Consider the following 56642-nt stretch of genomic DNA (forward strand, 5'->3'; position numbering starts at 1 on the left):
GGTCAGGTTGCCCTGGCCCGCCGCGACGATTCCTTGGCCGAGCCAACGAAGCGAGTGGAACCACATGTACCAGCTGGCGTTCTTGTACGGATTCAGCGACCAGTTGATGTTGCCGCCGCCGTTACCGACCTTGTACGCCGCGTACGGTCCCCAGGTGAACTTGTCGGCGTACAGGTTCGCCAACGGGTTCTGTGTCTGCAGACCGCTGAACCCGGGGCACGCGTAGAACGGTGCCGCCAGGCTCTGGACCGCCGTGGTGCCGATGTCCGTGGCCGGAGCCGCCGTCGCGGGTACGACGTTGCTCGCGCCCGGCACGAACTCGGCCGCGCCCGGCTCCTCCGGCCCTGGGACGATCTGGATGCCGGGGGGCTCCCCCGGTGTACGAGTTTCTCCTGACGCCGTTCCTGCCCCCAGCAAGAGAACAGCGATCCCCACGGCCGCAACGGCCGTTCCCCTGAATCGCATGGAGTTGTACCTCTCCCCCCACCGCCCCCGGACGCCGGCGACGGTCACTGACCGAACCGGCGCGCACACAGCGCGCCCGACCTCGGGCAGCCCGCGGAGTCCGCGGGGGCGGTCAGCTCACCGAGGTTTGATCTCCCCTACCTGCCTTGATGCGCCCGGACCGCCGAAGGTTGCGAACACGACAGAGCGCCAGGACCCCAGAGGAGTCCTGGCGCTCAGGTGTTCGTTGGTTCAGCCCATGGTCTTCTGGCCGTCGATCGCTTCCCTGACGATGTCGGCGTGACCGGCGTGCTGGGCGGTCTCGGCCGCGATGTGCAGGAAGACGCGGCGGACGCTCCAGAAGACGCCCGGCGGCTGCCACGGAGCCGCGGGAAGTTCGTAGCTGGTCTCCAGGTCGAGGGTGCGGACGAGCTCGTCGGTGGCGGCCGCGACCTTCTCGTACTCCGCGAGCACCCCGGCCAGCGTCTCGCTCTCGGTCAGGCGGAACTGGTCCTGCCAGGTCGCCATCATCTCCGGCGTGTACTCCGTCGGCGTGCTCTCCCCCTTGCCCTGCGCGAACTCGGCCCAGTGCTGCTCGGTCGCGCTCACGTGCTTGATCAGCCCACCGACCGTCAGCTCGCTGACGGTGCTCCGGGTCCGCGCCTGCTCGTCGGTCAGCCCCTGCGCGGTGTGCCGCAGGAAGTACCGGTGCTTCCCGAGAAACTCCAGGATGTCCGCCCGCTCGTTTGTCGTCATGCCAAGAACTCTAGATCCCATAGCGGTCAGCTTCTGACCTCTACAGAAAACCGTGGTGGGTTCGTGGTCGGTGCGTGGTTCGGACGTGGTTGCTTGAGTTACCGCTTCTCGTGGCGGGTGCTTGGGGGCTAGCGTTTCGCGGGGGCGGCGACAGGGCCGGTCCCTTTGTGAGCAAGGGGGTTCACTGTGGGAACGATCACGACCAGCGACGGTACGGAGATCTTCTACAAGGACTGGGGAACGGGGCAGCCGATCGTCTTCAGTCACGGGTGGCCGTTGTCGGCCGACGACTGGGACAACCAGCTGCTGTTCTTCCTGTCGAAGGGGTACCGCGTGGTCGCGCACGACCGTCGTGGGCACGGCCGGTCGACGCAGACCGGTGACGGACACGACATGGACCACTACGCCGACGACCTGAAGGCGGTCGTCGACCACCTCGACCTGCGCGACTGCATCCACGTCGGCCACTCGACCGGCGGCGGCGAGGTCACGCACTACCTGGCCCGGCACGGCGAGGACCGGGCCGCCAAGGCCGCGCTGCTGTGCGCGGTCCCGCCGTTGATGGTGCAGACCGACGCGAACCCGGAGGGCCTGCCGAAGGCGGTCTTCGACGACCTCCAGGCACAGCTCGCGGCCAACCGCTCGGCCTTCTACCGCGCACTCCCGGAGGGGCCGTTCTACGGCTTCAACCGGCCGGGCGCCGTGCCGAACGAAGCGGTCATCGCGAACTGGTGGCGCCAGGGCATGATGGGCGGCGCCAAAGCGCACTACGACGGCATCGTCGCGTTCTCCCAGACCGACTTCACCGAGGACTTGAAGAAGATCAGCATCCCGGTCCTGGTGGTGCACAGCGAGGACGACCAGATCGTCCCGTACGCCGACTCCGGCCCGAAGTCGGCCGCGCTGCTCAAGAACGGAGTCCTCAAGACCTACAAGGACCTCCCGCACGGTCTGCCGACCACGCACGCCGACGTGGTCAACGCCGACCTCCTCGAGTTCTTCCAGTCGTAGTCCATCCACCCTCCTGGCTTCGTCACGCATCAGCGCGCCCTCCCGGCGACAGTCGCCTGACGAAAGGCATCACCGATGCACCTCCGCAGAACACGTTTTCTGGCGGTCCTCGGGGCCGTCCTCGCTGTCCTGATCGCGGCCGTGACCCCGGCCGCGGCGTCGGACTCGGGCGGCCCGAGACCGACCGTCGTGCTCGTCCACGGCGCCTGGGCCGACGGGTCCAGCTGGTCGAAGGTCACCAGCCGGCTGCTCGACGACGGCTACACCGTCCGGGTCCCACCGAACCCGTTGCGCAACCTGACCACCGACGCCGCGACGATCCGCGACTTCCTCTCCACCCTGTCCGGCCCGATCGTCCTGGTCGGGCACTCGTACGGCGGTGCGGTCATCACCAACGCCGCCACCGGCAACCCGAACGTCAAGGCCCTCGTCTACGTCGATGCGTTCGCACCCGACAAGGACGAAGTGGTGTTCCCGCTGGCCGGTGCCGACTCGGCCCTCGCCGTCCCGCCGGAAAACGTTTTCGACTTCGTCCCCTACCCCGGCGCACCGGCCGGTGACGTCGACCTGTACCTCAAGCACGACACGTTCCTGACCTCGTTCGCGTCCGGTGTATCGCGCCGGCAGGCCGAGAACCTCTACCCGTCCCAGCGCCCACTCGCGCTCAGCGCCGGCTTCACCCCGTCCGGACCGCCCGCGTGGGCCACCATCCCGTCCTGGTACGTGCTCGGCACCAAGGACCTGATCATCACCCCGGACGCCCAGAACTTCATGGCCACCCGGGCGCACTCCACCATCACCCGCATCCCGACCGGCCACCTCGGCCTGATCACCGACCCCGACGCGATCACCAAGGTCATCAAGACCGCGGTCCGCGCCACCCGCTGACCGTCGATGACGGCTTGCGCACGACGCTGCGCAGGCCGTCATCACCCGGCGCGAGGTGTTGTGCGGCCCGCCCCCAGGTGTTAGGTCGGAAAAGACCAGACGAGCCGGGAAACGGTCCCGGACCGATGGTCGGTCCTGGGGAGGGATCATGGGCAGACCACGCCTCATCATCGCTTCCGTCGCTGCCTTCGCAGCCGCCCTGTGTGGAGCCGCCGTCGCTGCCTACGCGGCACCGGCCACCGAGGTGACGGTCGGCAGTCCGCCGACCCCGTTCTCGCAGAACAAGCAGAACGAGCCCGCGGTAGCGATCGACGCGCACGATCCGGCGGTGCTGGCCGCGGGGGTGAACGACGAGATCGACATGGAATCGTGCGCGGCGGGTGACCCGAGCACCTGTCCGTTCACCGACGGCGTCGGCGTCTCCGGCGTCTACTTCTCGTTCGACAGCGGCCAGAGCTGGACCCAGCCGACGTACACCGGCTGGACCGCCAGGCACTGCCTCGGCCCGGCGGTCTGCGTTCCGCGCCTCGGCCCGATCGGTACGCTGCCGCACTACTACGAGGCCGGGCTGGTCTCCGACGGCGACCCGGCCGTCGCGTTCGGACCGCGTCCGGGCCCGAACGGCACGTTCTCCTGGGCCAACGGCTCGCGGTTGTACTACGCCAACCTGACGTCGAACTTCTCCGCCAACCGACGGCTGGAGACGTTCCGCGGTGTCGAGGCGATCGCGGTGTCGACCACCGACGACGTCCGCGCGGCGGCGGCCGGCAATGCCTCGGCCTGGACCGCGCCGGTGATCATCTCCAGGCAGTCCTCGACGACCTTCTCCGACAAGGAGCAGATCTACGCCGACAACGCGGCGAGCAGCCGGTTCTTCGGTCATGTGTACACCTGCTGGTCCAGCTTCCGCAGCAACAGCCATGGGAACGCCCTGCCGATCCCGCTGACCGTGGCACGGTCGGCCGACGGCGGCCGTACCTGGATCACGAAGCAGGTCGGACCGGCCTCGAGCAACGGCGTCAACCAGCAGGCCGACGGCTGCGTCGTCCGTACCGACAGCACCGGGAACGTCTACGTCTTCGGCGTCGGCGCCCGCAGCGGCACGAACTTCCAGCTGATGTACAAGTCGACCGACGGCGGCGCGCACTGGTCCGGACCGACCCTGGTCGCGCCCGTGGTCAAGCCCGGCGTCTTCGACCCGGTCGAGGGTCGCCCTGTGATGGACGGCATCGCCGGCGCCCGCGTCGACCTGGCCGGCGGCCCGAACGTCGACATCGCGAACGGCCGTCCCACCGGCGCCGGCGCGACCGACGAGCTCTTCATGACCTGGTCCGACGGACGGGCAGGCCTGAACAATGAGCAGCTGATGCTGACCTGGTCGGCAAGGGGCGGCACGTCCTGGGTCACCCCGGCGCCGCTCGCCCTGACGGCCGGGGACCGCCCTGTCTACACCGCGCCCGCGGTGTCCCCGGACGGCAGCGACCTGTACATCGTGCACAACTCGTTCACGACGCCGTACCGCGCCAACACGACGGATCCGCGCGGCCTGGTCGGCGAGGTCCGGCACGCGAACGTGTCCGGCGGCGTACCGTCCGGCTGGACCACGCTCGAACGCGTGCCGGGCGGTGATCCCCGGGGCAGCAGTGCGAACGCGCTGATCGCGGAGTTCCTCGGCGACTACGTGTACGCCGCCGCGACGAACGACCGCGCCGTCGCGGTCTGGAACGACGCCCACGAAGCGGGCGTCTGCGGGTCGATCAACGCGTACCGGGCCTCGCTCTACACGACGAGCCCGTTGCCGGCGCCGAACGTGCTGGCGACCTGCCCGGCGACCTTCGGCAACACCGACATCCTCGGAGGCAGTTACCCCGACCCGACACCGTAAGTCGAGCGGAGCAGGGCGCCGTCCGCCGGGCGGCGCCCTGCTCGCCAAATCGTTTGCGCGCTCCGGCCGGTCCGGCCAGGCTGACCGGATGAACGACGCGCTGCAGATCCGGCCGTTGCGGGCCGGCGATCCGGAGATGATCTCCGCGGCGATGACCGCGATCGGCTGGAACAAGCCCTTGTCGCAGTACGAGAGGTACCTGGCCGAGCAGGCAGCCGGGACGCGCGACATCCTGGTCGCCACGGTCGACGACGGGTACGCCGGCTACGTCACGGTGCGCTGGGAGTCGCCGTACGAACCGTTCGGCGGCATCCCGGAGATCCAGGACTTCAACGTGCTGCCGGAGCTGCGGCGGCGCGGGATCGGGACAGCGCTGATGGACGCGGCCGAGGCGCTGGTCGCGGAACGGTCGGCGGTGGTCGGGATCGGGGTCGGGCTGTACCCGGACTACGGGCAGGCGCAGCGGATGTACGTCCGGCGTGGCTACCTGCCGGACGGCCGCGGGCTGATCTACGACGGCCGCCAGGTACCGCCGATGGAAATGATCAGGAACGACGATTCCGCCACCCTGATGTTCACCAAACAACTGCGGTAGCGTCGATGGGGTGCGTGCGATCGAGTACTCCGTGACCGGTGAGCCCGACGTCCTGACCCTCGTGGACAGGCCGCTGACGGAGGTCGGACCCGGCGAGGTCCGGGTGCGGATCCACCGGTCGGGCGTCAACCCCACCGACTGGAAGTCGCGCCGCGGCAACGAGGCCGGTACGGCGGTGCACCCCGCGCAGGTGCCGAACCAGGACGGCGCCGGTGTCGTCGACGCCGTCGGCCAGGGGGTCGACGTGGCGCTCACCGGGCGCCGGGTCTGGCTCTGGGAGGCCGCGTACCAACGACCCGCCGGCGGGACGGCGCAGGAGTACGCCGTGGTCCCGGTGCGGCACGTGATGCCGCTGCCCGACGACGCGTCGTACGACCTGGGCGCCGCGCTCGGCGTACCGTTCCTGACCGCCCACCGCTGCCTGACCGTGACCGAGGACGGCCCCGACCGCCTCGGGCCGGGCAGGCTCGCCGGGCGGACCGTGCTGGTGGCCGGCGGCGCCGGGGCGGTCGGCAACGCGGCGATCCAGCTGGCCCGGTGGTCCGACGCGACGGTGATCACCACCGTGAGCGGTCCGGAGAAGGGCAATCTCGCCGGGCTCGCGGGCGCCGACCACGTCATCGACTACAAGCAGCAGGACGTGGTCGCCGAGGTCCGGGCGATCGCGCCCGGCGGCGTGAACACGATCGTCGAGGTGTCCCCGGCGGCGAACGCGGCCATCGACGCCGCGGTGATCGCCCCGCACGGCTCGGTGGCGGTGTACGCGACCGACGGCGGCCCGACGATGGAACTCCCGGTCCGCGCGTCGATGGTGCCCAACGCCCGCTGGCAGTTCGTCCTGCTCTACACCGCACCTGAGTCCTGGCGTCCACGCGCCCTCGCCGACGTCACCGCCGCCGTGGAAGCCGGCGCCGTCCGCATCGGCCCCGAAGCCGGCCTGCCGCTGCACCACTACCCCCTCGAGCGCGCCGCGGACGCCCACGCCGCCGTGGAGGACAGCATCGTCGGCAAGGTCCTGATCGACGTCGTCCCGGACTGACCAGCAGGCAGGAAGGCGAGCGCGGCCTAGGTGGCGGCGAGGAACGCCAGGCGTTGTTGCAGGGCCGCTGCGCAGCGGCAGGTCGGGTCGTCGGTGCAGAGCAGTGCGGCGGGGTCGTTCTCGACGAGTCGGCGGGTTGCGGCGAGCACCGCCTGCTTCGGGATCCGGCGGACCCGGGCCTGGCCGATCCGGACTTCCTTCGTCGCGGAGCGCAGGGCCGGCTCGACGGCGTCGAACTCACGGCTGTCGCCGGGGATGTTCGGGAGCTCGACCCACAGGCCGTCGGCGGATTTCGCGTACCGGTAGAAGCGGGAGCGGCCGAGGTGCTGCTCGGCGAGGTGGATCGTGGTGTTCGAGGTGTGGGAGACGCCGAGCAGCAGGACGTCGCCGTCGAGGGCCTCGATCGGGCCCAGCGGCCAGTCGGGGCGCTGGGCTTCGAGGAGCCGCTCGGTGGCCGGACCGGCGGCCTGGTAGGAAAACAGCGGATGTCCGGTGCGGAACGGCGAGCAGGTCTGGCGGAAAGTTTCCGGAATCGTTCCGAGCCACCGGTCGACCGGGAGCTCCGGACGGAAGCTGGTTGCCTGCGACAACCTTTGGTCGAAGTCCGGCCAGCTGTCCGCGTTCCAGTAGGCGTTGTGCGGGCGGACCAGTCCGGGCGGTGCGGGGAGTCCGGTGAGGTCCCAGGTGCCGGCCGGCATCAGCACGGTCCCGCAAACCTCGGTCAGCGCCGCGCAGACCGCCTCCGCGCCGCCGTCGACGTACCCGAAGGAACTCAGCGACGAGTGCACGATCACCTCGGACGTCCGGTCGAGCCCGAGCTTCCGCAGCCCGTCGACGAGATCCGCTCCGGTCACTGCCTCCGTTGCGCGCATCCCGGCAATATCCCATCCGCGGCCCCCGGTCCGCCTCGCATTTTCGGACAGTTGCGCGGACAGCCGGCGAGGGTGGACCGTCGGAGATGGGGTGGTTGCCATGATGCTGGTGGTCGGCGGGACCGGAGCGCTGGGCGGGCAGGTCGTTCGGGAACTGGTCGAGCGTGGGGTGGACGTACGGTGCCTGGTGCGCTCCGGCGCCGGGATTCCCGGGGCCGCGGTGGTCACGGGTGATCTGACCGATCCCGCGAGCCTGCGGAAAGCGTGTGCGGGGACGGAGACGGTGGTGGCGACGGCCACCGCGATCGGGCGGCTGCTGGCCGGTGTGCGCGGACCGTCGATCCGGGAGACCGACGAGGTCGGCATGCTGGCGCTCGTCGGCGCCGCCGAGGAGGCCGGCGTCCGGCGGTTCGTCTACGTCTCGTACGCCGGAGTGGACGCGGGACTCGGCGTACCGATCGAGCACGCCAAACTCGCCGTCGAGGACCGGCTGCGACGATCCGCCCTGCAACACGTCGTCGTCCGGCCCGACGCGTTCCAGGAGATCCACCTCGGGCCGCTCGGGCGGTTCGATCTCGCCCACGGCAAGGTCGGCGTGATCGGCAACGGGAACGCCAAGCATCGCTGGGTCAGCACGGCGGACGTCGCGGCGCTGATCGCCGCGGTGGCGGTGGAGCCCGATCCGCCGGAGCTGATCGAGTTCGGCGGACCAGAGGCGCTCAGCCGCACCGAAGCGATCGCGTTCGCGGAGAACCTCCTGCGGCGCAAGCTCAAGGTGCAGCGGCTGCCCGCCCCGGTCGCCCGGCCGGCGATCAAACTCCTCAGCCGAAGGAACGAGGCCGTCGCGTCGGTGCTCGGCATCGGCCTGCTGTTCTCCCTGCAGGACGTGCCGTGGACCGACGAGCCCTTACGCAGCAGGGGAATCGTCCCGCACCCGACGACCGACTTCCTCCGCGAGCAGGCAGCCCAGAGCTAGCTCAGTTCATCACCGTGGCGATGGAACACCCTCCAAGCGCCGTTCTCCCGCCGATAGAGCTGAGTGACCCGCAACGTGTACGTGCGCGGCTCACCGTTCCAGCTGGCCGACGTATGTTCGTAGCCGACCGTGTACGCGAGGTCACCGCTCACGTCCGCGGAAACGACCTCGTGCACGTACGACGTGCAGTCGGAGAAGTTCTGCTCCAGCAGGCCGAAGACGGCGTCGGCCTCGGCCGCCGTCGTGCCGGTCTTCCAGGCGCCGAACACCGTGACGGGTTCTGCGGTCGACCAGATCGCACGGCGCGGGCCGGCGTCACCGTTGTGGACCGCGATCTCCGCGTCCCGCAACTCGCTCTCCACCCACTTCAGGAAATCAGCTCGCTAACTCATGACCCGATTGCACCCCCTTGTCCCGTACGGCGCCAGGGATCGCGTTCCCGTCCGGCTGGGAAGAGGTCCCCGGAGGTCCGGAGCTCGCCTCGCGGGACGCCGTTGAAGTGATGTGTTTCCGGAGGCGGGTCTTCTGCTCGGGGTCCAGCCAGCTCGCCTCCAGCGCGTCGAGGGAGATGCCGACCATGTCCTGCCACGAGTAGCCGAAGGCCGCGGCGACGGCGTCGTACTCGGCGGCGAGGTCGAGGTCGATGAGAGCCGGGTCGTCGGTGTTGACGGTCGCGAGCAGGCCGGCGGCACGCAGCTGCGGGTAGCTGTGGTCCTCGAGCCGCGGAAACGCGTTCGCGATCAGGATGTTCGAGGTCGGGCACACCGTCAGCGGGATCCGGGTGTCCGCGAGGCGCCGGACCAATTCGGGGTCCTCCATGACCGACAGACCGTGGTCGATGCGCTCGACGCCGAGGACGTCGAGGCAGGTGGCGATCGCGGAGGCCGGCGAGTTCTCGCCCTGGTGCGCGGTCAGCCGGAAACCGGCCACGCGCGCCGCTTGGTAGGCCGGCAGGTACGAGGCCGGATCGATGCCCAGCTCCGTCGAATCCATCCCGACGCCCAGCACCCGCTCGATCCCGCGGGCGCCGGACCGGCGCAGCGCGGCGAGCCGGTCGACCAGTTCCAGCCCGGCCGCCGGCCCGAAGGCGCGATCCATGTCGGCGATCAGAAAGCACCCGGCACCGGTCTCCGCCTCAGCCGCAGACAGTCCCTCGTCCAGACCGGCCACGATCGACGCCAGGTCCTGCCCGTCGGCCAGGTGTCGCGCGGGGGTGAAGAACGCCTCCCGGTACACGACGCCGTGCCGGGCCCCGTCCACCACGGACTCGTACGCCAACCGGCTCCAGTCCTCCGCTCGGACCAGGGTCGACTGCACCAGCCAGAACACCCGCAGGAAGCCGTCGAGGGAGTCGTACCGATACAACTCCGAGGGTTCCGCGACCGGCAGCGGTACGTCGTTGCGCCGGGCAAGCTCCACCACCGTGGCCGGCCGCATCGTGCCCTCCAGGTGACAGTGCAACTCCACCTTGGGCAGCGCGTCGAACGTCGTCATACCTGCGATGATGACGGCAACCTAACAAGCCTGGAAGAGACCCGTTCCCCGATAGACGGCGTGCAGGCGCAGCACCACCTCGGTCGGTGGGTGCAAGGGTGCGGGTGGGCTCGCGGTGAACTCGCGGGCCGCCGTACGGCGGAAGCTGTCGCCCGGCTCGGCGCCGCCCGCGGGAAGCTCCCACCGGCCGGAGTCGCGGCTTCGCTGGAACAGGATGCGGTCGTCCGGGTCGATCGCGAGGACCTGTGCGCCCGGCAGCAACAGCAGCCGGGAACCGACGTCGCGCCGGAGCCCGGAGAGGTAGGAGTCCACGGATGAGAGGGTAGGGCCGTGGACTGGGTACGGCGGCGGGCGGGATCCCTGCTCGGGGTGGGGTTGGTCGGCGGGCTGGTGTGGACGACGGTCGTCACGTTGTCGATGCCGAACTGGTACGACCCCGGCGAGGACTGCGCGCGCAAGGTCGGCGCCGTCGACGCGGTGCCGCGGACCAGCTGGTTTCCACCCTCGGCGAGCTGCGTGTCCGGCGACGAGGTCCGTCAGTACATGTCGACGACCCGCTCGGCGGTGCTGTCCGTGGTCGGCGTCCTGCTGCTGGTCCTGATCGCGACCGCCCTGATCCTGACCGTACGGCGGCTCGGCGGCGACCCCGGCCCGACCAGGACCGGCGGCGACGACCTCAACCGCCGCCGCCGATCGCACCTGGTGTACGGAGCGCTGGACATGGCGGTCGCGTTCGCGTTCCTCACGCTCCTGAACGCGGCGGCGATCGTCTTCGGGAGTCTTCCGGGCGCCGTCCTGTTCCTCGTCGCCGCGCTCGTCGGCCTGAGCGCGTTCGGCGCCGTGCTCGACCGGCACATGGGCCCGCTGCCGAGCACCGCGCTCGACTCCCGCCGCCGGGGTACGGTCGCCGGCCTCACGGCGTTCGGCGTGGTGTTCGCCGCGACCGCCGTCACCGGCCAGCTCCCGTTCTTCCGGTTCTGGGCGTTCCCGCTCGGCGCGATCACGTACGCCGTGATCGTCGCCGTGCAGTGGTCACGCGTCAGCAAGGCCACCCGGGCTCGATGTTCTGATTGAGGTGGAAGACGTTCTCGGGGTCGTACTCGCACTTCACCCGCGCCAGCCGCCGGTAGTTGTCCTCGCCGAAGCCCGCGATCACGCGGCTCTGCCCTTCGTTGCCGATGAAGTTCAGGTACACGTAGCCGGTGGCCCACTCCTGCAGGTCCGCACACAGGTCACGGGCCCAGCGGATCCCGCGCGCGTCGTCGCCCGCGTCCTCCCAGAGGCCGAACGGGTGCACCACCCAGGCCGACTTGCGGTGCGGCAACGGCCACGTGTCCGCGGCCCGCAGGACCTGGCCGCCCCAGGGCGCGATCAGCTGCTGTGAGGGCGACGGACTCGGCATGTCCGTGACCCGGTCGCAGAACGCGTCGACGGCGGCGTCCGGGAACGCGGACAGGTGCTCGGCCGACCAGTAGTTGCGGAACCCCGGCGGATCGTCGAGCGCCGACTGCACCACGTCGTACGGCACCTCGGCGACCATCACGCCCTCCGGAGCCAGCGCGAACATCGGCGCGAACACCTCCCGGGCGTCGGCCTCGGTGCCGGCGTAGACCATCGCGACCCCGACCAGCAGCTCGCCCTGCAGCTGGGCCGGGACGAACTCCTCGGGCGGACCGGTCAGGTACACCGCCGCGCCGCCGAGCTCGTCCGGCGCGCCGCCTTCGATCAGGTCCCGGTACGCGCGCAGCACCTGCGGTCCGGCCTCGCCCGGCCACAACAGCAACCCGAGTGTGGCCGTGGGCAACGGCTGGAGGCGGAAGGTCAGCGACGTGGCGACGCCGAAGTTCCCACCGCCGCCGTGCAAGGCCCAGAACAGCTCGGTGTTCTGGGTCTCGTTCGCGATCACCAGCCGGCCGTCGGCGGTCACGAGCTCGACCGAGACCAGCGCGTCACAGGCCAGGCCCCACTTGCGCTCGAACCAACCGGACCCGCCGCCGAGGGTGAGCCCGGCGACGCCGGTTGTCGAGGCCCGGCCGCCGGTCGTCGCCAGCGCGTACGGCGTACAGGCGCGGTCGAAGTCGCCCCAGGTCGCGCCGCCGCCGACCCGGGCGATCCGCGCCTCCGGGTCGACCTGGACGCTGTTCATCCGGCGCAGGTCGACGACCAGACCGCCGTCGGTGACCGCCGTCCCGGCCACGCCGTGACCGCCGCCGCGGACCGCGATCTCCAGCTCCCGGTCGACGCCGTACCGCAGCGCCGCCTGGACGTCGGCCGCCGACTCGCACTGCGCGATCATCGCCGGCCGCTTGTCGATCATCCCGTTGAACACGGCCCGCGCCTCGTCGTACGCCGGGTCGCCGTCCTGCAGCACCACTCCCCCGAACCCGTGGGGCCGAGCGTGCTCGATCGTGTCGGACATGGTGGGACTCCCCCCTTGCTCACTCCCCCAGGTGATCCACCGATCGTGCAACGCGGCCCGGTCGGGGTCAACGCCCGGCCGGTTACCTCGGCCTCACGTGATCGCGTGTCCACCAAGGGCTTTCGGGCGATCACGCCCCGAGACGGTCTGTGATCACCGGCCGTCCGTCGGTAGGGTCGAGGGGTGACTGATGCGGCGGTGATCGGCGGTGCGGGTCAGGTCCTGACCGAGGACGAGGTGACGGCGTTCGTCGGCGAGGCCCTGGCCGGCGCGGGCCTGGCCGGGCGGAGTGTCTGCGTGATCGTCCCGGACGCCACCCGGAGCTGCCCGCTGCCGCTGCTCCTGAAGGCGGTCACCCAGGCCCTGAAGGACAGCCAGGTCACGATCTTGGTTGCCCTGGGCACCCACGCGGAGATGACGCCGGACGAGCTGCGCAAGCACCTCGGCGGTGACTATCCGAACGTGATCAACCACGAGTGGTGGAAGCCCGAGACGTTCGCCGACCTCGGCACGATCGGTCCGGACCGGGTCGGGGAGATCTCCGGCGAGATGCTGCGCGACGAGGTCCCGGTGAAGCTCAACCGCGCGGTCGTCGAGCACGACGTCGCGCTGGTCGTCGGACCGGTGTTCCCGCACGAGGTGGTCGGCTTCTCCGGCGGCAACAAGTACTTCTTCCCGGGCGTCGCCGGTCAGGAGGTCATCGACTTCTCGCACTGGCTGGGCGCCCTGATCACCAGCGCGAACATCATCGGTACGCCGGGCGTCACGCCGGTCCGGGCGCTGATCGACGAGGCCGCCGCGCTCATCCCGGCCGAGAAGCTCGCGCTGTCGGTGGTCGCCCAGTCCGGCACCGACGCGCTGCACGCGGTCGCGTTCGGTGACACGGTCTCGTCCTGGCGCGCGGCCGCCGGGATCTCCGCGCAGACCCACGTCCGCTACCTCGACCACCCGGTGCGGCGCGTGGTCTCGGTGATGCCGCCGAAGTACGCCGACATCTGGACCGCGGCCAAGGGCTTCTACAAGGTCGAGCCGATCGTCGCGGACGGCGGCGAGGTCATCCTGTACGCGCCGCACGTCACCCAGCTGGCCGCGATGCACCCCGAGATCGAGGAGATCGGCTACCACTGCCGCGACTACTTCCTCGGTCAGTGGGACAAGTTCCGCGACCTGCACTGGGGTGTCCTCGCGCACTCCACGCACCTGCGCGGCGCCGGCACCTGGGACCCGGTCAACGGCGAACACCTCCGGGTCCGGGTCACGCTCGCCACCGGCATCCCCGAGGACGTCGTCCGCCGGGCCAACCTCGGCTACCTCGATCCGGCCGACGTCGACCTCGCCGCGTGGGAGGCCGACCCGGAAACGTTCGTCGTACCGAACGCCGGCGAGACGCTGTACCGGCTCAAGGCGTAGGCGGCGAACCTCTTCCACCGCGCGGTGACCGGCCGGTAACCTCGGGCGGTATGGCTGAGGTCGTCATCATCGGGTCCGGGTTCGCCGGGCTGTGCATGGGAATCAAGCTGCGGCAGGCCGGGTGTGAGGACTTCGTCATCCTGGAGAAGGCCGACGACCTCGGCGGCACCTGGCGGGACAACACGTATCCGGGCTGCGCGTGCGACATCCCGTCGTACCTCTACTCGTTCTCGTTCGAGCAGAACCCTCGCTGGACGCGGATGTTCGCGCCCTGGGACGAGATCCTCGCCTACCTGCGGCACTGCGCCGGCAAGTACGGCATCGCGGACAAGATCCGGTACGGCGCCGAGGTCACCGAGGCGGCCTTCGACGAGACGACCGGCCACTGGACCGTCACGGTCAACGGCGACGAGACGGTCGAGACCCAGGCGCTGGTCGCCGGCGTCGGCAGCCTGCACAAACCCAAGCGCCCGGACATCCCGGGCCTCGAAACCTTCGCCGGTACGACGTTCCACTCGGCGCAGTGGGACCACTCGGTGGACCTGCACGGGCAGAACGTCGCCGTGATCGGGACCGGCGCGTCGGCGATCCAGTTCGTGCCGGAGATCGCCCCGCAGGTCGCCCGCCTGGACGTGTACCAGCGGACGCCACCGTGGATCACCGGGAAGCCGGACCGCGCGATCGGCGGCTGGGAACGCAAGCTGCACGAGCGGTTCCCGGCCGGCCAGCGGACCATCCGCAATGCCATCTACTGGGGTCTCGAAGGCCGCGGCGCCGGCTTCGCCGGGAACCCGAAGCTGATGAAGGGCCTCGAGCTGCAGGCGAAACGGCACCTGCACAAGCAGGTCACCGACCCGGAGCTGCGGGCGAAGCTGACCCCGGACTACCAGATCGGCTGCAAGCGGATCCTGATCTCGAACGACTACTACCCGGCCCTGGCCCGGCCGAACGTCGACCTGATCACCGACCCGATCACACGGGTCACCCCGACCGGCGTGGTCACCGCCGACGGCACCGAGCGGGCCTGCGACACGATCGTGCTCGGCACCGGCTTCGACGTCTCGGCCAACCTGACCCGGATGCCGGTCCTCGGCAAGGACGGCGTCGACCTCGCCGAGCACTGGAAGCGCAGCGGGATCGGCGCGCACCTCGGCATCACGGTCGCCGGGTACCCGAACCTGTTCCTGCTGGTCGGTCCGAACACGCTCCTCGGCCACTCGTCGATGGTGTTCATGATCGAGGCCCAGGTCCGCTACGTGATGCAGGCGCTGCACCTGCTCCGGCGGCGCAACGCGACGTACGTCGAGGTCCGCGAGGAGGTCCAGGACCGCTTCGTCGGCGAGGTCCAGGGCGAACTCGGTGACACCGTCTGGAATGCGGGCTGCACCAGCTGGTACCTGGACAGTGCCGGGCGGAACTCCACGATCTGGCCGGAGTGGACCTTCGCGTACTGGCGACGGACCCGGCGGCTCGATCCCGCGGACTTCGCCGTCGTCCATTAGGTGATCACCCGGACTCCTGGAGTAGGAGCCCGGGTGTCTCGGCGTACGACCTTGGGATGAGCGAAAGACCGATCCGGAGGCCGATGTCTACGCGGCGGTCCTGAAGGACTCTTGAGACATGGAAATCCTTCAGATCGCCGGAGCGGCAGTCGTCGTGATCGGAATCGTGATCACGGCGCTGATCGCCATCATCCCGTCCGTTGTAGACCGCTGAGGTCAGTCGGCCGACAGATGGACCAGCAGGTCCTGCCGGGTCAAGACGCCCACCGGCTTCCCGTCGTCCAGAACCATCAGGGCGTCCCTGCCCTCGAGCAGCTCGACCGCCTTGGCGACCGGTTCACCGGCGCCCAGCGACGGCAGGGCCGGGTCCATGTGCTGCTCGACGATGTCGGCCAGCCGCGCCTTGCCGGAGTACAGCGCGTCCATCAGCGTCCGCTCCGACACCGCGCCGGCCACCTCGGCCGCCATCACCGGCGGCTCCGCCCGGACGACGGGCATCTGCGAGACGCCGTACTCCCGCAGGATCGCGACCGCCTCGGCGATCGTCTCGTGCGGGTGGGTGTGCACCAGCGGCGGCAGACTGCCGTCCTTGCCGGCCAGGACGTCACCCAGGGTGGTGCCCTGCCGGGTGTGCGCGAGGAAGCCGTACTGCGCCAGCCAGTCGTCGTTGAACACCTTGGTCAGGTAGCCGCGGCCACCGTCCGGCAGCAGGACCACGATGACGGCGTCCGGGTCGTCGAGCTCGTGCGCGAGCCGGATCGCGGCCGCGGCGGCCATCCCGGCCGAACCGCCGACCAGCATCGCCTCCTCGCGGGCCAGCCGCCGGGTGAGCGCGAACGAGTCGGCGTCGGAGACCTCGATGACCCGGTCGCAGATGTCGCGGTCGTACGTCTCGGGCCAGAAGTCCTCACCGACGCCCTCGACCAGGTACGGCCGGCCGGTACCGCCGGAGTACACCGAGCCCTCCGGGTCGGCGCCGATGATCTGCACCTTCCCGCCCGAGACCTCCTTCAGGTACTTCCCGGTGCCGCTGATCGTGCCGCCGGTGCCGACGCCCGCGACGAAGTGCGTGATCCTGCCCTCGGTCTGCTCCCAGATCTCCGGGCCGGTGGTCTCGTAGTGCGAGCGCGGGTTGTTCTGGTTCGCGTACTGGTTCGGCTTCCAGGCGCCCTCGATCTCGCGGACCAGGCGGTCGGAGACGTTGTAGTACGAGTCCGGGTGCTCGGGAGCGACCGCGGTCGGGCAGACCACGACCTCGGCGCCGTACGCCTTCAGGACGTTGCGCTTGTCCTCGCTGACCTTGTCCGGGCAGACGAAGACGCACTTGTAGCCCTTCTGCTGGGCGACCATCGCCAGCCCGACACCGGTGTTGCCGGAGGTCGGCTCGACGATGGTGCCGCCGGGCTTGAGCTCGCCGGAGGCCTCCGCGGCCTCGATCATCCGGACCGCGATCCGGTCCTTCACCGAGCCGCCGGGGTTGAAGTACTCGACCTTGGCGAGCACCAGCGGCTTGGCACCGTCGGTGGTCTTGGACAGCCTCACCAGCGGGGTGTTGCCGACGAGGTCCAGGAGAGATTCTGCGTAGCGCACATCTTCACTGTAGTGATACGCACGGCTTTCCCCTATTTTCACTTGCGTCGCTGTCACAGCGTGTAATCCTGTACCCATGAGTAGAGCCAGGGCAGCGAAGAAGCTGGCCCAGGCCGCAGCTTTCGGGGGCGGGGGACTCGGACTCATCGGTGCCACGTTGTACGGCGTACTGACCGCTGAGGCCGAGTATGCGAAACGCGTGATCGGACCGATGCGCTACTACCCGACTCCGGGCAACGGTCTGTACGGCCGGTATCCAGGACATCCGATCACGTTCGCCATGCTCGGCGACTCGAGCGCCGCGGGGTACGGCACCGACTCGCCGGACGAGACCCCCGGGGTGCTGCTCGCCTCCGGGCTGGCCGAGCTGGCCCAACGGCCGGTCCGCCTCGTCGACGTCTCCAAGACCGGCGCGAAGTCGACCGACCTCGCGGCCCAGGTCGACGCCGCGCTGCAGGCCGGCCCGCACGTCGCGGCGATCATGATCGGCGCGAACGACGTCAAGGCCAAGATGCCGCCGTCGACCTCGGTCCGGCTGCTGTCGGCCGCCGTCCGCCGGCTGCGCGCCGCCAACTGCGAGGTGGTGGTGGGAACCTGTCCGGACCTGGGCGTGGTCCGGCCGATCGTGCCGCCGCTGCGGTGGGTCGCCCGGTCCCTGAGTCACCGGCTGGCCGCCGCCCAGACCATTGCAGTGGTCGAGGCAGGCGGCCGGTCCGTGTCGCTCGGCTCGCTGCTCGGCGAGGTGTTCCGGACCAACCCGTCGATGTGGGGCCGGGACAACTTCCATCCGTCGGCCACGGGGTACGCCGCCGCGTCGGCGGCGCTGCTGCCGTCGGTGGCGGCCGCGATGGGCATCGGCACCGAGTCGTTCGTGCACCCGGAGCCGTTCCGCGGCGAGGCGATCCTGCCGATCGCCGAAGCCGCCGTCCAGGCCGCGCGCCAGGCCGGTACCGAGGTCGCCGCGACCGAGGTCGGCGGGCGCTCCCGCGGTCCCCGGGGCCGGTGGGCCGCGCTCCGCCATCGCCGCCGCCATCCGAAGGCCGAGGTCGACCGGGTGGAACAGCCGACGGACGCGATCCCGGTGGGTCAGTAGTTGCCGGACTTGTGCGTCCGCTGAGCGGGGACTTTCATGTCGGGAGTCTTGCCTCCGGACGGCCGGGTGGTGCACAGTCGATAACTACGCGGTACCCCGATGACGGGAGGCGAAGATGGGCTTGAACCACTCCGAGGAGACGCATCGGCGTTTGGTGGAGGCCGTGCCCAGATGCACCGGACGCGCAATGACCGAGTGGTTCCAGCTGATGAACGACGGACCGTCGTTCCTGCGCTTCGACGACAGAGTGAGATGGCTTGCCGGCGAGTACACACTCGCGCACGGGCACGCTACCGCCATCGTCCACGAGTACGACCTGGTCAAGGCGCACCGGCGAATGGGCTGAGCCGCAAAGGAGAAGAATTCGAAGACCTGCCCTTTCAGGTGGAAGGGCGGGTCTTCGTCGTTCTGAGGACCACCTCGTTGCCCTCCGGATCGGCCACCAGGTAAGGCTTCTCGGACAGCACCCGCCCACCCACCGCCGCGATCCTGTCCTCCGGGTCCGGTACGGCGAGCTCGAACCGGATCCGGTTGCGCTGCGGCCGGGGTTCCTGCAGTTGCTGGAAGAACAGCACCGGATTCAGCCGGCGCGGATCGTAGATGTCGGTGACGTCCGGCCGCGGGTCGGGCCGGTAGCCGAGCAACCGCATCCAGAACGCGCGCATCGCCGGTACGTCGAGCGCGTCGATGCCGAACTGCACGAACCGCAGCGGCGCGGGATCCGCCCGCAACCCGAAGTCCTCCGCGGCGGACTCGATCCGCCGCGCCAGCGCGGCGAACGCCGGATCCGCTCCGCCGCTGCCGTCCTCCCACGCATCCTTCCCGCTGTCGAGGACAACGCCTTCCGGCCGGATGTCGATCAGCAGCGACAGGCACGCGGCGTCGGCCAGCTCCGCCACGCTTGTCACGAACCGCGCGGTCGCCTGCGGGTAGAACGTCATCGCGCCGAACAGCGCGTACCAATCCGTCGTCCCCGGCAGCGGGTCCCCGGGCACCAGGTCGACCTCGTTGCCCTCGTCGTCGGCGAGCATCACACCGAACGGGCCGGTCGGTTCGCGGCCCGCCCGTGCGCGCGTCACCTCGGCCGCCGGTCGCACCACATCCACGTGGATCCGGTTGCGCAACGGCCGCGCCTCGTCGAGCCGTCGTACCGCGAAGGACGGGTCCCGCCGGAGTGGATCCTCGAGACAGCCGGCCCCCGCACGCCGGTACCCGAGCACGGGCTCCCAGAACGAGCGCACAGTCGCGGGATCGGCCGCATCCAGACCGAACCGCAGGCTCTGGACCGCCGCGGGATCCGCCGTCAGTCCCAGCTCGGCGGCCGTGGCATCGACCTCCTGGAGGGCGTCGGTGTGCACGCGGACGCCGGTACCCCGCACGTCCACGTCGATGGTTGCCGGGAGGGCTGCGGCCAGCGCCGCGCCGGCGGCGTGCGAGCCAGCCTCGTACCAAACAGCAGTCATGCTGATCACGGTAGAGCCAGAACCGGACGGTGCGCGTCCGGAACATCGGGCGCGCGCTCGCCGATCCGTGACCTCGCGGATGCACAATGACGGTCTGTGGAAGGGGCTGCGCGATGAGCTTCACCATGCTGGCGGTCGTCGTCGCGGTCGGCCTGCTGGGACCGGCGCTGGCGTTGCGCCGCGGCTGGCACGTCCCGGTCGTGCTCGGCGAGCTGACCGCCGGCGTCCTCCTGGGCAGGACCGGCATCGGCTATCTGACCGCGTCCGACGCCCGGTTCGCGTTCCTCGCCAACATCGGGTTCGGCCTGGTGATGTTCGTGGCCGGCACTCACGTCCCGGTCCGTGACGAGAGCCTGCGGCGGGCGATCCGCCCCGGACTGCTCCGCGCGGTCCTCACCGGCGCTCTCGCGACCGCTCTCGCCTTCGTGCTCGACGCGGTGTTCGGCACCGGCCACGTGGCGCTGTACGCCGTCCTGATGGCGTCGTCATCCGCCGCGCTGATCTTGCCGATCATCGACTCGCTCGGGCTCGGTGGTCGGCCGGTGACCGAGCTACTGCCCCAGGTCGCGATCGCCGACGCCACCTGCATCGTGGCGCTGCCACTCGCCATTGATCCGCCGCACGCGGGCCGGGCGGCGCTCGGTGCACTCGCGGTCATCGCGGCCGGGGTGGTGGTGTTCTTCCTGCTGGACAAGGCAGAGCGGTCCGGTGTCCGGCATCGGGTCCACACCGTCTCCGAGGACCGGCGGTTCGCGGTCGAGTTGCGGGTCAGCCTGGTGGTGCTGTTCGCGCTGGCCGGTCTGGCCACCGCGGCGCACGTGTCGATCATGCTGGCCGGCTTCGTCCTCGGCCTCGCGGTGGCGGCGGTCGGGGAGCCGCGGCGGCTGGCCCGGCAGCTCTTCGCGCTGACCGAAGGGTTTCTCGGCCCGGTGTTCTTCGTGTGGCTCGGGGCGTCACTCGACCTGCGGGAGTTCGGCACCAAACCCGAGTTCATCGCCGTCGGCGCGGGGCTCGGCGTCGGAGCCGTGATCAGTCACCTGTCCGGGATGCTCACCCGGCAACCGCTGAGCATGGGTGCGTTGGCGTCTGCCCAGCTCGGTGTCCCGGTGGCCGCGGCCACCGTCGGTACGTCGCTGCACGTGCTGCAGCCGGGTGAGTCGTCCGCGCTGATCCTCGGCGCCCTGGTGACGATCGCGGTGAGCGCGGTCGCCGGCGGTATCGCCGTCCGGCATGGCCTGGTCGCGGGGAAGGCGACGAAAGGGCCGTTGAACCGGCGGCCGTCGGGACCTGGCTCCACCGGCTGACCCACCGCACGCAGACGCGTGACCCTTTGTGCGGGTCAGAAAGCCGGAAGGGCCGGCCCACCTGGACCGGCCCTTCCGTTGTTCAGTACCCGCTGTCAGTCGCCACCGCGGAGGATGGCGAGGATCCGCAGGATGTTCCAGTACAGCCAGACCAGCGTGACGGTCAGGCCGAACGCGGCCCGCCAGGCCTCGCTCTGCGGGGCGCCGTGACGGACGCCCTGCTCGACCATGTCGAAGTCGAGGATCAGGTTGAACACCGCGAGACCGGCGCCGAGCGCGGCGAACAGCAGACCCATCGGGCCCATTCCGCTGATCCCGGTGTTGACGCCGAACAGGCTCAGCAGCAGGTTGATCACCAGCACGCCGGCGAAGCCCATCGTGCCGATGATGACCATCTTGGTGAACCGCGGCGTCACCTTGATCGCGAAGTACTTGTACGTCGCCAGTGTTAGGCCGGCCGTCACCAGCGTGGCCAGGATGGCCTGCACGATGATGCCGGGGTCACCGACCCAGTTCGCGATGAACTTGCTGCCGATCCCGAGGAACACGCCCTCGGCCACGGCGTACGCCATCAGCAGGGCCGGGTTCACCTTGCGGGAGAACGACAGCACCATGGCGAGCGCGAACCCGACCAGCGCACCGGCCAGGAAGACCGGCGTCACCACCGTGTCCGGAACCGTGTACCAGGCGACCGCGGCAGCCGCCACGACCACGCCCAGGGTGATCGCCGTCTTCACGATCACGTCGTCCAGCGTCATGGGGCGGCTCGCGGCCGGAGCCCCCTGATACTGCTGCGGCGGCATACCCGATCCGCCGTAACCGTAGGGGCCCGGCTGACCGTACGGAGCGGCCCCCGGATAGGCCTGGCCCTGGCCAGGCGCAAACGCACTCGACCGGTTCAGCACCGGGTTACTGCTCTGCATCTCTTCCTCCTGATGACCCACATCCGGGGCCGTATCGAGATACTACGGTCCCACCCTTAACAACATCTGAGAATCCGCCAACCATTCCACAACTAAAAACCCCGGGAAATATTCATTGGTTTCCGATGTATTCGGAGGGAATGCAGACCGGCTCAGACGTGCGGGTCGACCGGTTGCTGGGTGGTGAGGGCGGCGCCTACCTGGTCGGCGAGGGCTACGGCTACCAGGCGTTGTTCGAGGTCGGGGCGGGTGACGCGGGTGGCGGCGGTGAGGAGGAAACGGCCGCGGGTCTCGCCGGCGTGCTGGACCGTGAGTTCGATCTCGGCGTTCGTCGGCAGGCCGTCGCGCTCGACCTTGAGGACGTGGGTCCCGCGCGTCACGGAGCCGTCCGGGTTCAGCCGCGGGGCCTGGGTCTGCTTGTCCCCGGCAACGAACTTCGCGCCGTCGATCCCGAGTACGGCGGTCAGCTCGGCGCGTACCTGCTCGATCAGGTCGTCGGTGGACCCGCCGGCCGCGACCGCCTGCGAGACCGTGATCACCCCGTCCAGGTAGCCGCGATGCCGGGACGCCTTGGCCTGTTGTCTCCGGCCCCAGATCGCCAGCTCGGTGACCACTCCACCGATGACCAGCAGCAGAATGGTCTGCTCGACGTCATCCCGGCTGTTGATGGTGAAGGTGTTGTACGGCGTGGTCAGGAAGAAGTCGAACCACACCGCGCTCGACACGGCCGCGAGCACGCCGGGAAGCCGGAACCCGAAGGAGGCGACCGCCACGAGCACGACCACCAGCAGCAAGGCCGCGTTCGCGTTGTCGAATCCGTCCCGGAACGGCGCCAGCAGAGCGCAGACAGCCGGTGGAACCAACAGCGAACCAGCCAGTACCCAGTTGCGGTATCTCTCCACGTCACCATTGATGCTCACCGCGGGCACGGGATCAACAGTTCTCACAAAGGTCTGACACCGAAAACCCGATGCCTTGTCACCGACAGTGCACCTAAGTTGAGGTGCATGTACCGGATCCGGCCGGCAACAGCTGAGGACGCCGCGCTGCTGGCCGCGGGGTCGGTACGGCGATCATCGCCGCACTCCAGTCAGAGGCCGCGCGGCGCGGCGTACCGCTGCGGCTGGACGTCGAGCGCGACAACCCCGACGACCGGCTCGGCTTCGTCAGGATCGGCGGGGACGACAAGGAGGACGTCATGGAGTGGACGAAGGCTGCGGAGCAGAACCGGCTGTGGAACGCGGACGTGGCCGAGCGGTACGACACGCCGGGCGCCGGGATGTTCGCGGCCGAGGTCCTCGAGCCGACCGTGGAGCGGCTGGCCGGACTTGCCGCTGGTGGGCGTGCGCTCGAATTCGCGATCGGCACCGGGCGGGTCGCCGTACCGCTGTCGGAGTACGGCGTGCCGGTGAGCGGGATCGAGCTGTCGGACGCGATGCTCGGCAGGCTGCGGACGAAGGCGGACGCGGACACGATTCCGGTGGTGGCCGGCGACATGGCCACGGCCCGCGTACCGGGCGAGTTCTCGCTGGTCTACCTGGTGTACAACACGATCTCGAACCTGCTCACCCAGCAGGAACAGGTCGAGTGCTTCCGGAACGCCGCCCGCCACCTCTCCCCCGGCGGCCGGTTCGTGATCGAGCTCTGGGTCCCCGAGCTGCGCCGGCTCCCGCCTGGCACTCCCGCGACCGTCGGCGTCGCCGATCCCGGCTACGTCCTGCTGGACACGTACGACGTACTGAAGCAGCACGTCGTCTCGCACCACTTCCACTTCGGCGAGGGCAGTGATGCCCAGCTCTTCCGCTCCCCGCACCGCTACATCTGGCCCGCCGAACTCGACCTGATGGCCCAACTGGCCGGCTTCACCCTCGAATCCCGCCACGCCGACTGGACAGGTACGCCGTTCACCGCCGAATCCGCCTCCCACGTCTCCGTCTACCGCCGGCCGGTCGAATAACGGATGCTGGACCGCATGTCTCCCGATCCGTTGTTCACCCGCCTGGCCCCGGTCCTCAACGTGTCGGATCTGGCTGCCGAGCGGGCGTTCTACGAACGGCTCGGGCTCCCGGTGATCTACGAAGGTCCGGAGTACCCCGACTTCATCGCCTTCGGCACCGACACCGTGCACTTCGGCATCCAGCAGGCGTCCGGGCCGAGCGATCCGCCGAGCGTGCTCACGTGGCAGATCGCCGTGTCCGACGTGGACGCGGCAGCGGATCGCTGCCGGGAGGCTGGGCTCGAGTTCGAGCTGGAGCGGAACGCGCCCGCCGCCGGTTGGACCTATCGGCGGCTGCTGCTGCGGACGCCCAGCGGGTACCGGCTCGCCCTCGAAGGGCCGACCGAGTAGCCAACTCGTCCAACGCCTGTCCGTTTGAGGGACCTGAGACCGGATCCGGTGGCTGGAGACCTGGAATATCAGGTCTCCAGATGCCGGTTCCGGTCTCAGCCCGCGCGGCTGCCGGGTTCCGCGCTGGTGGCACCGGCGCGCCGCTCACCGCCGACTCCTCCGTCGCCGTCCACCGCCTGCCCGACGCGTAGCCCGCGGTCCTTGTGGGCACCCGCTCCGGAACCCACCATGAGGAGATGAGGAGTCCCTCGGGTGGGGGATGTTCGGTGGGTGAGATCACCCGCGAGAGGGTTTGTGAAATCTTTCACGAGCGTTTAGCGTTGAAGTGAACATGAAGTCGGAGAACCACTCAGGGAGAGTGAACCGCATGACAGCCCAGGTGCCGCACATCCTCGTCGTCGGAGGCGGTTACGTCGGGATGTACACCGCGTACGGTCTGCGCCGCGCCGCTCGCAAGGGCCGGATCCGGGTGACCGTCGTCGACCCGCGCTCGGTCATGACGTACCAGCCGTTCCTGCCGGAGGCCGCGGCCGGCTCGGTGGAGCCGCGGCACGTCGTGGTGCCGCTGCGCAAGACCCTCAAGGGCTGCCGGGTGGTGACCGGTCGCGTGACCGGCATCGATCACGCGCACAAGGTCGCCAAGGTGCTGCCCGAGGAGGGCCCGGAGTACGAGCTCGCCTACGACCAGATCGTGGTCGCGCTCGGCTCGATCGCCCGGACGCTGCCGATCCCGGGGCTGGCCGAGGAGGCCACCGGGTTCAAGAACGTCGAAGAGGCCATCGCGCTGCGCAACAAGGTGCTGGACCGGCTCGACGTCGCCTCGTCGCAGCCCGACCCGGCGCTGCGCAAGTCCGCGCTCACCTTCGTCTTCATCGGCGGCGGGTACGCCGGTGTGGAGGCGTTCGCCGAGCTCGAGGACATGGCCCGCTACGCCACCCGCTACTACGACAACATCAAGCCCGAGGACATGCGCTGGGTGCTGGTCGAGGCCACCGGCCGGATCCTGCCCGAAGTGGGTGAGGACCTCGGCAAGTACACCGTGGACCAGCTCCGTAAGCGCAACATGGACATTCGGCTGGAGACCCGGCTGGAGTCCTGCGAGAAGGGCCACGTGATCCTCAGTGACGGCGAGGAGTTCGACGCCGACACGATCGTCTGGACCGCCGGCGTGAAGGCGAACCCGGCGCTCGCCAACACGGACTTCCCGCTGGACGAGAAGGGCCGGATCAAGACGCTGGCGAACCTGCGGATCGAGGGTGTCGACGACGCCTGGACCGCCGGTGACAACGCCGCTGTCCCCGACCTGACCAGCGATACCGGTGCGTTCACCGCCCCGAACGCCCAGCACGCGGTCCGCCAGGCGCGCCAGCTCGCCGCGAACATCCTCCGGGTGATCGACGGGCAGCCGCCGGTGGACTACAAGCACAAGTACGTCGGCTCGGTCGCGAGTCTCGGCCTGCACAAGGGCGTCGCGCAGCTGTACGGCGTGAAGGTCAAGGGCTGGCTGGCGTGGTTCCTGCACCGGACGTACCACGTGTCCCGCGTGCCTACCCTGAACCGGAAGGCCCGCGTCATCCTCGACTGGACCCTGGCGCTGTTCTTCCGCCGCGAGGTCACCAGCCTCGGCAGCCTGCAGACTCCCAACGAGGAGTTCCGCAGGGCAACGCAGTCGTAACCATCACCTGATCGGCCGGGCCTCCAACTCGCCGGAGGCCCGGCCTTCTCCTGCCGTCTCAGGGACGAGTGGGGACAAGACCTGATGCCGCCGGCGGGCTGCCGGGGGCATTGTGGTCTCGCCTGCAGCAGCAGACGCGAGTGTCTGGAGGGGGACATGGCGAGTGCGGACCGGTCGGCCTGGTTGCCGCCGCGGTGGGTGAAGTTCGCCGCCTGGAAGATCCATCGCGGCATCTACAACGCGAGCGGTGGCCGGCTCGGCCTGTCGCTGCCGAAGGACCGCGAGCACTACGGCACGCTGCGCCTGACCGTTCCCGGCCGGCGCACCGGGCAGCCGCGCAGTGTGATCCTCGGGTACTTCGAGGACGGGCCGAACCTGGTCACGATGGCGATGAACGGCTGGGAAGAACCGGAGCCCGCCTGGTGGCTGAACCTGCAGGCGCACCCGGACGCCGAGGTCGTGGTCGCGGACGGGACGCGGTCGGTGCGCGGCCGCGCCGCGCAGGGCGAGGAGCGGGACCGGTTGTGGGCCCGCTGGCAGGAGATCGACAAGAACCTCGATGCGTACGCCGCCCGGCGCCCCAGGCCGACAGCCGTGGTCGTGCTCGAACGGCGCTAGTCGTGCGGCCGCGCTCGTCGTGCAGCCACGCTAGTCGTGCAGCAGACCGGCGTCGTGGACCAGGAGGGCGATCTGGACGCGGTTGTTCAGGTCGAGTTTGGTAAGGATGCGGGAGACGTGGGTCTTCACGGTGGGCACGCTCAGGTAGAGCGTCGCGCTGATCTCGGCGTTCGACTTGCCCTCGCCGACGGCGACGGCGATCTCGCGTTCGCGGTCGTTCAGGTCCGCGAGCCGGGCGGCGGCCCTGGCCTTGCGGTCGTCCTGGCCGGCGTCGGCGACGCGGGTGATCAGGCGTTTCGTGACCGCCGGTGAGAGAACAGGCTGGCCGGCCGCGATCCGGCGTACCGACTCGACGATCTCCGCGGGCGGGGTGTCCTTCAGGATGAACCCGGCGGCGCCGGCCCGGAGGGCCCGCAGTACGTGCTCGTCGGCGTCGAAGGTGGTGAGGATGACGACCTCGGGCGCGCCCGGGCGCCGCCGTACCGTCTCGGTCGCGGTCAGGCCGTCGGTGCCGGGCATCCGGATGTCCATCAGGACCACGTCCGGCGCGAGCCGGTCGATCAGCCCCTGCACGCCGGACCCGTCACCGGCCTCACCGACCACCCGGAGGTCCTCGGCGCCGCCCAGCATCAACTTCAGCCCGGCCCGCAACAACGGATCGTCGTCGACGATCAGCACCCGAATACTCATCCACGTCCTCGCTTCGCTGCGGGCGCGGATGAGGCACAAGATGGGCTGTGCTTGATGCTGACCTCGCTTCGCTCGCTCACGGGGGCCACGGTAGCCAGGCGAGGAGGCGGAAGTCGCCTTCGGGGGTGCGGCCGTGTTCGACGCGGCCCTCGACCAGGGCGGCGCGTTCGCTCAATCCCTTCAGTCCCTGGCCGTCGCCGCGCCGGCGGTTCGGCGCCGGGTTGCGCAGCTCGACGGACAATCCGTTGCCCGGGGCACCGGTCACGCTGATCGTCACGGGTTCGCCCGGCGCGTGCTTGACCGCGTTGGTGAGACCTTCCTGCACGATCCGGTACGCCGTACGCCCGACGTGTTCCGGCAGCGCACCGGGCGCATCGAGCGTCAACTCGACCGGAATACCCGCCGCCCGGGAGCCCTCCACCAGCGCGGGCAGATCTGCGAACGCGGGCTGCGGCAGCTCGCCGACAGGGGCCCGCAGTACGCCGATCACCTCCCGGAGGTCCTGCAACGCCTGGTGCGCGCTCGCCCGGATGATCTCGGCCGCGCCGGCGACCTCCTCGGTGGACGCGTCCGGACGGTACGCCAGTGCGCCGGCATGGACGCTTAGCAGTGACAGCCGATGGCCGAGTACGTCGTGCATCTCGCGGGCGATCTCCTCGCGGGCCCGGAGCTGCGCCTGCTCGGCCTGCAGCGTCGCCACGGTCTCCGCCCGATCGGCGCGGTCGCGCAGCGTCTGCAGGAGCTGTCGCCGCGACCGGATGTAGAAGCCCCAGCCGGCCATGGCGGCGTACAAGGTGATGCCGATGATGAGCTGCGTCTTCCAGTCGTCCTTGTGCCGCACCTGGAGGTAGCTGAGCGTGGCCGCGCAGTTGACCGCGAAGACCCAGATCGAGGTCTGCCACGGCTTGTGGACGGCGACCGTCATGGTCAGCACCAGCACCGGCCCGGCCGCGGCGTCGGAGTACACCGAGACCGCAGCCGCGAGAAGCGCCAGCGGGACCGTCCAACGGCGCCGGAACCATAAGGCGAGGCACAGCACCATCCCCGACCAGAAGTCGACCGCGAGCAGCGTCCGCGACACCGGGTCGGACTCACCCTCGCTGTAGGCAAGCAGCGCGATCAGGACCGCCAGCACGAACGACACGCTGTCCACGACCCAGTTACGGGCGGTACGACGCGGCTCGCTCATGGCATGAATGTAGCGGTGGGTAAGCGATCTCCGGCGCGTTTGCGGTTGTCCGGATACCGAAGTCGGTGCGGTTCGGTACTTAGGTCGACGGTAGGTTGCCGGGCATGAGTCAGCTCGCAGTCACCGTCATCGGCCCGGACCGCCCGGGGATCATCGCCGACGTCACCGAGGCCCTCGCCGGTACCGGCGTCAACCTCGAGGACTCCACGATGACGCTGCTGCGCGGACACTTCGCGATGATGATCGTCTGCGCCGGCCCGTACGACGAGGTGGAGGCGGCGCTCGAGCCGCTGCGCGGCGAGCTGGTCATCACGGTCCGGACGATAGGCCCCGAGAACGAACACGCGCCGATCGGCGCGCCGTACATGCTGAGCGTGCACGGCGCCGACCGGCCCGGGATCGTGGCGGCCGTGACCCGGATGATCGCGTCCGCCGGCGGCACGATCACCGACCTGACGACCCGGTTGAGCGGTGGCCTGTACGTGCTGACCGCCGAGGTCGAGCTGCCGCCGACCGCCGAGCTGGAGATGCTGAACCGGGCGCTCGAGATCACCGCCGAGGAGCTCGGGGTCGGCGTCACGCTGCGCCCGGCCGAGAGCGACGAACTGTGATCACTGACTGGTCACCTGCCCGGCTGGACGTGCAGGGCAACATTCTGGAGGTCGTCCGGGCGCCGCACCCGGTGCTGGCGACGGAAGGCGCTCTCGTCGACCCGCTCGATCCGGAGATGATCCAGCTCGCCGCGGACCTCGTCGCGACCATGCGGGTCTCCCCCGGCTGCGTCGGCCTGGCCGCGCCGCAGGTCGGCGTAGCGGCGCAGATGTTTTCGCTCGACGTCACCGATCACCCGAAGACCCGCACCTGCCATGGCGTCTTCGTCCTGTGCAACGCCGTCGTCGTCGAAGCCTCCCGCAACGAGAAGGCCCGCGAAGGCTGCATGTCCGTCCCCGACTTCACCGGCGACGTCAAACGCGCCACCCGGCTCACCGTCACCGGCGTCCTCCCCGGTACGACGGAACAGCTCACCATCACCACCGACGCCTTCGAGGCCCGCGCCCTCCAGCACGAGATCGACCACTGCAACGGCAAACTCTTCCTCGACCGGGTAGCCGGCGCCCACGCCGTGTACCCCCGAAAGGTCTACCAGTAACGAGTACTCTCATCCCGAGCCTCTAGCCCGGGTGGCGGAACGGCAGACGCAGCGAGCTTAAACCTCGCGGCCCTAACAGGCATACGGGTTCGAATCCCGTCCCGGGCACCTTGATCTGACCTGCATAAATAGGCGACCAGTAATATAAGTTGCAGCTTCACTGCCCGCGCGATGGTTGCACCAGCGGTTGCAGTTGCTCTCACGATCACGCCCACAGAGCCTTTCCGATCTTGGCCGCCGCGTCATCCGCCAGCTTGCTCGTCACGTGCGTGCAGCGCTTCGTCACCGCCAGAGTCGAGTGTCCGAGAATCTCCTGCACGACTCGGATGTCGACGCCCTGCTCCAGAAGCAAGGTAGCCGCGGTGTGCCGTGCATCATGAGGACGCGCATCCCGCAGACCCGCCGCCTGGAGCATGCTCTTGAACTCTGCCCAATCGCGCCGCGGATTGATTGGCCGGCCAGTCGGTCCGGCAAAGACCAAGTCCCAGTCTTCCCACAGCTCCCCCGCCGCCAGCCGTTCCGCCGACTGAGCAGCCTTCTGAGCGCGCAGCTGAGGAATCAACGGCTCGGGTATCGAGCTCCACCGGGTCTTGCCGCCCTTCGGCGGCCGGAACTCCCATTGACCGCCCTGCCGTTCGGGGCAGTACCGGGCGTGCTTGACGCATCCGGCGTTGCATTTCTTCGTGTGCCGATCTTTCACGCACTGGCGTGCATCACTGCAGCCATGCGAGAACCGCTTCCGTTTCAGCTGCCATACCTGAATACGCCGCTTCTCCAGGTCGAGGTACTTCCAGCGCATGCCGAGCGCCTCGGACTGCCGATATCCGAGTGCGAACGCGACTGACCAGCGTGCACCGTTCCGCATCGATGCGGACTGCTGAAGGATCGTCCTAGCTTCCTCCTGCGCGAACGCTTCGATCTCAGCGTCACGGTGCTTCGGCGCATCAATGAGCGTCGCGACGTTCACACCAATGAGCTTCCGGCGTACCGCCATTTTGAGACATCGACTGATCTGCTGGTGAACCATCAGAACGGACTTGCTCGCCAACCCAGCATCAACGATCTCAATGTAGAGCGCGTCAAGGTGTTCCGGCTTCAGGCGGTCGAGGCGGTGCCGGCCAAAAGGAAGCGGCACGATCGTCTCTGTCCGCAAGCGAATCAAGCGTGACAGTCGTGGTCGCTACTCAAGGACACGTTCGAGGGTGAACTCACCCTTCGAGCGCGACGCCGCGACCGCCGGCCAAAGAGGCGACTGGGAAGCTGAGACCATCAAGGTCAAGGCAACGCCGGAAGTCGCTCGCCGGCTGGACATCAAGCCAGGCGAACCCATCAACCAGACAACGTATCGATTCTTCGCAGACAGACGGCCAATCCAGGTCTCCCAATCATGGGAGCCGCTGTCAATCACCGGTGGCACCCCGATTGAGAATCCAGAGGAAGGACCAGCGATCGGGGTCATCGCTCGAATGGACACAATCGGGCAAGCGGTTGACCACGTCGTGGAGAAGGTCACGGCTCGTGCGGCAACCCGCGACGAGGTGAAGCGTCTCGACCTACCGGCGCGCGGCACATACGTGCTGGTGATCGAACGAACCCATTTCGTCGGTGACAAGCCCGTTGAGACCTGCGACATCATCTTCCCCGGTGATCGCTACGAGCTCACCTACGACATTCCTGTCGAACTGAAGGCCTGACAGTGCCACCTGGTCGGCCGATGTGAACGCACGGACATGCCGATGTGCGCGCACTAGCCGAACGTGACGGGCATGGCCAGCGCGGACCGTAGTTGGTGCGCGAAGTCAGCACGTTCGGACACTCCGATCCAGCGGGCGTGATCGTGACGCTGGTACAGCCGGTCATCGGTGTAGCGGGGGAATACATGGACGTGCAGGTGCCAGACGTCCTGGTTGCCTGCGGGCTCGTTGTGCTGGCGAGTCGAAGTCCCGTCACACCCGTAGGCGTCGCGCATAGCCACGGCGACACGTTGGGTGAGGTCCCACACGGCGTGACCATCATCAGGCGGCATCGTGTACAGGTTCTCGATGTGGCCACGAGGTACCACTAAGGCCGCACCAGGGTTGCCCGGCCACCACTTGGGCGCGATCCGCGCGTAGGCGCGATCAGTGACGGCGATGACATCGGTTGGTTGATTTCGATCGTTGAACTCGTCGCGCTGCAGCCGGCAAAACGGACACGAGTAGCCCGCAGGCTCGTGGGAGATGGGACGCACGCGAGGGAGTCTGACACGGGGCATGTTGCCATCCCGCCTGTGGTTCCTCAAGGAAGAGCTCGAGTTCATACTCATGCCGCCGATAGTGAAGCGCGGCGATGCCGGATGAGCGGTCGGCCCTGGCGATGCGCCTATCCTCATCCGGTGAGGGAAGGGGTCGGATGAGCCAGTACTACCAGGCTGGGGACACCGTGCTGTGGAACCCGTCGTCGGGCGTCTCCCGAGTGTTTCTCGGTCAGGTGCGCCTGTTCGAGGATGAACTGTCGTTGGCGTCCGGCATTGGCCCGATGGAGGCCGACGAGTGCCAAGTCGAGATCGACCAGTTCAGCACGTTCGCTCAGGCACTCCTCACCTACTGCAGTGCCTCGAATCACCAGGTTCTGCACGCATTGACGGACGGGTTCGTCATCACGGTCCTTGCCCTTGCCGAGCGGGCTGGTGCCGAGGTCCGGCCCTCCCGCATCGACGCCCGGCGACGCGACGTCCAGACTGGCAGCGCCCCGGCACTCTCAGTTGAAACTGGGGACGAACTGCGCCAGCGGGCGCATGCCATGCTGCACTCCATGCCGCACTAGGCAGCAACGCACTCTCATGCCGCTGTCCGTGAAGCACGGATCTGCCGAGATCAGGACGAGCGTGCCGCGTATGCGACCCGCTCACACCGTCCTACGTGGAATGCCGGTGTCGCGGCGCTTCGTAGATCAGCTTGAACAGAGCGAACTCATCGGGCCACGGGGCTTTGTCAGGCAACACCGGGCCTAAGGCAACAAAGACGCGGCGTACCGCGTCCCCTTCGTAGAGCGACAGCCGTGGTGTGGCCTGCAATACCGCGCCTCCTGCGGGCAGCGGCGTGACATCGCTGAACGCCCCTGATGCTCGAAGAGTCTCCACGCCGTCGAGCCGGTCGACGATGCCGGGTGACACGACGGTGATCCACGAATAGCCGCGAACCTCTGAGTCCGTGATTCGCAGCGTCTGTGTGGGAAACCGTTGGGTCCTCACCTCGAGCGGTGTGCGGGTGGCTCCGGCATCAAAGGCATCGTCGGCGACGAACCCGAACACAGGTAGTGGCGATTGCAGCGCCTGGCTCACGATGAAGTCCCGCCACCGGCCGGCCACCTCGTCGGGAATCGGCGACGTCTCATCCAGACTCCCCACCACATAGCTGGCGTCCAGCCGCAGCCACTGTCGCGCCTCGCGCCGACGGGGACGGTACGCCGACACGGACAGACTCGGCTCACCGGCGTGACCGAATCGATTCAATGTCGAGAACTTGGCAGACATCTCCACCGACACATCGGCAGCCTGGCCCAAGAACCGCTCCCAGTTCTTCGGCGACCACGCTCGCAACGATTTGGACAGCCGCCGCTCGTGCTGACCGATCAACCACAACGAACACCACGCTGACCCCTCCGCGCCGAATGGGCCGCCCGCAGGATCCCGCAACACCGCCGATGGCAAACCCTCCGCTGGCAGCGCGGCCACAAACTCACCTGCCAGCCGCTCCAACGCCGCGGTGAACCACTCCACCACCCGGGGACCCATCTCAGCCGAACCCTGCGGCAGCAGATAATCCAGCTCAGCCCGAAGCCCACGCGCAGACTGCAACCGAGCCCTCTCAGCAGGCCCGGACTCGCCAGGCGCCTCCCGCATCTGATCCATCAACCCTCCGCCCAGCCCGCCGTAGCGCGGTTCGCACGACTGGTCGATCATGCCAGGCGACGCACGGATCTGCCGCGATCCGCGCCTTCACACTGTCGCAGATCACCTGGCGGACGGCTGTCGCACATCACCCGACGGAGGACATGAGACTGTGGTCCCTGTCGTGACTCAGTTGATCCTTGACGTTTCTGTCTCAGCTGATGCTTGACGGGTGGCCTAGGAAACTGAGAGACCGTCCGGGGCGGTCGGTGTTGATGTTAGAGCTCGCGTGGTCGATGTTTGTCATTCGTAGCCGGAGGCGGCGACGAGGAGTTCGGCGATCAGTGCCCACGTGGGCTGTTCGGGTAGGTTCTCGCCGCGGTTGGCGAGGAGGCTGTCGAGGCTGCCAATGATGGCGGCCAGCGCGTCGAGGTAGCGCTCGAGGGTGTGGTTCTCCCATTCGTGTGGATGATCGAGGAGGTCGGCTCGCATGGCTTCCAGCACGCGTGCGAGGTCGCGGTGATCGTGCACCTGGTCGAGGAGATCGCCCGCGTTGGCCGGTCGGCCGGTCTGCCATTGATTGGTCACGACAGTCAGCCTGCCTGATCCGCCGCGCTCTTGGCGTGCCCACCCGCCGGTGGACGGTCGGCCTTGATGTTGCGGACCGGCAGAGTGGTGGTGCGGCGCACGACACGGGCTTCTTCGTCGTCGAGTTCGATGGCCAGCGTGGTCTCCGAGACCCAGATCGTGAGCGTTTGGTGGCGGTGGGCGCGGCCGAGGGAGATCCTCTGGCCGCAGACCATGATGACGCCGGAGTTGGAGGCGCGGCGCTGCACCCGGACCGGTTCGGTGGATGGGCGGGGTGGTGGCCCGGCGGGTCGGCTGCCGCGAAGCCTGCGGGCCTGGTCCATGGTCAGCGGGTTCGGCCGGACGCGGAGCAGTTCGCGGGTTTGCAGATCGTAGAACATCACCGTGGTGGGTTCGAGGCGGATCCCGACCCGGCGGCCACCGAGGATCTCCGCGGCCACCAGCACCTGCCCGGCCAGGGACACGGTGCCGCCGCGGGACACGATCCGTTCCACCTCGATCGCGTCGCTGCCCTCGATCTGCGGCAGCGGTGACGGTCCGGCGTTTGTCGCGCCGTCGGCGACCAGTCGCGCGAGGTCGTTCACGGTCAGATGTGAGCGGACCGTCTTGATCCTGGCGCCGGCGATCAGCAGGTGGATCAGGTTCACGTCGACCCAGAACCGTAGCGTCTGCCCGGCCCGCTGCGGGCCGAGCCAGAACTGCTTCCCGGCGACCTGCAGGTTCCCGCTTGGCGGTATCACCCGGTCGAACTCGATCGGGCCACCGGCCCACGACTGCCTGACCGGCAGCACCTCGACGCCGTCATCGGCGGCTCTGTGATCGCTGGCCTCGGTGGCTGGCGTGAGGTGCGGCGGCAGCCACAACTCCAGCAACTCCCGCTGGTCTGCTGACACCGGGCGGAACTTGTCGGCTGGCATCATCGGCAACTCGTTGTGGAGGGCCTGGTGCGGCCGGTCGGCGTTGTATTGGGCAACGAACCCGTCCACCGCGGCCTGCGCCGCCTCCACCGATACGAACGGTTCGTGGTCGTCGAGCAGTTCGCGGCGCAGCGTCAGGTGGAACCGCTCCACCTTGCCGTTCTGATTCGGTGACGCCGGCTGGGTCAGCCGGTGCGTGATCGCGTTCTTCCGGCAGATCTTGTCGAACAACACCTCGCCGCCCTTGCTGAACCGGCCGGTGAACTGCTTGCCGTTATCGGTCAGCACCTCCTCCGGGACACCAAACCGCTGCAGGGCCTGGGCGAACGCCAGACACACCGCCCGACCGGTCGCCCGTTCCACCACCGCCGCGATCACACAGAACCGGGAATGATCGTCCACGCCGGTGACCACCTTGGCCTCCCGGAGCTCACCGGTGGCCGGGTTGACGATCATCACCCCACCGACGATGTCCATCTGCCACAGCTGCATCGGAGCGGGCCGTTCCCACCGCCGATACGAGTCCCGGCTGCGTTTGCGCGGCCGCGCGATCACTAGGCCTCGCCGGGCAAGGATCCGGTTGATCGTCGCGCGCGACGGCACCACCATGCCCTCTGGCGGGTTCCGCAGCAACTCCAGCCGGATCCGCTTCGCACCCCACCGCGGATGCGCCCGACGCATCTCCGCCACCCGAACCTCAACCTCGGCCGGCGCCTGATGCGGACAAGACACCGGCCGATGCGACCGATCCGCCAACCCCGCCACACCCTCGACCAGATACCGAGCCACCCACGAATGCACCGTCTGCCGCGACACCCCGACCGATGCCGCCACCTCCGTCACCCGCGCACCCGCCAGCACAGCCCGCACCGCGTCCAACCGCTGCTCGACAACCGACAACGCAACCAGCGCCAATCCCGGCCTCCTGAGTCAACGACGCCCCACGGAAACGTCGAGACTCAGACTGACCGAACGCGGCCACCGTCAACCATCAACCGAGACACGAATGTCAAGCATCAGCCGAGACAGGACATGAGACTGTGGTCCCGTTGCCTGACAAGTTTCTCTACGTCTTCAAGACGGGCCCTCCAGGGGCCCGAAAGCGCGCCGCCACCACAGGTCGGGACGCCTGCCCGCCACTCCGCTTCGCTGCGCTCTGGGCGCGTCCCTTGGCTTGGCGCGCACGTGCCAACAGGGTGCCGGGACGAAGACAGCACAACTCGCCATCAACGCTCGACACCCTGTCGCCTTTGTTGCCGGCCGAACCGGCCGGCTACCCGCCGCCCCGGCTGATCCATGCACCCGTCTGCCGGTGGTTCCCGCATCGCCCCGCTAGCAATCATGGAAGGGACGGCCCGGCACAGCACGCGTCAAGGGCGCCTACGGCGTCCCTGCGGGATCTCCGACCCTTGACCCGCACCGCACCGCACCTAAGGTCGGCAGCTATCGGGGCGATGCGGGAGGACTGCCCGCGCCTTTGACACGTAACCGTCAAGCTGCCTCAGGCTAGTCCCGAGAATCAGCACCAGTACCAGTCGTCGGTCAGGTGCAGACACTGATCGAGTCCGAACGTCTCGTCGGCCACGATGAAAGTCTCCGCCGGCGAGACGCTGTGCACGTAACCGATGGATCCACCAAGGACGCTCTGGTTCTGTTCGAGGTAGACACTCCCAGCCGACGTCCCGGCCGCTCTCCCGGTGATCGACAGGTCGTGGGCCCACCACGGCAGGTTCTCACCGGAGTCGAACAGGTCGTCCGTCCCCAGCGGAGGCGGGTGCGCGGCGACGTAGTCGAACTGCACCCGATGCAGGCGCAGGTAACTCGACGGCTCGAGCAGCGACCAGTTCGTGAACCACACCGCGACCAGGGCAAGAACCATGCCGACCACGATCTTCGTGGCCCGCGCTCGGACGATGTACACAGTCATCACCACCGCAACCAGCCAGCAGGCGAGTTGACCTGCCTGGAACACGAGGGTGAACCCCCCGAACGGCGGCACCGGAACCACCTCACACAACACCACCAGCCCCCATGGCGGCACAACCGCCCACACTGGCAGCCGACGTCTCCCGGCACTTGGCGCGGGGATGGGCATCGTCGTCATGCCGGGGAGATTACCGCGAGCAGGGATTGGTTCGTTTCCGGGAAATAGCCGGAACCTGCAACAGCGGGAGACGACGCCAGTTGGCCGGCCCTGTGGATCAGGCCTACGGCCGTGGGAGGATTTTGGGAGCGAACCACCCGTAACAACGGTCTTGACGCGGGTCCAACTCGCAACAACCAGGAAGGCGAAAACGCCTTGTAGGTAAGGGAATGAGCGTTGTTCCGCGTAGGCCATCAATGCGACCCCCGCCCATGGCATGGATGAGGTCCACGACTCGGATCTGCTCAGGAAGCCCACAACAGGAGCGAGACTCCGATGGCCACGAGGTAGAGGGGCTTGGCCATGTCGAATGCACCTGGCGGAAGATCCTTCTTGGGTCCATCGAACATGACCTGCACGGAGCGCCACGCGCCGCGGAGGTTCCATCCTGACGCCCAGAGCCCTAGCAGTATCCACACGGTGGCCACAGCGAGGCATGCGAGACCGGGTATGCGCAGAGCTGTCTTCACGATCGGACAGTAACGGACCGTCCGAGACGTGAACAGCGGACTGCCGGCAGCAAGCATGCCAGTGTGGTTGCACCAGCGGTTGCAGTTCGCCGGAGTTCACGGGGAATCGCGATAGGCCATCCGGTCGCGGACGTGGCTCCGGCGAACTGCAACGGACGTCCCAGCACTGGCCAAGGTCGAACTTAAACCTCGCGGCCCTCACAGGCATACGGGTTCGAATCCCGTCCCGGGCACAGCTTGACCCACGCGTCCTACCCGGCGGTTACTTCGTCGCTCCGCTCCTCACCGCCTGCCCGCGCCTTGAGAGGTAACCGTCAACCCTGGTTGTCGCTGCCTTCTCCTGGCGACCTCGGATCGGCGCGTGGTTTGCTGGGCGGACGTTTGCGCGGCCCCGAACTGATGTCCCGAACCCCGCGGAACTCTATCGGCACCGCACTTTGCGCCCTCACCGCCGCCAGCGCGGCCGGTGGCGCCTTGGAGCTGAGGGTGATCCCGACCCCGGAGAAGTCATCGTTCGGTCCCGCCGAGCTCACGACACCTCGATTGGCAACCATCAGCTCTCTCGAGGCCGCCACCAGTTCGGCCCTGCTGTAGGCGGCCTTGCGGATGGTCACCGGCACTTGCTGACCGGCCACGAATTCCTGCAACTCAGCCGGCGGATCACCTTTCCAATACACAACGACGGTCTTGCGATCTTCGAGAATGCGAACGCTGCCGGCATTGGGCCTGGGATTCTCATGCAGCCACTGCATCACCGCACCAGCGGCCTCGTCCTCGGGCGTCGGCACCGGGATCAGGCCTTCAGGATCCATCAGATCGCCCCCCTGGGATCAGCACTGCTGGTTGCAGCGACCAATACGAGCCCACACGGATCGCCCCGAACTCCGCCAGATCAAACGTAGACCTCGCGCCAGCACTCCGGCCGCTCTCTCCCCCGGCTTGAAGCCTTACCTTCCAACTGCCGGCTACCGGGGCGAGCTGCAGGCCTCCGTCGATCACCTCGGACGGCGTGTCCGTCAGGCGCATGCCTCTGCCGCGAACTGCGAGTACGGCTCCACTCCGTCTTCGTGCCGCTGATTGGCCTCGACGAACGTTTGGCTGAAGACCTGCCCGGGAGTCAGTGTCGACAGACGTTCGAGCGTGAACTCGACGTGCCCGGTGAACCAGGAGTCGTCACGGGTCCAGCCGTAGGCGGCGTAGCGAATACCGGGCTGCAACGCCTCTGCCGAGCCAGCCGCGCGCCATGACGCAGACGGCTTTGCGATGTTGAGACCGGCCTCGGTCCCGTTGTCGGGCGTTACCGATCCCACCCACCAGCGACGCCACCACGCACCAGAGGTAATCACGCAGCAAACCTGGCATACGCCGACTACCAAACAGGGTGCCGGGCCGAAGACAGCACGATCGCCATAAACGCTCGACCATCTGCCGGTGCACCACTCTCCGGAAAGCCCGGCTATCACCTCGCGCCGCTGTGTTTCTGGCGTCCGCTCCGCTTCCCGGCGCCTGGTCAGTCAGAGGTGGAGCCGGTCCGCCAATCCGGCGATCTCGATTGTGACGAGGAGTCGTCGGGTCAGTTCGCGGAACCCTGTGCGTGCGTTGACGGCTCGCATCCCGGTGTTGGCGACAGCGGTAGTGCTGGACAGGCGGCGTACGTTCGGCAACTCGTCCGCGAGCCGGAGGGCCATCGCGGCCTTCACCCAGGTCGCCAGTCCATGTCGTCGGTGCTCACCCACAACGACCGTGTCCTCCTGGCCCACGTCGACGGTCGAGCGGCCAACCTCCACCGCGGTGAATGCCGCCACCGTGGACGTGCCGGCGACGACGGCCGCGGTGACCCACAGCTCGACCCCGCGGTCGGCGCGTTCGCGCTCACTCCGGCGTACGAGGTCGCGGTCCCACACGACGACCGCGCCCGGCGGCAGGTGGTTGTTCGGCGCATCGGCGATCGCGCGCTTTGCCAGGGCATAGGAGTCAACCAGGAGGTCCGGTGCGCGGCCGGACCAGTGGACCAAGTGGTAGTCGTCGTGGTCAGTAGCGACGCTCCGCTCCAGGGCAGCACGGTCGAGGGTCGCGAAATCCAGCACGTTGATGACGAGTTCGTCACCGACCGTGGCGCCGAGCTGGAGGGCATATCTCGCGCCGGGTGTATCCGCGAGGACCGTAGTGGCGAGAATCTCCATGCCCGCAGCCCGCTGGTCACGGACGACTTCGGTGAGCAGCGCCCGGCCGACGCCGTGGCCGCGCATCGTGGGCAGGACATAGATCCGCGTAAAAGCCGTCTTCGGCTCGCCTGCGGGACGAACCTCCGCGGCACCGATCACAGTCCCTTCGAGATCACCAGCCCACCGAGTAGTCCTCGGGTCGGTGAGCTGCTCGCGGAGACGCTCAGAGGACTGAGGAGGTGCGGGAGCATACTCCCCGCGTTCGATCGCACCCACCGTACGCATCACGTCGCTCCATTCCGCAAGCCGTAACTCATCGACCTCAGGCCGGAGAACGTCAACACCGATACCGGGAATTCGCACGGCCCCCAGGCTAAGCCGTCTACTGCCGTGGGAGGGATTTGGGAGCGAACCACCCGTAAACCCTTGTAGATAAAGGAATGGGCGTCGTGCCGTCTAGGCGACCCCCGCCCATGGCCTCGAAGTGGTCAGCGATCGGTGATTGCTGATCTCATCTCTCCTACATTGCATGATTGCGCCGTGAATACCTCCGAGCCAGAGTCCTGGACCATACGCCACTTTTCTCAAAGCAACCCCAAGGGCGCTGGCGAGGGGGACGTCCCAGCACTGCTGCGCAGGGTCGCCGACACGCTGGACGCGGTGACCACGTGCGGCTTCTCGAACCACCCGGGACCGTCTCGTACACGAGCAGCGTGATCTCATCCGGGCCAACTGAGGGAACCTGTCGGGTGGCTCGGAACGACGGCGCGCGGCGTGCTCCGGACGTTGGGGTACGCGTGTGGCTTGTCCGTCAGCGGCCGAGTAGAGCGGGGATTCCGGTGGTGGAAGAAGCCGACGTCGCGCAGGCCAGCGGCGAATCGCGGTTGCATCCGGAGTACGTCGCAGCGCTGGCCAGGCTGGCGTACGTGTGGGCCTATCCGATGGTGAACATGGCCAACCGGCGCGCTCGGCTCGGTGCGGCGCCCGAACCGGGTCGGCTCGGTGGCGTGCTGCCCGCGTCGCCGACCGGGCAGATCGCGATGCTCGACGACTACATCGATCCGGGTCAGACCTTCATCGCCTGCCCAACCAGGACGTGGTCTACGGCCTGGGGTTCTTCGCTCTCGACGAGCAACCGGTGGTTGTCCAGGTTCCTGACTTCGGCGACCGGTTCTTCGTCTACGCGTTCTACGATGCCCGCACCGACCAGTTCGGGCACGTCGGTTCACCGTACGGCAGCCCTCCCGGGCACTACCTGCTGGTCGGCCCCAGTTGGGACGGCGCCGTGCCCGAGGGGATCGTCCAGGTGCATCGCAGCCCGACCACGTTGGCGAACGCGATTCCGCGCGTCTTCATGGACGACACCGACGACGACCGCGCGGCCATCCAGCCGCTGATCAACCAGGTCGTGGTCTACCCGCTGACCCGGTACAGCGGTGAGATGAAGACCAAGAACTGGTCCGACGTCCCCTCCTTCCCGGCCGAGGCCAACAGCAGCGGGAAGGAGACCAAGTGGGTCAAGCCCGAGACGTTCTTCGACCAACTGCCCGACGTACTGGACACCGCCCCACCGCTTCCCGGTGAGGAAACGCTGTACGGACAACTCCGGGCGCTGCTGGAGGCGGGACGGCGGGACCGATCGGTTCGGGTCGCGATGGACGACGCGGTGGCCGAATGCGACCGCGGCCTGATCAAGGACTTCCTGCGCTGGGAGTACCGGCAAACCCGCCGGCCGGGGCTGGAACCGCTCACTGCACAACGCCGAGTGGGGACTGGACTACTACAACCGGGCCGGGAGCGCCCGGTCGAACATGTTCGACAACCGGCCGCCCGAGACCCAGTACTACTACACCGACACCGACTCCAGGGCACTGCACTCGATGGCAGCCGCACGTACCAGATCACCTTTCCTGCCGGTCAATTGCCGCCGGTCGACGGGTTCTGGTCGCTCACGCTGTACGCCGGAGTGACAAGCCCGGGCACCGACCAGCAAGCCAACTGGCTCCCGGCACCCGCGGCCCCGTTCTCCCTCTACCTGCGCGCCTACGCAGGGCGGCAAGCCGTCAAGGACGGAACCTGGACACCGCCGACAGTGACAATCGCCCAGGAATGAACCAGCCGTCGAAGCCCGGCGGGCGCCTGATTGCGTGGGTGGGGGTTCGGCGTGACGATGGGGACGGGGCGGCGGGTCTCCTTGTGGGTGTGAGTTGGGGTGGTTGTCGTGCAGGAACGTCACATCGTGGTGCAGAGGCACATGTCGGCGGCCGCGGGTTCGGTCTGGCCTGTTCTGGCCGACTTTCCGAATCTTGCGCGGCACTGGGACGGGCTTCGGGGGACGCAAGCCATTGGTGAGCAGACCAGTGGCGTGGGTGCCCGGCGGCATGTCGACCTGAAGCCGGTGGGCAGCATGGACGAGACCGTGACCGCCTGGGACGAGGGGCGACGGATCGCTACCCGGAATCGTCCGAGTCGGTCGGTGCCGTTCAAGGCGGCCGAGTCGTCGCTGACGCTCGAGCCGGAGGCCGAAGGGACGCTGGCAACGTTCGACTATCGCTACGTGCCCAGGGGCGGCCCGATCGGGCGGCTCACCGGCCCGTTGATCGACAAGATGCTGACGGCAACCTTCACCGACATGCTGGCCGCGACCGAGACGGCCGCGCGGGCGAGCGGGTGACGGGACCGCGTGCCGTCAGAGCTTGGCGATCACTCCGCCGATGATCACCCAGACGAACAAACCGATGTTGAGGAGGAGGGCCAGCCAGGCCAGGGATTTGCCGCGTTGGCCGGACCATCGGATCTGGCGGAGGGCGGTGACGGACAGGTAGATGGAGACCGGGGAGCAGAACGGGACCGTGAGGAGAGCGGCAACGGCCTGGCGGCTCACGCCTGGGCGTCGGGGCTGGTACGCCGGGGCGGTGAACGGGTCGTTGTACGGCGGGGCCGTGTACGAGTCCTGGCGCGGCGGTGGCGTGTAGGTGTCCCGGCGCGGCGGTGGCGTGTAGGTGTCCCGGCGCGGCGGTGGCGTGTAGGTGTCCCGGCGCGGTGGGGTGTACGAACTCCGATAGCTGGTGCCCGCGCCGGAGGACCATTCGAAGGGGTCGCCGGCGGGTTCGTCGGGCTCGCGGCGTAGGTCCTGCTTCGGCGCGGTTGGTGGCTTGGGGTTCAGAAGGAGGGCGTAGTCCGCGCGCCGCCCAGGGTCGGAGAGGATCTCGTACGCGCGGTTCAGCTTGACCTGCTGCTCGGGATCGCCGCCGACGTCGGTGTGGTGGCTGCGGGACAGGCGGCGGTAGCTGCGTTTGATCTCTTCGGGGCCGGCGTCGCGGGCTACGCCCAGCAGCTTCCAGGGGTCGGCTCCGTCGAGGTCCCGGAAGTCCCGGCGGGAGCTCATCGAGCGACGTCCGCCTGGTAGCAGGTCAGGCGCCAGGACGCCTGATGCGGGTCGCCGCCGGTGGGCAGGGTGCGGTGGCCGGACGCGAACGTTACGGTCCGGTCGCCTGCGAGGTAGACCCACAGGTCGAGGTCTTCGTCGTTGCCGTAGTAGTAATACCGGTAGTGCTTGATGGCCTGCGACCCGAGGAAAGGGGTCTGCAGCCGTTGCTGCGCTTCCAGCGGCAGGTTGCCGAGCGTGCCGCGCATGTCTTGCGTGAGCTCGAGCTGCGGCGCAGGCGGCGAGGGCTCGTCCCGGCCGCGGGACACGAGCGAACGCAGACCGCCGCGCGGCCTCGACGGTTGTTGCTGTACAACGGCGTGCTTGATACTCCCCGGCACGAACGCGTCGATCCGCACACTCTGCGTCCGCTGTCCCTGGTCGTTGACGCGCGGCGTGGTCACGGCCAGCCCCTGAGGCCCGAAGACGACGGCGTACGGCCGGTCGCGTTCACGCTCGTGCAGGTCGGCCCACCACTCGATCGAAGGTCCTACCTTGCGCTCGAGGTACGCCTTGACGTCGTCGTGGATCTCCGCCCACCAGTGGTACCGGTCCGGGCTCGGCACGAACCCGAGCGGCGCGGCCTCGTGCGCGGCAGGCATCCGCGGCGCGGCCGGTGCGCGCTCCACGCCGCCACCAGCGGGTCTCTGCTCGGCCAGGCGTCCCCGAGAGTGCTCGGGCAGGTTGTCACGCGTCATGAGGGCAACGGCCTGGGGCGGCATGCATAGTCGGCAGCTTCCAATACGGCGCGTATCCAGGTCAACTCTTGTCAGCCGAGAGCTGAGAGGGTTTTCGCGCGGAGCAGGACGTTGTCGAGCATCTCTTCGGTGAGCTTGCCGGTGAACGTGTTCTGCTGGCTGGGGTGGAAGCATCCAAGGACGCTGACTTCGCCTTGCGGGGTCGGGATCCGGTACTCGACCGCGTGGCCGAACTTCGGCCGCGGCCGTGGTACGTCGGCGCCGAGCGCGACCAGTGCGGCGAGCAGGGCGTCGTAGGCGAACTTGCCGAGGCAGACGATCGACCTGGTGCCCGGAAGGACCAGCTCGAGCTCGCGCCGGTACCACGGGGCGCAGGTGTCGCGTTCGACCGGCGTGGGTTTGTTCGCGGGCGGGGCGCAGCGGACCGCGGCGATCATGCGCGTGCCGATGAGGTGCAGCCCGTCGCCGGCGTGTTCGCTCGTGGGCTGGTTGGCAAGGCCGACGCGATGCAGGCTGGCGAACAGCCAGTCGCCCGAGCGGTCGCCGGTGAAGACGCGACCGGTCCGGTTCCCGCCGTTCGCCGCCGGCGCGAGACCGACGATCAGGATCCGCGGCTCGGCGACACCCCAGCCCGCGATCGGCCGCCCCCAGTACGGCTGGTCCGCGAACGACTTCCGCTTGCCGACCGCAACGTCTTCGCGCCACTCGACGAGCCGCGGGCACGCCCGGCACACCGACACCCGCGCCTCAAGCTCGGCCAGGTCGTCGGTCTCCGCGAGCCGCACCACCTCCGACGCATCGCGCGCCACTGGAGTACGCCGTACCGCCGGGTCCTCCGGCCACCCGGCCCCCTGCGGCACCGGGCTGTCGAACAACTCCCCTGTCAGCGGATGCGGAAGCTTCATCCAAACAGCCTAAAGGGACAGGCTGGGGAGGATTTTGCGCCCGATTCGGCACAGGATCCTCCCCAACCCGAATGGGTCAGGCGGCCAACTGCTCCGTGGACGGTTGTGTGACGGGAGCTGCCGGGGTTCGGCGGTGGTTCGGGATGGCCAGGGCGAGTACGACGGCCGCGGCCGCGAAGGCGGACAGGAGGAGGAAGGTGTCGGTGAAGCCGGACTCGGCCGGGAGGCCGGACGGCTGGATGTGGCCGGTGATGATGGAGCTGGCCAGCGCCGTACCGATCGAGCCGCCGATGGTGCGGATGTTGGCGTTCATGCCGGTGGCCGCGCCGGTCTGCTCGCGGGGGACGTTCTGCACGATCAGGCTGGTCATCGCCGCGTAGGCGAGGCCGAGCCCGACGCCGAACAGGGCCGTCGAGACCGCAACCTGCCATTGCGCCGCGTGGAACTCGGCGAACATCAGCGCCGCGACCAGGCTCAGCGCCGACCCGGAGACGACCTGCGCCTTGGCGCTGAACCGCGCCGCGAGCGGGCCGCTCATCGACCCGGTGATCGCCATCGTCACCAGCATCGGCAGCATCAGCAGGCCGGCCTGCGTCACGCTCGCGCCGAAGCCGAAACCGGCCGCCTTGGGGATCTGCAGGAACTGCGGCACGAACGCGTACACCGCGAACATCGCCGCCCCGAACAGCAGCGCCACGAGATTGGTCGTCCAGACCGCCGGGAGGCGCATCATCCGCATGTCGATCAGCGGGTTCCGCGAGCGCAGCTCGACCATGATCCAGCCGGCGAACAGCACGACGGCCAGCCCGAAGAGCCCCGTCGTACGCCACGAGCCCCAGCCCCACGACCGGCCGGTGCTCAACGGCAGCAGCAGCGCGATCAGCCAGCCGGACAGGAACGCGGCCGCGAGCCAGTCGATCCGGCCGGGGACCCGGTTCGGGGACTCCGGCACGTACCGCCGGACCAGCACCGTCGAGACCGCGACGACCGCCATCGGGATCCAGAACAGCCAGCGCCAGCCGAGCCACTCCACGATCGGGCCGGCGAGCACGATCCCCAGTCCGCCGCCGGCCGCGATGATCGCGGACACCACGCCGACCACCGACGGCACCCGCTCGGCCGGGAACTCGTCCCGGATGATCCCGAACGACAGCGGGAAGACGGCGCCGCCGACGCCCTGGAAGACCCGGGCGGCGATCAGTACGCCGACGTTCGGCGCGAGCGCGGCGATCAGGCAGCCGACCGCGAGCGCGATCAGTGCGACGAACAACGTGCGCTCCTTGCCGGCCATGTCGCCGATCCGGCCGAGCAGCGGCGTGGCGACCGAGACCGAGAGCAGGAGCGCGGTGAAGACCCAGGTGACCGTGCCGGGGGTGGTGTGCAGGTCGTGCTGGATGACGGGCAGCGCCGGGCTCACCAGCGACTGCAACATCGAGAACGAGGCGACGACCGTGGCGAGCACCGCCAAGGTCACGCGGGGGTTTCCAGACCTGATGACAGGCATGCAGAAGTCCTTCGAAAGGGGTGTGTGCGCCACACAGAGGGCGCGAGATCTCCCCGGCCTGGTAAAGTCGAGGTATGCCTCCACTATAACGGAGGGTTGCCTCCGCTATCAACTGGCTAAGGTGATCGAATGGAGCAGAGCAGGCCTGTGTTGCAGGTCGACGTACGGCGGCCGCAGCGGGCGGACGCGCGGCGCAACTTCGACGCACTGCTGGCCGCCGCCCGGGACGCGTTCGCGAGCAAGGGCGTCGGCGCGTCGCTCGAGGACATCGCCCGGCAGGCGGGCGTCGGGATCGGCACCCTGTACCGGAACTTCCCGGCCCGTCAGGACCTGCTGAACGCGGTCTACTTCGGCGAGATCGAGGAGCTGTGCCTCGCGGCCGAGCAGGCCGCCGACCTCCCGCCGTGGGAGGCGCTCACCACCTGGCTGCACCGCTTCGTCGGGTACGCCGCGACGAAACGCGCGATCTGGGAGTCGCTGAACCGAGAGGCCGACAGCTTCAAGGCGGCCCGCGAGGCGATGTACGCTGCGGGCGCACCGCTGTTCGAGCGCGCCCAGGAGGCCGGCGAGGCCCGCAAGGACGTCTCCTTCGACGACCTGCTCCGCATGGTCAGCGGATTGACCGCCGCCGGCTTCGTCGACCAGGCCCAGCGCGACCGCGTCCTGACCATCGCCCTGGACGGCGTCCGCGCGCGTTAACCGAGGGAGAGCGCCACGCCGTCGAGGATGTCGTGTTCGGAGACGGTGAGGGTGTCGACGGGGAGGCGGTCGACGAGGCGTTGCAGGATGAGGGCGCCGGCGCCGATGACGTCGACCCGGCCGGGGTGGATCGAATGGACGGCTGCCCGGGCCGCTCGGGTCGAGGTGGTGAGCCACGTGGTGGTGTCGCGGAGCTGAGTCGTGCTGAGGCGGGCGTGGTGGACGGCGTCGCGGTCGTACTCCGGGAGGTTCAGGGCGACCGCGGCGACAGTGGTCGCCGTACCTGCGACGGCGATCAGGGCCCGCGCGTCGGCCAATGGGACCTTGGTGCCGGCGAGCAGGGTGTCGATGTCCTGGGTGATCGCGGCCAGCTCGGGCTCGGAGGTCGGGTCGGTGGTGACGTGGCGTTCGGTGAGGCGGACGGAGCCGATGTCGAGGGACTCGGCGGCGATGACGCCGGTCGCGTCGCCGAGGACGAGCTCGGTGGAGCCGCCGCCGATGTCGGCCACCAGGTACGGCGCGGGCAGGTCGAGTGACGTGGTGGCGCCGCGGAAGCTCAGTTCGGCTTCTTCGGTGCCGGTGATGATCTCCGGTCGTACGCCGAGGCGCTCCTCGATGCCGGCGGCGAACGCATCCCGGTTGCTGACGTCGCGGGCGGCGGAGGTGGCGACGAAGCGCAGCCTGCTGACGGCCTTGGACTGGATGACAGCTGCGAAGTCTTCAGCTGCCTTGAAGACCCGAGCCAGGGCTTCCGGCGCGAAAGCGCCCGTCGAGTCCACGCCCTGACCGAGCCGGACGATCGTCATCCGGCGGTCGACCTCGACCAGTTGACCGTCGACGAGGTCGGCGATCAGCAACCGGATCGAATTGGTCCCGCAGTCCACCGCCGCGACCCGCACACCCGGGTCAGACACAGGGGCCCCGGCGGCCCCAGTCCTCCAGGGATTCGAGGGCCTCGTCGCCCAGCGGGTTGACCCCTGGACCCGCAGCCAGGGAGTGGCCTACCAGGACGTGGAGGCACTTGACGCGGTTCGGCATGCCGCCGGCGGTGATCCCGGCGATCTCCTCGACGTGTTCGATCGACTCGCGGTGCGCGAGGTACGACTCGTGGGCCGCGCGGTACCGGGCGGCCAGATCCTCGTCGGACTCCAGCCGGTCCGTCATCTCCTTCATCAGACCGGAGGACTCGAGCGTGCCGATCGCGGACGCGAGCCGCGGGCACGTCACGTAGTACGTGGTGGGGAACGGCGTACCGTCACCGAGCCGCGGCTCGGTCTCGACCACGTCGGGCAGGCCGCAACTGCAGCGATGCGCGATCGACCGGATCCCGCGGGCGGTGCGGCCGAGCTGCTTGCTGACCGCTTCCTCGTCCGACATGCTCACCGGGTCGCCTCGGGGGTCGGTGTGAGGATCGTCGACGGGGTCGGCTTGGCGGGAGCCGGAGTGGCCGGCGCCGGCGGCGTGCCCGCGCCCTCGACGCTCCCCCACAGCTTGGTGTACCAGGTCGGCTTCTGCGCGTCCGTCGTACCGTCCGAGGGCGCGGACGGCTCCGGTGGGGCACCGACCGGCTTACCGTCCGCGCCGATCACGCGGTACCCGACCTCGCCGGGCATAACCCAGCCGAGTCGTTGCCGTGCCTGTGCCTTCACGTAGGCGTCGTCGCCCCAGCGGGAGATCTCGTCGTTCAGCTCGGCGACCCGCTTCTCCCGGTCCCGGATCTCCTGCTGCAGCGCGCTGACCTGCTGGTGCTGGTCGAACCAGACCCGCAGGCTCTGCGCGTACGACACGATCAACGCGCCCAGCACCAGCAGTACGACGGCCGCGCGCCCGGTCAGGTTGCGCGACCCGCGGGTCCTGGCCGGCTCGGCCGACGTCCCCGCCGTACGGCGTTTGGGCTGGTCGCCCCGCCGGGCCGGTGGGCGCGACTGGGTCCGGCTCGACGGACGCGAGCCGGGTCGTGCACCGGAATCCCGACGGGACGGCATCGCTGAACCTCCCAAAAATCAGACGCAGAATCAGCCCTGGAAGCGCGGGAAGGCCGAGCGACCGGCGTACGTCGCCGCGTCGTCGAGCTCCTCCTCGATCCGGAGCAGCTGGTTGTACTTGGCGGTGCGGTCGGACCGGGCCGGCGCGCCGGACTTGATCTGGCCGCAATTCGTCGCGACCGCGAGGTCGGCGATCGTGGTGTCCTCGGTCTCGCCGGAGCGGTGGCTCATCATGCAGGTGAAGCCGTTGCGGTGGGCCAGGTCCACGGCGTCCAGGGTCTCGGTCAGCGAGCCGATCTGGTTCACCTTGACCAGCAGGCTGTTCGCCGACTTCTCGGTGATGCCGCGCTGCAGGCGCTCGACGTTGGTGACGAACAGGTCGTCGCCGACCAGCTGGATCTTGCTGCCGAGCTCACCGGTGATGGCCTTCCAGCCGTCCCAGTCCTCCTCGTTCAGCGGGTCCTCGATCGAGACGATCGGGTACGACGCGACCAGGTCGGCGTAGTAGGCGATCATCTCGTCGGCGGACAACTTGGCGCCCTCGAACGCGTACACGCCGTCGGTGAAGAACTCGCTCGCGGCCACGTCCATCGCCAGCGCGATGTCCTTGCCGAGCTGCAGGCCGGCCTTCTCGACCGCGACCGCGATCAGGTCCAGGGCGGCCCGGTTGCTGTCCAGGTTCGGCGCGAAGCCGCCCTCGTCGCCGAGGCCGGTGGACAGGCCGCGCTCCTTCAGCACCGCCTTCAGCGCGTGGTACACGCCGGCGCCCTGCATCAGCGCCTCGCCGTACGTCGCCGCGCCGATCGGGGCGATCATGAACTCCTGGACGTCGACGTTGCTGTCCGCGTGCGCGCCGCCGTTGAGGATGTTCATCATCGGCACCGGCAGGACGTGCGCGTTCGGGCCGCCGACGTAGCGGAACAGCGGCAGGCCGGAGCTGTCCGCCGCGGCCTTCGCGACCGCCAGGCTGACGCCGAGGATGGCGTTCGCGCCCAGCTTGGCCTTGTTCGGGGTACCGTCCAGGTCGAGGAGCGCGTGGTCGATCAGGCGCTGCTCGTGGACGTCGTACCCGACGATCTCCTTGTCGATGTCCTCGAGGATCGCGGTGACGGCCTTCTGCACGCCCTTGCCGCCGTAGCGGTCCTTGTCGCCGTCACGCAGCTCGACGGCCTCGAACTGGCCGGTGGACGCGCCCGACGGGACGGCCGCGCGGGCGATGGTGTCGTCGTCGAGCAGAACCTCGACCTCGACAGTGGGGTTGCCGCGCGAGTCGAGGATCTCGCGCGCGCCGACGGCCTCGATGGTGGCCACATTGACTCCCAAGTTCTCGATGACGAATCGCTGCTGAGCCTAGTCCCCAGACCAGCAGGCTCAGTGGACCGCGTCGACCCTAACAATCGCATCCGGAGGTACCTCGCGCGTCAGTAACACTCCGTTGGGGGCCCGATAGACGGCAAGATCGCCGCAATCCACGCCCAGCAAGACTTCTACTCTCGTCCGCCGCCCGACGTGGCTGTCCTTCGAGGGCGCCAGATGGACATGTGTACGCCGTCCCGCGTGCAGCCCTTCGCGCTGAATCGCGGCCAGAACCGCCCGATTCGTGCCGTGCCACAGCAGATCCGCCGGGTAAACCCGTTCCCAACTGTTCTCCAACGCTTCACGTGTCACCGGCATCCCGGCCAGCGAATGCCCCTGGCACGCCCGGATCCGCTACCCGTCGACCTGCAGCCGCTGCTTGTCGTTCTCCCGCACCGCGACGTCCAGCCGTTAGCGGGTGAGCCCGAGAACCCGCAGTACGTCGGTGATCGCGGCCCAGCCGTCCGCACTCATCGTGAGGTTGGACTCACCCGCAGTGTGACGGAGCAGACGGGAGATCACTCTGCTGTCGCGGCTCATGGCAGGAAAGTACTAGTGACCGAAGGAGCGGCGGGCGTCGGCCAGGCCCTTGTGGTTGTCTTCGGGGTCGGAGATGCCGGTCAGGAGGTTGTTGGTGATGCGCCACGCGAAGTAACCGGCCTGGACCGCGTACCGGACGCGCAGGAAGGTGTTGAGGCCACGCTCGACCTCGTCGGTCAGGTCGGGGCGCCGGCGGAGGTACGCCGGTACGACGGGCTCGTCGTTGTACATGCGGGCCGACGCGACGTCGTACAGAATCGGGCCCCGCATCGCGCTCCCCCAGTCGATCAGCGCGACCTGCCCGTCCGGCTGCCGCACGAACGCCTCGGCCGCCGGGTCGCCGTGCAGCCAGGACCAGGACAGCGGGCCGAGCGCAACAGCGTCGGCAATCGCCCCTTCCACCGCCGGACGGATCCAGGGCTCGAGGTCCAGGCACTCCTCGAACGGCAGCAGGAACCGCAACCAGTCGGCCAGGTCGCCACGCTCGACGGCGGCGGCCGAGTGCACACGCCCGAGCAGGTCCCCGATGGCCGCGTGATCCACCATGGTCAACGGCACGCCGTCGATGTACTCCAGAACCGCGACCAGCCGCCCGTCGACGCACTCGACGTACCGGCCGTGCTTGCCGGCCCGCGGACGCCCGGTCCGGATCCCGGCATCGTCGAGCCGCGCGGCCAGCTGCAGCCCCGGCTCGAACCCCAAGTCGCCGGCGCCCACGGCCTTCAAAACCACCCGCCACTCGTCCGCACATGCCAGCCAGACAGCCGAGTTCATCCCACCCGTCAGGACGTCGACCCGCACCGGCTTCAGGTCCCAGTACTCCCGCAGTACCCCGGCAACATCCACCCGCCCCACCCTGCCAGCCGGGCCCGGGCGCCGTACATCCGATTTCCGGAGACGACGAGGACCGGCGAACGGTCCGCAGTAGGTCAGGAGGACTCGGCGGCGCGGATCTCGGTGGCCAGCTGGTGTACGGCGACGCGGAGGGACTGTTCTGCGTCGATGCCGAGCGTGCGGGCCTCGCGGACGACGGCCAGCAGTTGGTGGCCGATGCGGTCGGCGTCCGAGTCGCCGGGAGTGGCGAACTCGGCCGGGAGGACCTTGGCGGCGCGGCCCAGGACCTTGTCGGCCAGGGCGAGGGCGGGGAGGGCGAGCGGGATGCCTTCGAGGACCGAGGAGCGTTGTTTCTCGGCGGCCTTGATGGTTTCCCAGTTCGCCTCGACGGCGGCCGCGTCGGCTGCGTCGACCGAGCCGAAGACGTGCGGGTGGCGGCGGATCAGCTTCTCGACGATGCCGCCGGCCACGTCGTCGACCGTGAAGCCTTCCTCGTCGTCCTCCGCGACCCGGGAGTGGAACACGACCTGCAGCAACAGGTCACCGAGCTCCTCGCGCAGGTGCTCGCGGTCCCCGGTGTCGATCGCCTCGAGCGTCTCGTACGTCTCCTCGAGCAGGTACTTCGCCAGGCTCTCGTGCGTCTGCTCCTGGTCCCACGGGCAGTTGCGCCGCAGCCGGTCCATCACCCGGACCAGGTCGATCAGGCGCGAACCCGGGACGTCGTACGAGCCGTGCAGGATCTCCACCGCGTACGACGGCTCGCGGACGAGCTCGTCGGACACGACGCGGAGCAGGCCGGGCTCGCCGTCGTCACCGGTCAGCCACACCACTTGGCGCCCGTCGGCGGCCGCTGACGACAGCCACGTCCACGCCGCGGAGACCCCGGCCTCGACCTGGGTGACGACGAGGCCGGAACCGATCACCGCCTGGACGTCGGGACGGTCGGGCCCGCCCGCCGCGCCGATCTCGTCGGCAGCCTCGAGGGCCTGCCAGGTGGCGCGGGTGAGCAGCCCGGGGGCGATACGAGGGCTCGTGAGGACGACCTTGATTCCGCCCGCGGACTCGTCAGCCATGCGGCGTCGTCAGCCCTGGCCCTGCTGCTGGGCGGACTCGGCGGCCTTGCGCTTCGCGGCGGTCTGGTCGGACTCCTGCGACAGCGACCCGGAGATCGTGGTGTCCAGGCGGCCGTTGGTCCACTGGCCGTAGCGCGGGGACACCGTGACCTTGATGTCCTTCGCCGCCTCCTTGACCGCTTCCGACCCCGCCTGCAGTTGCTGCTGCGCGTCGGCGGTGTCCAGCCGGCCGTTGCCGCCGGCGAGCTTCGCCGAGGTGACCGCACCGGCGGCGATCTCCTTCAGGAACGCGCTGCTCAGCGGGTCGGCCTGGAGCTTCTTGGTCACCTGGTCGTTGAACATCAGCGGGATCGCCGCTGCGACCTCGGCGTCGCTGACCGAGATCGACTTCTGCTGGCCGACCTGCTCGGTCAGCTGGTCGCTGACCATCTGGTTGACGATCGCCGGAACCGGAACGCTCTCGCCGACCGCCGCCGAGAACGCGCGGGCGGTGTCGTCGACGTGGCTGCTGCTGATCTCCGTCCCGCCGACCACGGCGGCCGCGCCCGGGTGGGTTCCCGCCGCACAACCACCGGTCAGCAGCACCGTCGCCGCCACCACACCGAGAGCCCGAAGCCGTGTGCTCACCGAATCTCCTCGCGTACTCGTCATCTTCTGCCCCGCCCCACCACCCCGGTCGGGCAGATTCACGCCGGCACCACAATAGGTTCGGCGATCACGTCGTCGATCAACCGGGTGCACCACTGCAGCAGCTCCTGGTCACGAAGCGGCTGCCCGCCGATCTGCCTGGTCGCAGGTCTCGGCACCAGAATGGTATGCAGTTGCGGCTTCACCAGACTCTTCGGGTACAGCCTGTTCAGCCGCAGCACCTTGGAGTCGGGCAGCTCGACCGGCCCGAACCGGATCATGTTGCCTTGCAGGGTGACGTCGTGCAGCCCCGCCCGGCGGGCGTGGTTGCGGAACTTCGCCACCTCGATCAGGTTCAGCACGGCCTGCGGGATGTCGCCGTACCGGTCGTGCAGCTCCTCGACCAGCTCGGCGATGCCCTCGTCGTCACGGACCGCCGCGAGCCGCTGGTACATCTCCAGCCGCAGCCGCTGCGACGGGATGTAGTCGTGCGGCAGGTGCGCGTCGATCGGCAGCTCGATCTTGACCTCGGGCTCCTCGGCCTGGGTGTCGCCGCGGTACTCCGCGACCGCCTCGCCGACCAGCCGGACGTACAGGTCGAAGCCGACGTCCGCGATGTGCCCGGACTGCTCGCCGCCGAGCAGGTTGCCGGCGCCGCGGATCTCCAGGTCCTTCATCGCGACCGCCATCCCGCCGCCGAGATCCGCGTGCTGCGCGATCGTCGCCAGCCGGTCGTGCGCGGTCTCGGTGAGCGGCTTCTCCGGCGGGAAGAAGAAGTAGGCGTACGCCCGCTCGCGGCCCCGGCCGACCCGGCCGCGGAGCTGGTGCAGCTGGGACAGGCCGAGCAGGTCGGAGCGCTCCACGATCATCGTGTTCGCGTTCGAGATGTCGATGCCGGACTCGACGATCGTCGTACACACGATCACGTCCGAGCGCTTCTCCCAGAAATCCTGGATGACCTGCTCGAGGGTGTGCTCGTTCATCTGGCCGTGCGCGACGCTGACCCGGGCCTCCGGCACCAGCTGGCGGATCCGGGCGGCGGCCTTCTCGATCGTGTTCACCCGGTTGTGGACGACGAAGACCTGGCCCTCGCGGAGCAGCTCGCGCCGGATCGCGGCGGTCACCTGGTGCTCGTCGTACGCGCCGACGAAGGTCAGCACCGGGTGCCGCTCCTCGGGCGGGGTGGCGATCGTGGACATCTCGCGGATCCCGGTGATCGACATCTCCAGCGTCCGCGGGATCGGCGTCGCGGACATCGTCAGGACGTCGACCGCGGTCCGCAGCCGCTTCAGCTGCTCCTTGTGCTCGACGCCGAACCGCTGCTCCTCGTCGACGATGACCAGGCCGAGGTCCTTGAACGCGACCTCGCCGCTGAACAGCCGGTGGGTGCCGATCACCACGTCGATCGACCCGTCGGCGAGACCGTCGACGGTGGCCTTGGCCTCCTTGTCGGTCTGGAACCGCGACAGCGGCGCCACGTTCACCGGGAACGCGGCGTACCGCTCGGCGAACGTCGCGTAGTGCTGCTGCACGAGCAGCGTCGTCGGTACCAGTACGGCGACCTGCTTGCCGTCCTGCACCGCCTTGAAGGCCGCCCGGACCGCGATCTCGGTCTTGCCGTACCCGACGTCGCCGCAGACGATCCGGTCCATCGGCATGACGCGTTCCATGTCGTGCTTCACGTCGTCGATGGTGGACAGCTGGTCGGGCGTCTCCACGAACGGGAACGCGTCCTCGAGCTCGCGCTGCCACGGGGTGTCCTTGGCGAACGCGTGCCCCTTGGTCGCCTGGCGCGCGGCGTACAGCTTGATCAGCTCGCCGGCGATCTGGCGGACCGCCTTACGGGCGCGGCCCTTGCGCTTGGCCCAGTCGCCGCCGCCCATCTTGTCCAGGCTCGGCTGCTCGCCGCCGACGTACCTGGTGACCTGGTCGAGCTGGTCGGTCGGCACGTACAACCGGTCGCCGGGCTGGCCGCGCTTGCTCGGCGCGAACTCGATCACGACGTACTCGCGGGTGGCCTTCTGGGACCCGGAGCCGACGGTCCGCTGCATCATCTCGACGTACCGGCCGACACCGTGCTGCTCGTGCACGACGTGGTCGCCCGGCTGCAGCTCCAGCGGGTCGATCGTCTTCTTGCGGCGCGACGGCATCCGTTGCTGGGAACGGCGTTCGGCCGCCGAGCGCTGGCCGGACAGGTCGTTCTCGGTGAGCACCGCGAATTTGATGCCGTCAGCAACGAACCCCTGCTCGAGCTGGCCCTGTGAGATGAGCACGACCCCGGGCTCGGGGATCTCCTCGATGCCTTCGACGACGCGAGCCGGCAGCTCGGCCTCGGAGAACACCTCGGCGAGGCGCTGCGCGGGGCCGTGGCCCTCGGTCACGCAGACGACGCGCCAGCCGTCCCGCAGCCAGCCGCGGATGTCCTCGGTCGCCGCCGCGGTCTCACCGCGGTACGGGTCGACCTCGTGGGCGGCGAGGATCCGGCTGGTGACGGCACCGGCCTCGGTGTCGATGTCGAACGCGACCCGCTCACCCATCGAGTCCCGCAGCTCGGGCTGGTCGGTCGGCGCGGCCGCGAACGGCGACAGGCTCCACCAGGCCAGGCCGTTGCCCAGGGCGTGCGACCGGACGTCGCCGAGCGAGACGTACGCCGCCGCGCCCAGGTCGATCGGGGCCTCGCCGCCGCCGGCGGCCGCGGCCCACGACGCCTCCAGGAACTCCTGGCTGGTCGCGACCAGGTCGTGCGCCCGGGCCCGGACCCGCTCCGGGTCGCTGACGACCACGTGCGTCCCGGCGGGCATCAGGTCGACGAGCAGCTCCATGTCGTCGACGAGCACCGGAGCCAGCGACTCCATGCCCTCGACCGCGTGCCCTTCGGCGAGCTTCTCGAACAGCTCGGCCAGCTCGGGGTGTTCCTTCGCCAGGACGGCGGCTCGCGCGCGGACCTCGTCGGTGAGCAGCAGCTCGCGGCACGGCGGCGCCCACAGGCCGTGCTCGGCGATCTCGAGCGAGCGCTGGTCGGCGACCGCGAAGTACCGGATCTCCTCGACGTCGTCACCGAAGAAGTCCACCCGCAGCGGGTGCTCCTCGGTCGGCGGGAAGACGTCGATGATGCCGCCGCGAACCGCGAACTCGCCGCGCCGCTCGACCAGGTCGACCCGGTGGTACGCCGCGCCGGCGAGCCGCTCGACGACGTCCTCGAGCTCGACCGTGTCGCCGACGTGCAGCTGGACCGGCTTCAGGTCCGCGAGGCCGGCGACCTGCGGCTGCAGGACCGACCGCACCGGCGCGACCAGGATCTTGATCGGGCCGGTCGTCTCGTCGGACGGATCCGGGTGCACGAGCCGGCGCAGCACGGCCAGCCGCCGGCCGACGGTGTCGGACCGCGGGCTGAGGCGCTCGTGCGGGAGGGTCTCCCAGGCCGGGTAGTACGCGACGGTGCCGGGCTCCTCGACGAGGCACTGCAGGGCCTCGGTGAGCTCCTCGGCCTCGCGGAAGGTGGCGGTG

The 56642-nt window shown here is 69.1% G+C and carries 56 protein-coding genes, 1 tRNA gene and 2 pseudogenes (1 of these 59 running past the window's edge); 24 read left to right on the forward strand and 35 right to left on the reverse strand.

Annotation, left to right across the window (positions count from 1 at the left end; translation table 11 throughout):
- Together AB0L64_RS37400 and AB0L64_RS37405 are read right to left on the reverse strand one after the other, a co-directional pair.
- Positions 1 to 465 (reverse strand): annotated as a pseudogene (locus tag AB0L64_RS37400) (hypothetical protein); the annotation flags it as partial.
- Between the two features lie 231 nt (positions 466 to 696).
- Positions 697 to 1200, reverse strand: coding sequence for a DinB family protein (locus tag AB0L64_RS37405; RefSeq protein WP_363717716.1), 504 nt, complete (start codon positions 1198 to 1200; stop codon positions 697 to 699).
- Between the two features lie 186 nt (positions 1201 to 1386).
- On the opposite strand from AB0L64_RS37405, the gene AB0L64_RS37410 reads away from it, so the two are divergent.
- The 5 genes from AB0L64_RS37410 (at position 1387) to AB0L64_RS37430 (ending at position 6618) form a co-directional block, all read left to right on the forward strand.
- Positions 1387 to 2211, forward strand: coding sequence for an alpha/beta hydrolase (locus AB0L64_RS37410; protein WP_363717717.1), 825 nt, complete (start codon positions 1387 to 1389; stop codon positions 2209 to 2211).
- Positions 2212 to 2286: 75 nt separating this feature from the next.
- Positions 2287 to 3099: an alpha/beta hydrolase gene (locus tag AB0L64_RS37415; protein WP_363717718.1), complete on the forward strand. Its 813-nt coding sequence runs from the start codon at positions 2287 to 2289 to the stop codon at positions 3097 to 3099.
- A 148-nt stretch (positions 3100 to 3247) separates the two neighbouring features.
- The gene (locus AB0L64_RS37420) at positions 3248 to 4984 is read left to right on the forward strand and encodes a sialidase family protein (RefSeq protein WP_363717719.1); all 1737 of its coding nucleotides are present in this window, start codon (positions 3248 to 3250) and stop codon (positions 4982 to 4984) included.
- Between the two features lie 88 nt (positions 4985 to 5072).
- Positions 5073 to 5579, forward strand: a complete 507-nt coding sequence (locus AB0L64_RS37425; RefSeq protein ID WP_363717720.1) for a GNAT family N-acetyltransferase — start codon at positions 5073 to 5075, stop codon at positions 5577 to 5579.
- A gap of 10 nt (positions 5580 to 5589) precedes the next feature.
- Complete coding sequence (locus AB0L64_RS37430) at positions 5590 to 6618, forward strand: NADPH:quinone reductase (RefSeq protein ID WP_363717721.1); 1029 nt, start codon at positions 5590 to 5592, stop codon at positions 6616 to 6618.
- A 26-nt stretch (positions 6619 to 6644) separates the two neighbouring features.
- Here AB0L64_RS37430 and AB0L64_RS37435 read toward each other — a convergent pair whose 3' ends face one another.
- Positions 6645 to 7490, reverse strand: coding sequence for an AAC(3) family N-acetyltransferase (locus tag AB0L64_RS37435; RefSeq protein WP_363717722.1), 846 nt, complete (start codon positions 7488 to 7490; stop codon positions 6645 to 6647).
- A 100-nt stretch (positions 7491 to 7590) separates the two neighbouring features.
- Here AB0L64_RS37435 and AB0L64_RS37440 point away from each other — a divergent pair, with 100 nt between their 5' ends.
- Entirely contained in the window at positions 7591 to 8466 is an 876-nt protein-coding gene (locus tag AB0L64_RS37440) for an NAD(P)H-binding protein (protein ID WP_363717723.1), read from the forward strand.
- Here the strand turns inward: AB0L64_RS37440 and AB0L64_RS37445 are convergent.
- The 3 genes from AB0L64_RS37445 to AB0L64_RS37455 are packed head-to-tail and all read right to left on the reverse strand — an operon-like array spanning position 8463 to position 10272.
- Positions 8463 to 8828, reverse strand: coding sequence for a nuclear transport factor 2 family protein (locus tag AB0L64_RS37445; protein ID WP_363717724.1), 366 nt, complete (start codon positions 8826 to 8828; stop codon positions 8463 to 8465). The two genes, AB0L64_RS37440 and AB0L64_RS37445, sit on opposite strands and share 4 nt — an antisense overlap.
- Before the next feature lie 13 nt (positions 8829 to 8841).
- Positions 8842 to 9960, reverse strand: coding sequence for an adenosine deaminase (add, locus tag AB0L64_RS37450; RefSeq protein ID WP_363717725.1), 1119 nt, complete (start codon positions 9958 to 9960; stop codon positions 8842 to 8844).
- 21 nt (positions 9961 to 9981) lie between these two features.
- Complete coding sequence (locus AB0L64_RS37455; protein ID WP_363717726.1) at positions 9982 to 10272, reverse strand: NUDIX domain-containing protein; 291 nt, start codon at positions 10270 to 10272, stop codon at positions 9982 to 9984.
- An 18-nt stretch (positions 10273 to 10290) separates the two neighbouring features.
- On the opposite strand from AB0L64_RS37455, the gene AB0L64_RS37460 reads away from it, so the two are divergent.
- Complete coding sequence (locus AB0L64_RS37460) at positions 10291 to 11034, forward strand: hypothetical protein (RefSeq protein WP_363717727.1); 744 nt, start codon at positions 10291 to 10293, stop codon at positions 11032 to 11034.
- On the opposite strand, the gene AB0L64_RS37465 is transcribed toward AB0L64_RS37460, so the two are convergent.
- Positions 11000 to 12379, reverse strand: a complete 1380-nt coding sequence (locus tag AB0L64_RS37465) for an FAD-binding oxidoreductase (protein ID WP_363717728.1) — start codon at positions 12377 to 12379, stop codon at positions 11000 to 11002. The genes AB0L64_RS37460 and AB0L64_RS37465 overlap by 35 nt on opposite strands.
- A gap of 183 nt (positions 12380 to 12562) precedes the next feature.
- Here AB0L64_RS37465 and AB0L64_RS37470 point away from each other — a divergent pair, with 183 nt between their 5' ends.
- Together AB0L64_RS37470 and AB0L64_RS37475 are read left to right on the forward strand one after the other, a co-directional pair.
- Positions 12563 to 13789 (forward strand): lactate racemase domain-containing protein, encoded by a 1227-nt coding sequence (locus AB0L64_RS37470; protein ID WP_363717729.1) that lies wholly within the window; start codon positions 12563 to 12565, stop codon positions 13787 to 13789.
- A 50-nt stretch (positions 13790 to 13839) separates the two neighbouring features.
- Positions 13840 to 15291 (forward strand): NAD(P)/FAD-dependent oxidoreductase, encoded by a 1452-nt coding sequence (locus AB0L64_RS37475; RefSeq protein WP_363717730.1) that lies wholly within the window; start codon positions 13840 to 13842, stop codon positions 15289 to 15291.
- Positions 15292 to 15507: 216 nt separating this feature from the next.
- On the opposite strand, the gene AB0L64_RS37480 is transcribed toward AB0L64_RS37475, so the two are convergent.
- A complete protein-coding gene (locus tag AB0L64_RS37480; protein ID WP_359926530.1) occupies positions 15508 to 16881 on the reverse strand; it encodes a cystathionine beta-synthase in 1374 nt (457 codons plus the stop codon).
- A 76-nt stretch (positions 16882 to 16957) separates the two neighbouring features.
- Here AB0L64_RS37480 and AB0L64_RS37485 point away from each other — a divergent pair, with 76 nt between their 5' ends.
- Together AB0L64_RS37485 and AB0L64_RS37490 are read left to right on the forward strand one after the other, a co-directional pair.
- Entirely contained in the window at positions 16958 to 17974 is a 1017-nt protein-coding gene (locus AB0L64_RS37485) for an SGNH/GDSL hydrolase family protein (protein ID WP_363717731.1), read from the forward strand.
- Positions 17975 to 18089: 115 nt separating this feature from the next.
- Positions 18090 to 18320: a DUF4287 domain-containing protein gene (locus tag AB0L64_RS37490; protein ID WP_355477090.1), complete on the forward strand. Its 231-nt coding sequence runs from the start codon at positions 18090 to 18092 to the stop codon at positions 18318 to 18320.
- A 34-nt stretch (positions 18321 to 18354) separates the two neighbouring features.
- Here the strand turns inward: AB0L64_RS37490 and AB0L64_RS37495 are convergent, their stop codons facing one another.
- Positions 18355 to 19437 carry a VOC family protein gene (locus tag AB0L64_RS37495; protein WP_363717732.1) on the reverse strand — a complete coding sequence of 361 codons (1083 nt, stop codon included), beginning with the start codon at positions 19435 to 19437 and terminating at the stop codon, positions 18355 to 18357.
- A gap of 113 nt (positions 19438 to 19550) precedes the next feature.
- Between AB0L64_RS37495 and AB0L64_RS37500 the strand changes: the two genes are divergently transcribed.
- A complete protein-coding gene (locus AB0L64_RS37500) occupies positions 19551 to 20741 on the forward strand; it encodes a cation:proton antiporter (protein WP_363717733.1) in 1191 nt (396 codons plus the stop codon).
- Positions 20742 to 20836: 95 nt separating this feature from the next.
- Here the strand turns inward: AB0L64_RS37500 and AB0L64_RS37505 are convergent, their stop codons facing one another.
- Together AB0L64_RS37505 and AB0L64_RS37510 are read right to left on the reverse strand one after the other, a co-directional pair.
- Positions 20837 to 21664: a Bax inhibitor-1/YccA family protein gene (locus tag AB0L64_RS37505; protein ID WP_359926542.1), complete on the reverse strand. Its 828-nt coding sequence runs from the start codon at positions 21662 to 21664 to the stop codon at positions 20837 to 20839.
- 152 nt (positions 21665 to 21816) lie between these two features.
- Positions 21817 to 22584: a DUF4118 domain-containing protein gene (locus AB0L64_RS37510; protein WP_363717734.1), complete on the reverse strand. Its 768-nt coding sequence runs from the start codon at positions 22582 to 22584 to the stop codon at positions 21817 to 21819.
- A 278-nt stretch (positions 22585 to 22862) separates the two neighbouring features.
- Here AB0L64_RS37510 and AB0L64_RS37515 point away from each other — a divergent pair, with 278 nt between their 5' ends.
- The 4 genes from AB0L64_RS37515 to AB0L64_RS37530 all read left to right on the forward strand — a co-directional run bounded on the left by AB0L64_RS37515 (position 22863) and on the right by AB0L64_RS37530 (position 26304).
- A complete protein-coding gene (locus AB0L64_RS37515) occupies positions 22863 to 23621 on the forward strand; it encodes a class I SAM-dependent methyltransferase (protein WP_363717735.1) in 759 nt (252 codons plus the stop codon).
- Positions 23622 to 23636: 15 nt separating this feature from the next.
- Positions 23637 to 24011, forward strand: a complete 375-nt coding sequence (locus AB0L64_RS37520; protein ID WP_363717736.1) for a VOC family protein — start codon at positions 23637 to 23639, stop codon at positions 24009 to 24011.
- 367 nt (positions 24012 to 24378) lie between these two features.
- Positions 24379 to 25686, forward strand: coding sequence for an NAD(P)/FAD-dependent oxidoreductase (locus AB0L64_RS37525; RefSeq protein WP_363717737.1), 1308 nt, complete (start codon positions 24379 to 24381; stop codon positions 25684 to 25686).
- 156 nt (positions 25687 to 25842) lie between these two features.
- Positions 25843 to 26304 (forward strand): nitroreductase/quinone reductase family protein, encoded by a 462-nt coding sequence (locus tag AB0L64_RS37530; protein ID WP_363717738.1) that lies wholly within the window; start codon positions 25843 to 25845, stop codon positions 26302 to 26304.
- A 30-nt stretch (positions 26305 to 26334) separates the two neighbouring features.
- Here AB0L64_RS37530 and AB0L64_RS37535 read toward each other — a convergent pair whose 3' ends face one another.
- Both AB0L64_RS37535 and AB0L64_RS37540 read right to left on the reverse strand, forming a co-directional pair.
- The gene (locus AB0L64_RS37535) at positions 26335 to 26994 is read right to left on the reverse strand and encodes a response regulator transcription factor (protein WP_363717739.1); all 660 of its coding nucleotides are present in this window, start codon (positions 26992 to 26994) and stop codon (positions 26335 to 26337) included.
- Between the two features lie 76 nt (positions 26995 to 27070).
- Positions 27071 to 28183, reverse strand: a complete 1113-nt coding sequence (locus AB0L64_RS37540) for a histidine kinase (protein ID WP_363717740.1) — start codon at positions 28181 to 28183, stop codon at positions 27071 to 27073.
- A 104-nt stretch (positions 28184 to 28287) separates the two neighbouring features.
- On the opposite strand from AB0L64_RS37540, the gene AB0L64_RS37545 reads away from it, so the two are divergent.
- The 3 genes from AB0L64_RS37545 (at position 28288) to AB0L64_RS37555 (ending at position 29441) form a co-directional block, all read left to right on the forward strand.
- Positions 28288 to 28794, forward strand: coding sequence for an ACT domain-containing protein (locus tag AB0L64_RS37545; protein ID WP_363717741.1), 507 nt, complete (start codon positions 28288 to 28290; stop codon positions 28792 to 28794).
- Entirely contained in the window at positions 28791 to 29333 is a 543-nt protein-coding gene (gene def / locus AB0L64_RS37550) for a peptide deformylase (protein WP_363717742.1), read from the forward strand. The genes AB0L64_RS37545 and def overlap by 4 nt, the downstream gene beginning before the upstream one ends.
- Positions 29334 to 29358: 25 nt before the next feature.
- Positions 29359 to 29441, forward strand: a tRNA-Leu gene (locus tag AB0L64_RS37555).
- Between the two features lie 97 nt (positions 29442 to 29538).
- Here the strand turns inward: AB0L64_RS37555 and AB0L64_RS37560 are convergent.
- Entirely contained in the window at positions 29539 to 30486 is a 948-nt protein-coding gene (locus tag AB0L64_RS37560; protein WP_363717743.1) for a tyrosine-type recombinase/integrase, read from the reverse strand.
- Positions 30487 to 30535: 49 nt separating this feature from the next.
- On the opposite strand from AB0L64_RS37560, the gene AB0L64_RS37565 reads away from it, so the two are divergent.
- Positions 30536 to 31027, forward strand: coding sequence for a UTRA domain-containing protein (locus tag AB0L64_RS37565; protein WP_363717744.1), 492 nt, complete (start codon positions 30536 to 30538; stop codon positions 31025 to 31027).
- 53 nt (positions 31028 to 31080) lie between these two features.
- Here the strand turns inward: AB0L64_RS37565 and AB0L64_RS37570 are convergent, their stop codons facing one another.
- On the reverse strand, positions 31081 to 31563 hold the full coding sequence (locus AB0L64_RS37570; RefSeq protein WP_363717745.1) for an HIT family protein: 483 nt from the start codon (positions 31561 to 31563) through the stop codon (positions 31081 to 31083).
- Between the two features lie 161 nt (positions 31564 to 31724).
- Here AB0L64_RS37570 and AB0L64_RS37575 point away from each other — a divergent pair, with 161 nt between their 5' ends.
- Positions 31725 to 32138: a DUF6086 family protein gene (locus AB0L64_RS37575; protein ID WP_363717746.1), complete on the forward strand. Its 414-nt coding sequence runs from the start codon at positions 31725 to 31727 to the stop codon at positions 32136 to 32138.
- Positions 32139 to 32229: 91 nt separating this feature from the next.
- Here AB0L64_RS37575 and AB0L64_RS37580 read toward each other — a convergent pair whose 3' ends face one another.
- The 7 genes from AB0L64_RS37580 to AB0L64_RS37610 all read right to left on the reverse strand — a co-directional run bounded on the left by AB0L64_RS37580 (position 32230) and on the right by AB0L64_RS37610 (position 39850).
- Positions 32230 to 33276, reverse strand: a complete 1047-nt coding sequence (locus AB0L64_RS37580) for a hypothetical protein (protein ID WP_363717747.1) — start codon at positions 33274 to 33276, stop codon at positions 32230 to 32232.
- 231 nt (positions 33277 to 33507) lie between these two features.
- The gene (locus tag AB0L64_RS37585; RefSeq protein WP_363717748.1) at positions 33508 to 33792 is read right to left on the reverse strand and encodes a hypothetical protein; all 285 of its coding nucleotides are present in this window, start codon (positions 33790 to 33792) and stop codon (positions 33508 to 33510) included.
- A 5-nt stretch (positions 33793 to 33797) separates the two neighbouring features.
- A complete protein-coding gene (locus tag AB0L64_RS37590; RefSeq protein WP_363717749.1) occupies positions 33798 to 35624 on the reverse strand; it encodes an IS481 family transposase in 1827 nt (608 codons plus the stop codon).
- A gap of 604 nt (positions 35625 to 36228) precedes the next feature.
- Positions 36229 to 36708, reverse strand: coding sequence for a hypothetical protein (locus tag AB0L64_RS37595; RefSeq protein WP_363717750.1), 480 nt, complete (start codon positions 36706 to 36708; stop codon positions 36229 to 36231).
- A 928-nt stretch (positions 36709 to 37636) separates the two neighbouring features.
- Positions 37637 to 38134 carry a hypothetical protein gene (locus AB0L64_RS37600; protein WP_363717751.1) on the reverse strand — a complete coding sequence of 166 codons (498 nt, stop codon included), beginning with the start codon at positions 38132 to 38134 and terminating at the stop codon, positions 37637 to 37639.
- Between the two features lie 204 nt (positions 38135 to 38338).
- Positions 38339 to 38668, reverse strand: coding sequence for a hypothetical protein (locus tag AB0L64_RS37605; protein ID WP_363717752.1), 330 nt, complete (start codon positions 38666 to 38668; stop codon positions 38339 to 38341).
- A 168-nt stretch (positions 38669 to 38836) separates the two neighbouring features.
- Entirely contained in the window at positions 38837 to 39850 is a 1014-nt protein-coding gene (locus tag AB0L64_RS37610) for a GNAT family N-acetyltransferase (RefSeq protein WP_363717753.1), read from the reverse strand.
- 565 nt (positions 39851 to 40415) lie between these two features.
- Between AB0L64_RS37610 and AB0L64_RS37615 the strand changes: the two genes are divergently transcribed.
- Positions 40416 to 41600, forward strand: a complete 1185-nt coding sequence (locus tag AB0L64_RS37615) for a DUF1254 domain-containing protein (protein ID WP_363717754.1) — start codon at positions 40416 to 40418, stop codon at positions 41598 to 41600.
- Positions 41601 to 41708: 108 nt separating this feature from the next.
- Entirely contained in the window at positions 41709 to 42161 is a 453-nt protein-coding gene (locus tag AB0L64_RS37620) for an SRPBCC family protein (RefSeq protein WP_363717755.1), read from the forward strand.
- A 15-nt stretch (positions 42162 to 42176) separates the two neighbouring features.
- On the opposite strand, the gene AB0L64_RS37625 is transcribed toward AB0L64_RS37620, so the two are convergent.
- From AB0L64_RS37625 to AB0L64_RS37640, 4 genes are all read right to left on the reverse strand, one after another.
- Positions 42177 to 42875, reverse strand: a complete 699-nt coding sequence (locus AB0L64_RS37625) for a DnaJ domain-containing protein (protein ID WP_363717756.1) — start codon at positions 42873 to 42875, stop codon at positions 42177 to 42179.
- Positions 42872 to 43543, reverse strand: a complete 672-nt coding sequence (locus tag AB0L64_RS37630; protein ID WP_363717757.1) for a hypothetical protein — start codon at positions 43541 to 43543, stop codon at positions 42872 to 42874. Before AB0L64_RS37630 ends, AB0L64_RS37625 begins: the two co-directional genes overlap by 4 nt.
- A 140-nt stretch (positions 43544 to 43683) precedes the next feature.
- Positions 43684 to 44517 carry a uracil-DNA glycosylase gene (locus tag AB0L64_RS37635; RefSeq protein ID WP_363717758.1) on the reverse strand — a complete coding sequence of 278 codons (834 nt, stop codon included), beginning with the start codon at positions 44515 to 44517 and terminating at the stop codon, positions 43684 to 43686.
- Between the two features lie 76 nt (positions 44518 to 44593).
- Entirely contained in the window at positions 44594 to 46021 is a 1428-nt protein-coding gene (locus AB0L64_RS37640; protein WP_363717759.1) for an MFS transporter, read from the reverse strand.
- Positions 46022 to 46150: 129 nt separating this feature from the next.
- On the opposite strand from AB0L64_RS37640, the gene AB0L64_RS37645 reads away from it, so the two are divergent.
- Entirely contained in the window at positions 46151 to 46720 is a 570-nt protein-coding gene (locus AB0L64_RS37645; protein WP_359926658.1) for a TetR/AcrR family transcriptional regulator, read from the forward strand.
- Here AB0L64_RS37645 and AB0L64_RS37650 read toward each other — a convergent pair.
- The 9 genes and pseudogenes from AB0L64_RS37650 to mfd form a co-directional block, all read right to left on the reverse strand.
- Positions 46717 to 47634 (reverse strand): Ppx/GppA phosphatase family protein, encoded by a 918-nt coding sequence (locus tag AB0L64_RS37650; protein WP_363717760.1) that lies wholly within the window; start codon positions 47632 to 47634, stop codon positions 46717 to 46719. The two genes, AB0L64_RS37645 and AB0L64_RS37650, sit on opposite strands and share 4 nt — an antisense overlap.
- The gene (locus AB0L64_RS37655; protein ID WP_363717761.1) at positions 47627 to 48097 is read right to left on the reverse strand and encodes a DUF501 domain-containing protein; all 471 of its coding nucleotides are present in this window, start codon (positions 48095 to 48097) and stop codon (positions 47627 to 47629) included. The genes AB0L64_RS37650 and AB0L64_RS37655 overlap by 8 nt, the downstream gene beginning before the upstream one ends.
- A gap of 2 nt (positions 48098 to 48099) precedes the next feature.
- Positions 48100 to 48705, reverse strand: coding sequence for a septum formation initiator family protein (locus AB0L64_RS37660; RefSeq protein ID WP_359926666.1), 606 nt, complete (start codon positions 48703 to 48705; stop codon positions 48100 to 48102).
- Between the two features lie 30 nt (positions 48706 to 48735).
- Positions 48736 to 50016 carry a phosphopyruvate hydratase gene (gene eno, locus AB0L64_RS37665; RefSeq protein ID WP_363717762.1) on the reverse strand — a complete coding sequence of 427 codons (1281 nt, stop codon included), beginning with the start codon at positions 50014 to 50016 and terminating at the stop codon, positions 48736 to 48738.
- A gap of 60 nt (positions 50017 to 50076) precedes the next feature.
- Positions 50077 to 50601, reverse strand: a pseudogene (locus tag AB0L64_RS37670) (RNA 2'-phosphotransferase).
- A gap of 12 nt (positions 50602 to 50613) precedes the next feature.
- Positions 50614 to 51447: a phosphotransferase gene (locus AB0L64_RS37675; RefSeq protein WP_363717763.1), complete on the reverse strand. Its 834-nt coding sequence runs from the start codon at positions 51445 to 51447 to the stop codon at positions 50614 to 50616.
- A gap of 83 nt (positions 51448 to 51530) precedes the next feature.
- Positions 51531 to 52508 (reverse strand): MazG family protein, encoded by a 978-nt coding sequence (locus AB0L64_RS37680; protein ID WP_363717764.1) that lies wholly within the window; start codon positions 52506 to 52508, stop codon positions 51531 to 51533.
- 9 nt (positions 52509 to 52517) lie between these two features.
- Positions 52518 to 53135 (reverse strand): hypothetical protein, encoded by a 618-nt coding sequence (locus tag AB0L64_RS37685; RefSeq protein ID WP_363717765.1) that lies wholly within the window; start codon positions 53133 to 53135, stop codon positions 52518 to 52520.
- A 59-nt stretch (positions 53136 to 53194) separates the two neighbouring features.
- On the reverse strand, positions 53195 to 56642 hold the 3' portion of the coding sequence (mfd, locus tag AB0L64_RS37690) for a transcription-repair coupling factor (RefSeq protein ID WP_363717766.1). 182 nt of this gene lie beyond the right edge of the window; the window shows 3448 of its 3630 coding nt (coding positions 183–3630); its start codon lies off the right edge, out of view — the gene reads right to left on this strand; its stop codon occupies positions 53195 to 53197.

The organism is Kribbella sp. NPDC051936 (assembly GCF_040680955.1).
Taxonomy (GTDB): domain Bacteria; phylum Actinomycetota; class Actinomycetes; order Propionibacteriales; family Kribbellaceae; genus Kribbella.

Bases quoted from the DNA above. Each gene is read 5' to 3' on its own strand.
- AB0L64_RS37575 (WP_363717746.1), top strand. From the start codon at position 31,725: ATGAGCCAGTACTACCAGGCTGGGGACACCGTGCTGTGGAACCCGTCG.
- AB0L64_RS37435 (WP_363717722.1), bottom strand. From the start codon at position 7,490: ATGCGCGCAACGGAGGCAGTGACCGGAGCGGATCTCGTCGACGGGCTG.
- AB0L64_RS37500 (WP_363717733.1), top strand. From the start codon at position 19,551: ATGAGCTTCACCATGCTGGCGGTCGTCGTCGCGGTCGGCCTGCTGGGA.
- AB0L64_RS37660 (WP_359926666.1), bottom strand. From the start codon at position 48,705: ATGCCGTCCCGTCGGGATTCCGGTGCACGACCCGGCTCGCGTCCGTCG.
- AB0L64_RS37645 (WP_359926658.1), top strand. From the start codon at position 46,151: ATGGAGCAGAGCAGGCCTGTGTTGCAGGTCGACGTACGGCGGCCGCAG.
- AB0L64_RS37545 (WP_363717741.1), top strand. From the start codon at position 28,288: ATGAGTCAGCTCGCAGTCACCGTCATCGGCCCGGACCGCCCGGGGATC.
- AB0L64_RS37655 (WP_363717761.1), bottom strand. From the start codon at position 48,097: ATGTCGGACGAGGAAGCGGTCAGCAAGCAGCTCGGCCGCACCGCCCGC.
- AB0L64_RS37425 (WP_363717720.1), top strand. From the start codon at position 5,073: ATGAACGACGCGCTGCAGATCCGGCCGTTGCGGGCCGGCGATCCGGAG.
- AB0L64_RS37535 (WP_363717739.1), bottom strand. From the start codon at position 26,994: ATGAGTATTCGGGTGCTGATCGTCGACGACGATCCGTTGTTGCGGGCC.
- AB0L64_RS37465 (WP_363717728.1), bottom strand. From the start codon at position 12,379: ATGTCCGACACGATCGAGCACGCTCGGCCCCACGGGTTCGGGGGAGTG.
- AB0L64_RS37635 (WP_363717758.1), bottom strand. From the start codon at position 44,517: ATGAAGCTTCCGCATCCGCTGACAGGGGAGTTGTTCGACAGCCCGGTG.
- AB0L64_RS37640 (WP_363717759.1), bottom strand. From the start codon at position 46,021: ATGCCTGTCATCAGGTCTGGAAACCCCCGCGTGACCTTGGCGGTGCTC.
- AB0L64_RS37625 (WP_363717756.1), bottom strand. From the start codon at position 42,875: ATGAGCTCCCGCCGGGACTTCCGGGACCTCGACGGAGCCGACCCCTGG.
- AB0L64_RS37515 (WP_363717735.1), top strand. From the start codon at position 22,863: ATGGAGTGGACGAAGGCTGCGGAGCAGAACCGGCTGTGGAACGCGGAC.
- AB0L64_RS37485 (WP_363717731.1), top strand. From the start codon at position 16,958: ATGAGTAGAGCCAGGGCAGCGAAGAAGCTGGCCCAGGCCGCAGCTTTC.
- AB0L64_RS37505 (WP_359926542.1), bottom strand. From the start codon at position 21,664: ATGCAGAGCAGTAACCCGGTGCTGAACCGGTCGAGTGCGTTTGCGCCT.
- AB0L64_RS37440 (WP_363717723.1), top strand. From the start codon at position 7,591: ATGATGCTGGTGGTCGGCGGGACCGGAGCGCTGGGCGGGCAGGTCGTT.
- AB0L64_RS37580 (WP_363717747.1), bottom strand. From the start codon at position 33,276: ATGATCGACCAGTCGTGCGAACCGCGCTACGGCGGGCTGGGCGGAGGG.
- AB0L64_RS37530 (WP_363717738.1), top strand. From the start codon at position 25,843: ATGGCGAGTGCGGACCGGTCGGCCTGGTTGCCGCCGCGGTGGGTGAAG.
- AB0L64_RS37520 (WP_363717736.1), top strand. From the start codon at position 23,637: ATGTCTCCCGATCCGTTGTTCACCCGCCTGGCCCCGGTCCTCAACGTG.
- AB0L64_RS37680 (WP_363717764.1), bottom strand. From the start codon at position 52,508: ATGGCTGACGAGTCCGCGGGCGGAATCAAGGTCGTCCTCACGAGCCCT.
- AB0L64_RS37420 (WP_363717719.1), top strand. From the start codon at position 3,248: ATGGGCAGACCACGCCTCATCATCGCTTCCGTCGCTGCCTTCGCAGCC.
- AB0L64_RS37525 (WP_363717737.1), top strand. From the start codon at position 24,379: ATGACAGCCCAGGTGCCGCACATCCTCGTCGTCGGAGGCGGTTACGTC.
- add (WP_363717725.1), bottom strand. From the start codon at position 9,960: ATGACGACGTTCGACGCGCTGCCCAAGGTGGAGTTGCACTGTCACCTG.
- AB0L64_RS37495 (WP_363717732.1), bottom strand. From the start codon at position 19,437: ATGACTGCTGTTTGGTACGAGGCTGGCTCGCACGCCGCCGGCGCGGCG.
- AB0L64_RS37415 (WP_363717718.1), top strand. From the start codon at position 2,287: ATGCACCTCCGCAGAACACGTTTTCTGGCGGTCCTCGGGGCCGTCCTC.
- AB0L64_RS37540 (WP_363717740.1), bottom strand. From the start codon at position 28,183: ATGAGCGAGCCGCGTCGTACCGCCCGTAACTGGGTCGTGGACAGCGTG.
- AB0L64_RS37600 (WP_363717751.1), bottom strand. From the start codon at position 38,134: ATGGATCCTGAAGGCCTGATCCCGGTGCCGACGCCCGAGGACGAGGCC.
- AB0L64_RS37490 (WP_355477090.1), top strand. From the start codon at position 18,090: ATGGGCTTGAACCACTCCGAGGAGACGCATCGGCGTTTGGTGGAGGCC.
- AB0L64_RS37405 (WP_363717716.1), bottom strand. From the start codon at position 1,200: ATGACGACAAACGAGCGGGCGGACATCCTGGAGTTTCTCGGGAAGCAC.
- AB0L64_RS37475 (WP_363717730.1), top strand. From the start codon at position 13,840: ATGGCTGAGGTCGTCATCATCGGGTCCGGGTTCGCCGGGCTGTGCATG.